The sequence below is a fragment of the Ornithinimicrobium sp. F0845 genome (assembly GCF_023015765.1).
Taxonomy (GTDB): domain Bacteria; phylum Actinomycetota; class Actinomycetes; order Actinomycetales; family Dermatophilaceae; genus Ornithinicoccus.
Genome location: NZ_JALKAL010000019.1, coordinates 1 through 53,315, shown reverse-complemented (window position 1 = coordinate 53,315; position 53,315 = coordinate 1). Strand labels below are relative to the sequence as shown.

42 protein-coding genes and 3 pseudogenes are annotated in these 53,315 nt (G+C 71.0%); 19 read left to right on the top strand and 26 right to left on the bottom strand.

Annotation, left to right across the window (positions count from 1 at the left end; all coding sequences use genetic code 11):
* The 3 genes and pseudogenes from MWU75_RS18785 to MWU75_RS18775 form a co-directional block, all read right to left on the bottom strand.
* Nucleotides 1–723, bottom strand: a pseudogene (locus MWU75_RS18785) (hypothetical protein); the annotation flags it as partial.
* A gap of 220 nt (nt 724–943) precedes the next feature.
* A complete protein-coding gene (locus MWU75_RS18780; protein WP_247093834.1) occupies nt 944–1,714 on the bottom strand; it encodes a TetR/AcrR family transcriptional regulator C-terminal domain-containing protein in 771 nt (256 codons plus the stop codon).
* Between the two features lie 301 nt (nt 1,715–2,015).
* Complete coding sequence (locus tag MWU75_RS18775; RefSeq protein ID WP_247093838.1) at nt 2,016–2,306, bottom strand: NAD-dependent epimerase/dehydratase family protein; 291 nt, start codon at nt 2,304–2,306, stop codon at nt 2,016–2,018.
* 110 nt (nt 2,307–2,416) lie between these two features.
* Here MWU75_RS18775 and MWU75_RS18770 point away from each other — a divergent pair, with 110 nt between their 5' ends.
* Nucleotides 2,417–3,937 (top strand): FAD-dependent oxidoreductase, encoded by a 1,521-nt coding sequence (locus MWU75_RS18770; RefSeq protein ID WP_247093832.1) that lies wholly within the window; start codon nt 2,417–2,419, stop codon nt 3,935–3,937.
* A 68-nt stretch (nt 3,938–4,005) separates the two neighbouring features.
* Here the strand turns inward: MWU75_RS18770 and MWU75_RS18765 are convergent, their stop codons facing one another.
* Complete coding sequence (locus MWU75_RS18765) at nt 4,006–4,554, bottom strand: hypothetical protein (protein ID WP_247093829.1); 549 nt, start codon at nt 4,552–4,554, stop codon at nt 4,006–4,008.
* Nucleotides 4,555–4,711: 157 nt separating this feature from the next.
* Between MWU75_RS18765 and MWU75_RS18760 the strand changes: the two genes are divergently transcribed.
* On the top strand, nt 4,712–5,296 hold the full coding sequence (locus MWU75_RS18760; RefSeq protein ID WP_247093827.1) for a GNAT family protein: 585 nt from the start codon (nt 4,712–4,714) through the stop codon (nt 5,294–5,296).
* On the opposite strand, the gene MWU75_RS18755 is transcribed toward MWU75_RS18760, so the two are convergent.
* Nucleotides 5,256–6,167, bottom strand: a complete 912-nt coding sequence (locus MWU75_RS18755; protein ID WP_247093825.1) for a DUF2268 domain-containing putative Zn-dependent protease — start codon at nt 6,165–6,167, stop codon at nt 5,256–5,258. The genes MWU75_RS18760 and MWU75_RS18755 overlap by 41 nt on opposite strands.
* Before the next feature lie 65 nt (nt 6,168–6,232).
* Here MWU75_RS18755 and MWU75_RS18750 point away from each other — a divergent pair, with 65 nt between their 5' ends.
* A complete protein-coding gene (locus MWU75_RS18750) occupies nt 6,233–6,754 on the top strand; it encodes an O-acetyl-ADP-ribose deacetylase (RefSeq protein ID WP_247093823.1) in 522 nt (173 codons plus the stop codon).
* Nucleotides 6,755–6,852: 98 nt separating this feature from the next.
* Here MWU75_RS18750 and MWU75_RS20440 read toward each other — a convergent pair.
* From MWU75_RS20440 to MWU75_RS18720, 6 genes and pseudogenes are all read right to left on the bottom strand, one after another.
* A pseudogene (locus MWU75_RS20440) lies at nt 6,853–7,518 on the bottom strand (GAF and ANTAR domain-containing protein); the annotation flags it as partial.
* 80 nt (nt 7,519–7,598) lie between these two features.
* Nucleotides 7,599–8,036 (bottom strand): helix-turn-helix transcriptional regulator, encoded by a 438-nt coding sequence (locus tag MWU75_RS20435; RefSeq protein WP_247093821.1) that lies wholly within the window; start codon nt 8,034–8,036, stop codon nt 7,599–7,601.
* Between the two features lie 86 nt (nt 8,037–8,122).
* Nucleotides 8,123–8,575 carry a hypothetical protein gene (locus MWU75_RS18735; RefSeq protein WP_247093819.1) on the bottom strand — a complete coding sequence of 151 codons (453 nt, stop codon included), beginning with the start codon at nt 8,573–8,575 and terminating at the stop codon, nt 8,123–8,125.
* 34 nt (nt 8,576–8,609) lie between these two features.
* Nucleotides 8,610–9,986 (bottom strand): FAD-dependent oxidoreductase, encoded by a 1,377-nt coding sequence (locus MWU75_RS18730; RefSeq protein WP_247093817.1) that lies wholly within the window; start codon nt 9,984–9,986, stop codon nt 8,610–8,612.
* A gap of 49 nt (nt 9,987–10,035) precedes the next feature.
* Nucleotides 10,036–14,418 carry a S8 family serine peptidase gene (locus MWU75_RS18725; protein ID WP_247093815.1) on the bottom strand — a complete coding sequence of 1,461 codons (4,383 nt, stop codon included), beginning with the start codon at nt 14,416–14,418 and terminating at the stop codon, nt 10,036–10,038.
* Nucleotides 14,419–14,537: 119 nt separating this feature from the next.
* The gene (locus MWU75_RS18720) at nt 14,538–15,446 is read right to left on the bottom strand and encodes a cation diffusion facilitator family transporter (RefSeq protein WP_247093813.1); all 909 of its coding nucleotides are present in this window, start codon (nt 15,444–15,446) and stop codon (nt 14,538–14,540) included.
* A 71-nt stretch (nt 15,447–15,517) separates the two neighbouring features.
* Here MWU75_RS18720 and MWU75_RS18715 point away from each other — a divergent pair, with 71 nt between their 5' ends.
* Complete coding sequence (locus MWU75_RS18715) at nt 15,518–16,351, top strand: response regulator transcription factor (protein ID WP_247093811.1); 834 nt, start codon at nt 15,518–15,520, stop codon at nt 16,349–16,351.
* Here the strand turns inward: MWU75_RS18715 and MWU75_RS18710 are convergent.
* The 8 genes from MWU75_RS18710 to MWU75_RS18675 form a co-directional block, all read right to left on the bottom strand.
* Nucleotides 16,324–17,589, bottom strand: a complete 1,266-nt coding sequence (locus MWU75_RS18710; RefSeq protein WP_247093810.1) for a HAMP domain-containing sensor histidine kinase — start codon at nt 17,587–17,589, stop codon at nt 16,324–16,326. The genes MWU75_RS18715 and MWU75_RS18710 overlap by 28 nt on opposite strands.
* Nucleotides 17,590–17,613: 24 nt before the next feature.
* A complete protein-coding gene (locus tag MWU75_RS18705; RefSeq protein ID WP_247093807.1) occupies nt 17,614–18,831 on the bottom strand; it encodes an AMP-binding protein in 1,218 nt (405 codons plus the stop codon).
* A gap of 11 nt (nt 18,832–18,842) precedes the next feature.
* Nucleotides 18,843–19,688, bottom strand: a complete 846-nt coding sequence (locus tag MWU75_RS18700) for an ABC transporter ATP-binding protein (RefSeq protein ID WP_348647810.1) — start codon at nt 19,686–19,688, stop codon at nt 18,843–18,845.
* A complete protein-coding gene (locus tag MWU75_RS18695) occupies nt 19,685–20,890 on the bottom strand; it encodes an ABC transporter substrate-binding protein (protein WP_247093805.1) in 1,206 nt (401 codons plus the stop codon). The genes MWU75_RS18700 and MWU75_RS18695 overlap by 4 nt, the downstream gene beginning before the upstream one ends.
* A gap of 121 nt (nt 20,891–21,011) precedes the next feature.
* Entirely contained in the window at nt 21,012–22,082 is a 1,071-nt protein-coding gene (locus MWU75_RS18690; RefSeq protein WP_247093803.1) for a branched-chain amino acid ABC transporter permease, read from the bottom strand.
* A 7-nt stretch (nt 22,083–22,089) separates the two neighbouring features.
* Nucleotides 22,090–22,962, bottom strand: a complete 873-nt coding sequence (locus MWU75_RS18685; protein ID WP_247093802.1) for a branched-chain amino acid ABC transporter permease — start codon at nt 22,960–22,962, stop codon at nt 22,090–22,092.
* Between the two features lie 69 nt (nt 22,963–23,031).
* A complete protein-coding gene (locus MWU75_RS18680; protein WP_247093800.1) occupies nt 23,032–25,077 on the bottom strand; it encodes an AMP-binding protein in 2,046 nt (681 codons plus the stop codon).
* Entirely contained in the window at nt 25,070–25,978 is a 909-nt protein-coding gene (locus MWU75_RS18675) for an ABC transporter ATP-binding protein (protein ID WP_247093798.1), read from the bottom strand. The genes MWU75_RS18680 and MWU75_RS18675 overlap by 8 nt, the downstream gene beginning before the upstream one ends.
* A 180-nt stretch (nt 25,979–26,158) precedes the next feature.
* On the opposite strand from MWU75_RS18675, the gene MWU75_RS18670 reads away from it, so the two are divergent.
* From MWU75_RS18670 to MWU75_RS18645, 6 genes are all read left to right on the top strand, one after another.
* Entirely contained in the window at nt 26,159–26,947 is a 789-nt protein-coding gene (locus MWU75_RS18670; RefSeq protein ID WP_247093796.1) for a helix-turn-helix domain-containing protein, read from the top strand.
* Complete coding sequence (locus MWU75_RS18665) at nt 26,940–28,802, top strand: AMP-binding protein (RefSeq protein WP_247093794.1); 1,863 nt, start codon at nt 26,940–26,942, stop codon at nt 28,800–28,802. The genes MWU75_RS18670 and MWU75_RS18665 overlap by 8 nt, the downstream gene beginning before the upstream one ends.
* Nucleotides 28,803–29,317: 515 nt before the next feature.
* Nucleotides 29,318–30,118, top strand: coding sequence for an enoyl-CoA hydratase-related protein (locus MWU75_RS18660; RefSeq protein WP_247093793.1), 801 nt, complete (start codon nt 29,318–29,320; stop codon nt 30,116–30,118).
* 15 nt (nt 30,119–30,133) lie between these two features.
* Nucleotides 30,134–31,294, top strand: a complete 1,161-nt coding sequence (locus tag MWU75_RS18655; RefSeq protein ID WP_247093791.1) for an acyl-CoA dehydrogenase family protein — start codon at nt 30,134–30,136, stop codon at nt 31,292–31,294.
* A gap of 11 nt (nt 31,295–31,305) precedes the next feature.
* On the top strand, nt 31,306–32,412 hold the full coding sequence (locus MWU75_RS18650) for an acyl-CoA dehydrogenase family protein (protein WP_247093789.1): 1,107 nt from the start codon (nt 31,306–31,308) through the stop codon (nt 32,410–32,412).
* Nucleotides 32,413–32,504: 92 nt separating this feature from the next.
* Complete coding sequence (locus MWU75_RS18645) at nt 32,505–33,308, top strand: crotonase/enoyl-CoA hydratase family protein (RefSeq protein WP_247093787.1); 804 nt, start codon at nt 32,505–32,507, stop codon at nt 33,306–33,308.
* A 46-nt stretch (nt 33,309–33,354) separates the two neighbouring features.
* Here MWU75_RS18645 and MWU75_RS18640 read toward each other — a convergent pair whose 3' ends face one another.
* Both MWU75_RS18640 and MWU75_RS18635 read right to left on the bottom strand, forming a co-directional pair.
* The gene (locus tag MWU75_RS18640; protein WP_247093785.1) at nt 33,355–33,768 is read right to left on the bottom strand and encodes a hypothetical protein; all 414 of its coding nucleotides are present in this window, start codon (nt 33,766–33,768) and stop codon (nt 33,355–33,357) included.
* A 66-nt stretch (nt 33,769–33,834) separates the two neighbouring features.
* Nucleotides 33,835–35,940 carry a RecQ family ATP-dependent DNA helicase gene (locus MWU75_RS18635; protein WP_247093783.1) on the bottom strand — a complete coding sequence of 702 codons (2,106 nt, stop codon included), beginning with the start codon at nt 35,938–35,940 and terminating at the stop codon, nt 33,835–33,837.
* A 259-nt stretch (nt 35,941–36,199) separates the two neighbouring features.
* Between MWU75_RS18635 and MWU75_RS18630 the strand changes: the two genes are divergently transcribed.
* The 4 genes from MWU75_RS18630 to MWU75_RS18615 all read left to right on the top strand — a co-directional run bounded on the left by MWU75_RS18630 (nt 36,200) and on the right by MWU75_RS18615 (nt 41,809).
* Entirely contained in the window at nt 36,200–37,834 is a 1,635-nt protein-coding gene (locus tag MWU75_RS18630; protein ID WP_247093781.1) for a S1C family serine protease, read from the top strand.
* A gap of 76 nt (nt 37,835–37,910) precedes the next feature.
* Nucleotides 37,911–38,630 (top strand): HAD-IA family hydrolase, encoded by a 720-nt coding sequence (locus MWU75_RS18625; RefSeq protein ID WP_247093779.1) that lies wholly within the window; start codon nt 37,911–37,913, stop codon nt 38,628–38,630.
* Nucleotides 38,630–41,158, top strand: coding sequence for a glycosyl hydrolase family 65 protein (locus MWU75_RS18620; RefSeq protein ID WP_247093777.1), 2,529 nt, complete (start codon nt 38,630–38,632; stop codon nt 41,156–41,158). Before MWU75_RS18625 ends, MWU75_RS18620 begins: the two co-directional genes overlap by 1 nt.
* 129 nt (nt 41,159–41,287) lie before the next feature.
* The gene (locus MWU75_RS18615; protein ID WP_247093775.1) at nt 41,288–41,809 is read left to right on the top strand and encodes a hypothetical protein; all 522 of its coding nucleotides are present in this window, start codon (nt 41,288–41,290) and stop codon (nt 41,807–41,809) included.
* A gap of 40 nt (nt 41,810–41,849) precedes the next feature.
* Here the strand turns inward: MWU75_RS18615 and MWU75_RS18610 are convergent, their stop codons facing one another.
* Nucleotides 41,850–42,269, bottom strand: coding sequence for a LysM peptidoglycan-binding domain-containing protein (locus MWU75_RS18610; RefSeq protein WP_247093773.1), 420 nt, complete (start codon nt 42,267–42,269; stop codon nt 41,850–41,852).
* 229 nt (nt 42,270–42,498) lie between these two features.
* On the opposite strand from MWU75_RS18610, the gene lexA reads away from it, so the two are divergent.
* On the top strand, nt 42,499–43,233 hold the full coding sequence (lexA, locus tag MWU75_RS18605) for a transcriptional repressor LexA (protein ID WP_247093771.1): 735 nt from the start codon (nt 42,499–42,501) through the stop codon (nt 43,231–43,233).
* A gap of 327 nt (nt 43,234–43,560) precedes the next feature.
* On the opposite strand, the gene MWU75_RS18600 is transcribed toward lexA, so the two are convergent.
* The 4 genes from MWU75_RS18600 to MWU75_RS18585 form a co-directional block, all read right to left on the bottom strand.
* The gene (locus tag MWU75_RS18600; RefSeq protein ID WP_247093769.1) at nt 43,561–45,078 is read right to left on the bottom strand and encodes a PRC-barrel domain-containing protein; all 1,518 of its coding nucleotides are present in this window, start codon (nt 45,076–45,078) and stop codon (nt 43,561–43,563) included.
* A 195-nt stretch (nt 45,079–45,273) separates the two neighbouring features.
* Nucleotides 45,274–46,062, bottom strand: coding sequence for a LuxR C-terminal-related transcriptional regulator (locus MWU75_RS18595; RefSeq protein ID WP_247093767.1), 789 nt, complete (start codon nt 46,060–46,062; stop codon nt 45,274–45,276).
* Nucleotides 46,063–46,176: 114 nt separating this feature from the next.
* Nucleotides 46,177–47,238: an aminotransferase class V-fold PLP-dependent enzyme gene (locus tag MWU75_RS18590; RefSeq protein ID WP_247093765.1), complete on the bottom strand. Its 1,062-nt coding sequence runs from the start codon at nt 47,236–47,238 to the stop codon at nt 46,177–46,179.
* A gap of 77 nt (nt 47,239–47,315) precedes the next feature.
* Complete coding sequence (locus MWU75_RS18585; protein ID WP_247093763.1) at nt 47,316–48,038, bottom strand: AIM24 family protein; 723 nt, start codon at nt 48,036–48,038, stop codon at nt 47,316–47,318.
* A gap of 107 nt (nt 48,039–48,145) precedes the next feature.
* On the opposite strand from MWU75_RS18585, the gene MWU75_RS18580 reads away from it, so the two are divergent.
* The 4 genes and pseudogenes from MWU75_RS18580 to MWU75_RS18565 all read left to right on the top strand — a co-directional run.
* Entirely contained in the window at nt 48,146–48,646 is a 501-nt protein-coding gene (locus MWU75_RS18580; protein WP_247093761.1) for a hypothetical protein, read from the top strand.
* A 129-nt stretch (nt 48,647–48,775) separates the two neighbouring features.
* The gene (locus tag MWU75_RS18575; RefSeq protein ID WP_247093759.1) at nt 48,776–49,720 is read left to right on the top strand and encodes a LysR family transcriptional regulator; all 945 of its coding nucleotides are present in this window, start codon (nt 48,776–48,778) and stop codon (nt 49,718–49,720) included.
* A 10-nt stretch (nt 49,721–49,730) separates the two neighbouring features.
* Nucleotides 49,731–50,612, top strand: a complete 882-nt coding sequence (locus MWU75_RS18570) for an NAD-dependent protein deacetylase (RefSeq protein ID WP_247093757.1) — start codon at nt 49,731–49,733, stop codon at nt 50,610–50,612.
* A 256-nt stretch (nt 50,613–50,868) separates the two neighbouring features.
* Nucleotides 50,869–53,315, top strand: a pseudogene (locus MWU75_RS18565) (hypothetical protein); the annotation flags it as partial.

Sequence of the window (53,315 nt, the reverse complement as noted above, 5' to 3'; positions counted from 1 at the left end):
CTCAAACTCCAGATCCGTGCGGGCCCGCTTCTTCGCATCCGCCCGCCACGCGTCGGTCTGGGCCGGGGTCAGCTCATCCATCGAGACCACGCCCTTGTCGGCCAGCAACAACTTGCCCTGCGCCGCGGTCAGCTCCCGCGCCCCGCAGATCAACACCCGCTCCAACCGGCCCGCCGCCCGCGACAACGTGCTCACCGCACCCACCAACGACGACGCCCGACCCTTCACCACCGCCGCCTCCTCACCCGATACAGGCGCAGCATCAGCCGGCACTGAGTCAGGCGGGTCAGCCGGGTCGGAGCCACTAGCGTCGCTGCGGCCAGGGCCGGAGGGACCGGTGGGGTGGTGGGGCCCATCGTCGGCGGCACCCGGGCCGAAGGAGTCAGGTGCCTCAGCGGCTGAAGAGCCGGTGGTGGCGATGCGGGTGAAGAACTCCTGGCCCGGTGCGGCGGCCCCGCGACGGGTCACCGACGCGCACGCCTGGGCCAGGTCGGTCAGCACCGCGCACTCGGCCGGGGCCACCCCCAACCCGGCCAGTGCGACAATCACCGCGTCCTCGGCCAGGGACACGAACTCCACCACCACGGAGCAGTCCGGCACCGGGGCGATCTCCTCCAGCTCCACCTCCCGGACCGGCGGGTCGGCCAGCACCGCCGCCAGGCGCGCCTCCAACACGGACACACCCCCACCCGACGCCTCGAACACCTCCGTGTGACGAGCCACCAACCCCACCTCCCCAACACCCTCGACGAACATCCACCGTTCACGACCACGACCAGTGGTCGGTTCCTTCCCTACACCACACAACTTAGCACATGTGTGCGACACTCGCTCGGCGACACCCCACCACCTGTGGACAGACCCTGCCAGCCGGCACCGACAGCCCCCGGCGACCACACGACATACCTGTGGATGCCCGTCCAGCGCGGGGTCTGTCAGCGCCTCAGCCGGCCGGCGGGTCGAACCAGGCGAGCAGTGCCTCCAGCGTGGTGTCGAACGGCGACGCGGCACCGGACTCCGGGGCGTCCTCGACCGCACGCGCCAACAGCGGGAAGTCGCTCAGGTCCTGCGCTGCCAGGATGTCCCGGCGCGCCGCGGAACTGTCCCCGGCCCCGCCGCCCGTCGCTACATGACCGACCACGAAGCCGATCAGGGCGTAGATCAGGTCCAGCGACCTGCCCGGCGGGAAGCCGGCCTCGCGCAGCGGGATCAGCGCCCGCTCGAGCAGGGCGTGCACCGGTGGCGTCGCGGCCGGTCGCGAGAGCACGACCGGCACCAGATGGGGATGGTCCAGGAGCGTCTGCAGTATGTCGTGCGCGAACCGCCGCATGACCGCTCGCCAGGGCTGTGGGTCGCCGGGGTCGGCGGCATGGGCGGCCGGTGGCTCGGCGCCCTCGGGCGCCGGCACCGCCTGGCTGAACAGATGCTCCACGAGCCCGTCGAGCAGCTCGTCCTTGCTCCCGACGTGGTGATAGAGCGCCATCGCCTCGACCCCCAGCTCTGCGCCGAGGCGACGCATCGACAGCGCCGCCAGCCCCTGCTCGTCGACCAGCCGCACGGCGGCCTCGAGCACGGCCTCCCGGGTGAGTCCGGCGTGCTGCCCGCGAGACCGGACCGGCTCGCGAGACCGGTCCTGCGCACGAGACCGGTCCTGCGCACGAGACCGGTCCTGCGCAGGAGACCGGACCTGGCCGCGGGACCGGGCAGCCGACATGAGTCCTCCTGGAAAGTGGTTTGACTGTTCTACAGCGTATATCTACCGTGGTGGACATGGATGTTATACGGCGTACAACAGACCGACCACCCGAAGGAAGAGACATGCGCAAGACCACTGACACCATGACGACCGACCCCAGGACGACCGAGCCCATGACCCTTGACACCATGACCACTGACACCATGACCACCCGCAGTGTCACCGTGCCGATGCTCATCGGCCTGGCACTCACGATCGTCGTCTCACTCATCGCCCTGCTGGACCCGACCGACAGCGTGGGCCAGCACGTGCGCGAGGCCTACCCGCAGTGGGACGCGGGCACCGTCGCCACCGAGCGGACCGCGATCATCGGCTGGCTGGTCGGCACCGGAGTCCTCGGCATCGTCGGCTGGCTCACCTCGCTCTGGGCAGTCCGTCGGCGCAAGAGCTGGGCCCTGTGGCTCGCCGCCACCTGGTTCGCCCTGGGTGTGCTGGCCGCGGCCCGTCCGGGTGAGCGGACCAGGGCGACGACGTCGTGACCCTCGGCCCGGAGCTGGTGGGCGAGCTCTCCCCCGACGAACCCCGTGGCCCCGGTGAGTGCGTAGCGCATCACCCCATCATCCTCCCGGCGCCACCGGATCGCCCGCGAGAGCCCCACCGTCCCGGCTCGCCGCGCCCCACCGGCCCCCACATGATGGAGGAGACCCGGAGGAGGTAGTCATGCTCGACCTGCCCACACCGCTCTCGCTGTGGCACAGCGACACCCAGACCCCTGACCGGCGCGGCCCGGTCCCGACCGACAGCGACGTCGTGGTCGTCGGCGCCGGCATCGCCGGCCTGACGACCGCGTGCCTGGTGGCCCGCTCTGGCCGCAGCGTCACCGTCCTGGAGGCACGCCAGGTGGGAGCCGGGGTCACCGGCAACACGACGGCCAAGTTCACCGCCCAGCACGGCCTGGTCTATGACTCACTGGGAGGGGACCGAGCCGGGCAGTATGCCGCGGCGCAGGTCCGCGCGCTGGACTGGGTCGCCGAGGTGGTCGCCGCGGAGGAGGTGGACTGCGACTTCGAGCGCCGCGACTCCTACGTCTACACCACCCGCGCGGACCGGGTCCGGGACCTGGCCCGGGAGGCCGAGGCCATGCAGCTCGCCGGGCTCCCGGCCGAGCTGCTCGACGACGCCGGCCTCCCGTTCGAGGTCGCCGCGGCCGTGCGGCTGCCCGACCAGGCGCAGTTCCACCCCCAGCGCTGGCTGCTGCACCTGGCCGCCCAGATCGAGGCGGCCGGTGGCCTGGTGATCGAGGGAGAGGCGGTCCTCAACGTCGACGAGCGTGACGACATACTGCTGGTCGAGACGACCCGCGGGGAGGGAGACTCCCGCGAGACCCGGACCGTCTCCGCGGGGCACGTGGTGATCGCCACGCACTACCCGATCCTGGACCGCGGGCTGCACTTCACCCGGCTCGGGCAGACCCGCGACCTCGTGGTCAGCGGGCCGGTCGCCGGCACGCCGCCGGCGGGGATGTTCATCGATGTCGACGACGGCTGGTCCCTGCGCACCCCGCCCGGGGAGCCGGGCCGGCTGATCGTCGGCGGGGGGCAGCACCCGCCGGGCACCCGGCCCGACCAGGACCAGGTCTTCACCGAGCTGGCGGAGTGGGCGCGGGAGACGGTGGGCCTGCAGGAGGTCACCCACCGGTGGTCCGCGCACGACCTGACGACGCCGGACAGCGTGCCGTATGTCGGGCGGTACCTTCCCGGCAGCACGAACCTCTGGGTGGCGACCGGATTCAACCTGTGGGGCATGAGCAACGGCACGGCCGCCGGGCACCTGCTGCACGACCTGATCACCGGCGACGCCGACCCCGCCCAGGCCGAGCTGATGAACCCCACGCGGGTGAGGGCCGACATGGTGCCGGGCGTGGTCGCCGACCAGGCCGCCGTGGGCAAGCACCTCGTCGGGGGCCTGGCCCGGGCCGTGGCCTCCGGCGACGACGCCGCCGACCTGGCCGACGGCGAGGGGCGGATCCGTCGCGTCGGGGCCCGGGCGGTCGCGAGCTATCGGGACGATGACGGGCTGCTCCACGAGGTGTCCGCGCACTGCACCCACCTGGGGTGTGTCGTGCGGTTCAACGACGCCGAGCGCTCCTGGGACTGCCCCTGCCACGGCTCACGCTTCGACATCAACGGCACGGTGCTCAACGGGCCGGCCACCGAGCCCCTGGCGCCGTTCGAGGGGTGAGGGTGCGTCGAGGCGCGTGAGGGAGGGTCGAGGGTGACGTTGAGCGAAAGGCGTGACGACGCGCAGACTCAGCCCTGCTGCTCGCCCTCGGCCACGGCCCGCTCCAGCTGGGCGTCGGACAGGATCGGCTCGTCGGGGTCCTTGGTGTCGGTCTTTGGGGTGAAGCGCAGGCCGTCCATGTAGGGGGTCGGACCCTTGCGCCGGGCGTTGAGGAACTCCTCGGCGTAGTAGTCACGCGCCTCGCGGGGCGTCCGCGATCCGGTGACGATGTCGTGCGCCAGGTTGAGAGCCAGGAAGTTGGCCTGCTCGTCGTGGCAGCGCGCCGAGATCTCCCCGGCCGTCCGGTCGATCATCACGCTGCCGTCGAAGACCGCCAGCTCGGTGGCCTTCTCGGGTGGCACGTGGTAGTCCAGCACCGACTCCACGCAGTCGATGTGCGGGGCGGGGAACCGGTGCTCGTGGAAGGCCTTGGTCGCGATGATGCGCTTCCAGTCACCGGCGTCGTGCCAGATCAGCCGGGTGTCGGTCGCCTCGTCCGGGTCGCCGTGGGCGTCCAGCACCAGCTGCGCGGCCTCGCGCGACTCCTCTGGCCAGTCCTGTGGGATCGTGAATGTCACGGGATGCCTGCTCACCTGGGTGTTCCTCTCCTCACGGTAGGAGGGCCCGTGTGCGGCGGCGAGCCCAACCAGCACCCCCGCCCGCAACACCCCTGCCAGCAAACCCTCGCCCGGGAAACGGGTGGCACCGAGGGCGAGCGCCTGTGAGGCTGGCCGGATGAGCACCACCCGCACCTTCGCTGACAAGCCGACCCTGACCGGCGACCTGGTCACCCTGCGCCCGGTGGCGCCCGAGGACATCGCTGTGCTGGCCGACATACTGCACGATCCGGAGCTGCGCCGGCTGACCGGGAGCTTTCACAGCACCGCCGAGGCGGAGTCCGCGCAGGAGGACCCGGCGAGGCTGCTGGCGTGGTACTCCACCCGCAACGACCAGACCGACCGGCTGGACCTGATGGTGGTGGACAACGCGACCGGGGAGACCGTCGGGGAGGTCGTGCTCAACGAGTGGGACGAGGGCAGTCGCACCTGCAACTTCCGCACCCTGCTCGGCCCGGCCGGCCGTGGCCGCGGGCTGGGGACCGAGGCGATCCGGCTGCTCATCGACTACGCCTTCACCCATTTGCCGCTGCACCGGATCGACCTGGAGGTCTATGCCTTCAACCCGCGGGCGCAGCGGGTCTACGAGAAGGTCGGGTTCGTGGTCGAGGGCCGTCGCCGCGAGGCGCTGGAGTATGACGGCGAGCGGGTCGACGCGATCATCATGGGTGTGCTGCGGGCCGAGTGGGAGGCTGCGCGTTGAGCGCGATGTCGATGACCTCGCGAGCGGGCACGTGGAGCACCTGGTCGGCGGTCTGGCCCGTGGCCTCCAGGTAGGCGTCGACCAACCGGTTGCCCGCAGAGTAGCCGGCCCCGGCAGGCACGCCGACCGGCGTCGCGCCGAACCGCTCCGCTGCCTCGTCCCCGTGCACCCAGGCCGCAAAGTTGTGCATCCCGGTGATCTCCAGCCCGGTCAGCACCTTCTCGAACGCCGCGTCGTCGTGCCGGGTCGCACGGCCCATCAGGCTGCGCCCGACCTCGTCGCCGTAGAGCTGCCGGGCGAAGGCGTCGGCCAGCCCCTCGGACACGAATTGGTCGCCCACGGTCACCGTGGCAGGGTCCCAGATCACACCTCCGGGCGCGAAGCGCAGGTTGTGGTGCAGCTCGTGGACGGCGATGGCCTCCAGCTGCTCCAGGACCTCCGGTGTCGGCCACACGGTGATGGCGAGATAACCCGTCACGCTGCCGTTGCCGATCACCCCCCGGCCCGCGCCCATGAAGTAGCCGTCCGCGGGGTCACCGAGGAGGAAGAGCACCGTGAGGTCCGGCACCGTGATGCCTGGTGTCGCCGCGAGCTGGGCACCGACGCCGTCGTGCAGAGCCGTCTCGATCCGGGTCCAGGCGTCGGCGCCACGCAACGTCTCCAGCGCCCGCCGGCAGGCCTCCTGGTCGCGGTCGAGCGGGAAGCCGGAGCCCATCGCGTGCATCGCGACCAGGTCCACCTCACCCGGGAAGTAGCGGTACATCCCGGCCGCCGGCTCGATCGCTCGGCGCAGCAGCTCGGGACGGTCCGCGGGCTCGGCCCCCAGGATCTCCTGCATGGCGGCGTCTGTGTCCAGCACGGTGATCGTCATAGTCCCCCACGATAGGAAGGCGCTCCGCCTGGCCCAACCGGTTTAGCCGTTGGCATGATGAGGTGATGACCGTCGTCGAGGCCGTGCAGGGAGATATCACCGCTCAGCAGGTGGACGCGATCGTCAACGCGGCCAACTCCTCGCTGCTCGGCGGCGGCGGGGTCGACGGGGCGATCCACGCCGCGGCCGGGCGGGAGCTGCTCGAGGAGTGCCGGAGGCTGCGGGCGGGCGCGTGGCCCGACGGGCTGCCGGTCGGTGAGGCGGTGGCCACCGGAGCCGGCCGGCTCCCGGCCCGGTGGGTGATCCACACCGTCGGACCCAACCGGCACCGCGGGCAGACCGACCAGGCGCTGCTGGCCAGCTGCTTCACCCGCAGCCTGGACGTGGCGGCGCAGGTGGGGGCGCGGTCGGTGGCCTTCCCGGCCGTGTCCGCAGGCGTCTACGGCTGGGACGCCGCGGAGGTCGCCAGGGTGGCGGTCTCCGCGGTGGGCGACTGGCTGGGCTCCAGCTCCGGGACGCTGGAACTGGTCAGGTTCGTGCTCTTCGGGGAGGACGTCTGCTCCGCCTTCGCGGCCGAGCTGCCCTGAGTCGAGGCGTTCGTGCCGTTCTTGGTCAGGCTGTTCGAGCTGCTCTGGAGCGCCGGACCCTCCAGGGCGCGCGGGTCGGTCTGGTGCACGATGTCCAGCGCCACGTCCCGCAGCTTGGTGTTGGTCTCGTTGGACCGTCGGCGCAGCACCTCGAAGGCCCGGTCGAGGGAGATGCCGTAGCGCTGCATGAGGATGCCCTGGGCCACGCCGATGGCCAGCCGGCTCTGCATCGCGGTGCGCAGCCCGTCCTGGTGGTAGGCCTGCTGCACCGCCACGCCCGAGAGGCGCGCGTAGACCGCGGCCAGGTCGATCGAGGTCTGGTCGAAGGCTCCCGGCCGGCGGGAGTACATGCTCAGCGTGGCCGACGGGCCGTCCACGGGCAGCAGGAGCGTCAGGGACGAGCCGATGCCCCGACTCCTCGCCTCGCGGACCCACCGGGGCCAGCGGGTCTCTCTCCCCAGGTCCTCGATCAGCAGGATCTCGTGGTCCCAGGAGGCCTCGAGGGAGGGACCCTCCTCGAGCTCCACCTGCAGCGCGCCCAGCTCCTGGGCGAGCGGGTCGGTCGCGGTCGCGTGCTCGATCTCCCCGCGGCGCACCAGGGACACCGCGCACAGCTCACAGCCGGGGACGTTGGCACTGGCCACCTCGACCACCTGGTCCAGGGTGTAGTCGAGCTCGGGCTCGGCGCTCAGCCTCTCCACGAGGCCGGCCAGCTCTTGTCCTTGCACGTGGAGACCTCCTGACGAGAGTTGGGTGACGCCCATAGTCTGCGCTGCAGGGGCCTGTGTCACAAGTCCCCTGAGCGCAGGCCCGCACCGACCTGAGCGAATGTCGTCCTTCCCGGTCAGGCGCCGTGCAGGGTCTGGCTCGGCAGCATGCCGAAAGCCTGGCGGTACTGCGCGGCGAACCGGCTGTTGTTCGGGAAGCCCCAGCGCGTGGCGATGGCCGTGACGGTGGCGCCCGCCTGCGAATCGCCCCGCACGAGCTCCGCGTGCACACGGTCGAGGCGCACCCTCCGCAGGTGGGCCATCGGCGTCGTGTCCAGCTCCCGACGGAAGGCCAGCTGCAGGCTGCGCACCGAGACCATGACCGCCCCCGCGATGTCCGCCACCCCGATCTGGAGGTCGGGGTTGGTCTCCATGTAGGCGATGGCCCGTCGGGTGATCACGGCCGAGGAGCTGCGCCCCTCCGGCTCGGGAGTCGCGGCGGTCCGGTCGAAGGTGCTGAGCAGGGTGGCGGCCAGCAGTCGACCGGCCTCCTCGAGCACCAGCGGATGGGACACCGCGTCCTCCTCGTCGGTCAGATGCGTGACGTAGTCGACGACCCGCTGCCAGGTGCGCGCCGCCCGGGGGTCGAGCGGTTCGGTGGTCAGGCGCCGTAGCCGCGCCGGCGCCGGGTCCGGGTCGTCGGGCTGATCAGACGGTGGATGAGGGAGGTCTCCACGCCGATGAGCTCGAAGTGCGCCCCGTGCACCCGGGTGCGATAGGGGCTGTCGGGGGGCGCGACGAGCACCACCTTACCGGTGCCCACCCGGCGGTGCTCGCGACCGACCTCGATGTCCATCGTGCCGCCGAGCACCCGGCAGACGACCAGGCGCTTCAGCGGATCCATCGTGTACTGCGTGGTCAGCGTGTTGTGGAAGGTGTCCAGATGCACCTCGCCGAGGTCGCGCCGGGCCTGCCGGAACCGGAAGCCCTCCTGGCTGCCGGAGATCCGCAACCTGCTGTCGGAGTAGGCCTCCGCCACCAGGGCACGCGCCAGCTCCGGGTCACGGGTGCGGAAGTCGGTGAGCACCGGGCTGTGCATGCGGGCGACGGTCACCTCCCCAGTGTCCCAGCGGAGACCGCAACGAACGTCACCCGCGACCCGCGCGACCGCCCGCCAGGACCTCGTTGAGCGCCTCGGTGGTCGACGGGTGGGTCCAGATCCCGTCCAGGAGCTGTTGTCTCGTGGTGCCGGTGCGCATCGCGAGCGCCACCAGGTTGACCAGCTCCTGGGCGTCGACGGTGTGCAGCGCCGCACCGAGGACCGCGTCGGTGTCGGCGTCGACGACGACCTTGATCAGGCCGTGGGTCTCCCCCAGTGTCTTGGGGCGCGGCATGACCGCGATCGTGGCGACCTCCTTGGCATAGACGGTGACGCGGCGGCCCTGCCCCACGGCCTCGGTCTCGGAGAGCCCGACCCGGCCCAGCGGCGGGGTCATGAAGAGGGTCGTCGGCACGGCCACCCGGTCCGCACGACTGCGACCGCCCGAGCCCGCGAGCTGGGACAGCACGATCCGGTAGTCGTCATACGACACGTAGGTCTGCTGCGGCCCGCCGTTGACGTCACCGACGGCCCAGACCCCCTCGGCGCTCGCCCGGAGCAGGTCGTCGACCACCACCTCGCCGCGCTCGCCCACGTCGATCCCGGCCGTCTCCAGGCCCAGGCCAGCGGTCGCGGGCACCCGGCCCACGGCGACCAGCGCCGCGTCGGCGGTGACGTCGCCGGCGCGGGTGCGCACCGTCATACTGCCGCCGTCGTCCTCGATCGCGGTCGGCTCGGCACCGGTGAGGATGCGCACGCCCTCGTCCTCCAGCGCCTGCTGCACCGACGCGGCGACGTCCGGGTCCTCGCGCCGCAGGATCCGCTCGCCGCGCTCGAGCAGCGTGACCTCGCTGCCGAACCGGGCGAACATGCTCGCGAACTCCAGCGCAACCGGCCCCGCCCCCACGATCGCCAGCCGCGCCGGGAACGGGTCGACGTGCTGGATCGAGGTGGAGTCGTGCACCCGCGGGCCGTCCGCGCCGGGCACGTCGAGCCGGCGCGGCACCGCGCCGGTGTTGACGATGACCTGCTCGGCCACGATCTCCAGCTCGTCCGGGCCGCCGGTGACTCGCACGCGACGCGGACCGGTGAACTCCGCGACGCCGCCGACGACGAGCCGCACCTGGTCGACCGGCTCGAGCATCGCCCGGTTGGCCGCGTTGAGCTTCTCGATCAGGGTGTCCCGGCGGTCGACCGCGGCGCGGAAGTATGCCGAGGCGTCATCCTCCTCCCGCCGCCCCTGAGCGCTGTGGACCAGCGCCTTGGTCGGCACGCAGCCGATGTTGATGCAGGTGCCGCCGACCATGTCCGCGGCCTGCTCCACCAGGGTGACGCTGCGCCCGGCGCGGCCGAGGGCACCGGCGAGCGTCTTGCCCGCCTTGCCCCAGCCGAGGACGAGGATCTCGGTCTGGAGTGACTGGGTCATGCCCGTGACGCTACGCGCTGCCAGCCTTCCGTGCCGTGGATCGACTCGCTCAAAGGTCGGAGCACTGGCCCGAGCGTGGACCCTCCACCGTGTTGGGACGACCGTCGTCGGTCGGCGGCGGCGTGTTCCGGTTGCAGGTGAGCGGACCGCCGATGGTGTTGTCCGCGATCAGGATCGGCACCTCGCCGGTGGAGTTGCGGTCCAGCGTGACCGGACCGTTGACGGTGTTACCGTCGACGGTGACCACGCCCGTGCCGGACCGCAGCGTCAGCGGGCCGTTGATGACCGAGTCGGTGACCTCCACGCCCTGCGCCCGGTTGCCGGAGACCGGTCCGCTCACGGTGACGTCGTCGGCGAACAGGCTGCCGCCGCGGACCGTGACCGGGCCCTGCACCGTGGCACCGGCCGCGAGGCAGGTGAGGCCGCCGGTGGCGGTGACCGGTCCGGAGTGCGTGCCGGTGATCGTGGTCGCGCAGGTCTGGCCGGTCACCGTCATGGTCACCAGGACCGGGACGTAGGGCGTGGCCGGGTCGTCGCTGCTGACGCAGAGGTTGGCGGTGTAGTCACCAGCCGCGAGACCGGTGCTGTCCATGAGCACCCGCACGCCGGACTCCTGGCCGCGGGCCGTCTGGCCCGAGGCAGGGTCGACGTCCAGCCACGGGACCTCCTCCGGCGTCTGGCAGCCCATCAGGTCGGGCATGACGACCTCGGAGATGAACCGCCCACGGCCGTCCTCCTGCTCCAGCTCCTCCACGGCACCGGTGCGGTCGATCTCGAAGACGCCGTCCTCGGTCGTGGTCAGGATGTTGCCGTTGCCGAGCGGGTGGACGCCGGCGATCGAGGTGGCGCCCTCGACCGTGTAGTGGCCGAGGTGCTCGCCGCTCGCGGAGTACTCGTGGATGCCGCGCGGCAGCGTGCCGGTGCGGGTGCTCCAGTTGGCCACCAGGACGGTGTCCTCGGGGGTCTCGGCGATCTGCTCCGGCCAGTTGAGGTCCGTCGCGAAGGCCTCGTTGGCGCTCGAGCCATCCGGGCTGAAGGAGTGGATCGACCTGCTGCCGTTCGCAGAGACGAGGACGTCGTCGTCGCGGAAGGTGACGAACCACGGCCCGTCAAGCCCGTCCAGGCCCGGCTCGACGAAGCGGCCGAGATAGGTGCCGTCGGCGTCGAACTCGACGAGCGAGTCGCCGTTGTCGCCGTTGGCGACCGTGACGATCAGGGTGCCCTCCGGCGACCACGCCATCCCGCGGATGTTCTGCATGATCGAGCGGTCCTCGCCCTCCTTCGTCGGGGCGAAGAAGCCCGTGAAGTTGCCGTCCAGGTCGTACTCGGTGATCACGTGCTGGATCTGGTCGGCCACCAGGAAGCCGGTGTGGTCGGCGTTCGGCAGCACGTGGTTCGGGGTGTAGAGCGTGCTGTCGCTGAAGGCGTAGTGGGGGATGAACGTCTCGTCGATCAGCGACCCGTCCGCCCGGTCGAACGCCATGATCCCGCGGTGGCTGGAGCTGGAGTTGGGCACCAGCAGCACGCCCTCGCGCAGCTGCTGGATGCGCTCGTCCGACGGCCCTGCCTCGGGGTCCTCGAAGGTCCAGTCGAGCACGCCGTAGCCGGCGTTGCCGATGGTCAGGGACTCGGAGGTCACGGTGCCGGCGGGCTGGGTGACCGCGAGCTCCCCGGTGCTGACGTCGACCACCGGGATCTCGACGACCTCCAGGGCCAGCGCCACCGTGACGACCGGGTTGTGCGGGTCGTTGGAGGCCAGGCAGAGGCTCGCGGCATACTGCCCGCCGCTCATGTCGGCGGAGTCGAAGGTGACGGTCACCTCCTGCTCCTCCCCGGTCGCCAGGGAGCCGGAGGCCGGGTCGACGCCGACCCAGGCCGGGAGGGCGCACCCGCCGTCCTGGCCGACCGTCCACTCCATCGGCGCCCCGCCCTCGTTGGTGATGGTGACGGTGTGCGTCGCCTGCTCGTCCACGCCGAGCAGGGAGGAGATCTCGGTCGGCTCCACGACCATCTCGGCCTCGCCCTTCACCAGCACGACCGGGTAGTGCACGTCGGCCACCTGGGCCCCACCGCCGTGGGTGCCGTCAGTGGTCAGCCGGACGTCGCCGAACAGCGCCTCCCCACCGGTGAGACCGGCCATGTCGGCGGTGACCGTGATCGTCTGCGTCGCGCCGGCCTCGATGGTGAAGCTGGCCGGCTCGACCGTCATGGTCACCCCCTCCGGCGCGCTGACCGAGGTGGAGTATGTCGTCGCGACGTCGGCCACGCTCGTCACCTCGCGGGTCCACGAGCAGGTGCCGAGGCAGTTCTGGTCGACGAACGCGGGCAGGTTGAGGGTCTTGGGGTCGCCGCCCTCGTCGGGGTCGGCGGCCTGGAAGTCCTCCACGGACTCGTCCAGCACCAGCCCGACCCGCCCCGCGGCGTCGAGGTCCAGCAGACCCGACCCCACGTCATACGGGTCGGCGGGGGTGGTGCCGTCGTCCTTGAGCATGCCCTCGGCCACGGCGGTGGAGGCCAGCGCCGAGCGGATCTCCGCGGGCGACCAGTCGGGGTGCAGGGCGCGCAGCAGTGCGCCGGCCCCGGCTCCGTGGGGCGAGGACATGGAGGTGCCCTGCATGAACTCGTAGCGCGCCGTCTGCCCGTCGCTGGCCATGGTGGCCGCCAGGATGTTGCGGCCAGGCGCGGCGAAGGTCGGGGCCAGCAGGTCGAAGTCGCTGGGGCCGCGCGAGCTGAAGTCGGCGACCATCGTGGACCACTCGTCGGTCATGGTCAGCACCGTGGAGCTGTCCAGGGTGACCGTGGCGCCCGGGTGGGCGACGACGAACTCGCGCAGCGCGGTGCCCTCGCCGTTGGCGACCATCACCGAGGGGATGTCGGTGCTCTCCAGCGCGCCCATCACGACCGGCGGCCCGGGGAACTGGTTGACCATGATCACGGCGATGGCGCCGGCGTCCTCGGCGTTGTCCACCTTGACCGAGAAGTTGCAGTCGCTGCGCTCGATGAGGGCCAGGGTGCCCTCGAACACGCCGGCCGGGAAGTCCTCGCACCCGCGGCCGTTGTCGGGGTCGACGACCGAGGCCTCGCGCAGCTCGCCCGAGACCGGCGTGGTCACGCCGGGCCCCGTGCCCGGGACGCCGGCCAGGCCGGTGACCTCCTCCGGCACCGGGGTCGGCCCGGTCACCGAGACGTCGTGGGCGATGAGGCGGGGGCTGTTGGTCGCGGCGACCGCGGCGTTCCACGGGGCGGTCTTGGCGACCGTGGATGCGCCGGGGCCGTCGTTGCCCGCCGAGGCGGCCACGAAGATGCCCGACTCGTAGGCCGCCAGGAAGGCGAGGTCGACCGAGTTGCCCCACGGGTTGTCGGGCCCGGAGATGGAGTAGTTGAGCACGTCGGTGCCGTCGATGATCGCCTGCTCCACGGCGGCCACGCTGGCGAGCGAGCTGCACAGGATGCTGCAGACCTTGTAGGAGATGACGTTGGCGCGGGGGGCGACGCCCGAGACCGGTAGCTCGTAGGTGTCGGCGCCGACCTGGAAGACGGCGGTGTGGGCGTTGCCGGCCATGGTGGAGCCGGTGTGGCTGCCGTGGCCGTTGTCGTCCAGGGCGCTGCCCGCGCCGAGCATGGTGTAGGCGCCGATCAGCTTGTCGTTGCAGATGTCCTCGTGGGGCGTCGCGTCCGGAGCGCAGACCCCGACGTAGGTGCCGGCCCCGTTGGGGTTGGTGTGCGTGTAGCCCTCACCGTCGGTCGCGGCGAAGGAGGGGTGCTCGGCGTTCACGCCGGTGTCGAGCATCCCGACGATGACGCCCTCCCCCTTGGTCCCGACGCCGTCGCCGGTCTCCCCCGCCCAGATCGCCGGGCTGTTGATGATGTCGTTGCTGACGTCGGTGTCCAGCTCCCACTCCTGGTCGGGCTCGACGGCCGCGATGCCCGGCTGCCCGACCAGGGCGGTGGCCTCCTCGGCGCTCAGCTCGAGGGCTATCCCGTTGAGCGCGTGGGTGTAGGAGTCGGTCACCACGACGTCGCGTCCGAGCAGGTCCTCGATCGCCAGGCCGGCCTCCTCCTGCACCTCGGCGAGGTGGTCCAGGTAGGCGCGGCTGTCGCTGCTGTCGACGTCGAGCCGGGCCTCCCCGGTGGCCTCCGGGCTCGTCGCCGCCAGCGCGTCGGTGCCACCCTGGTAGGTGGCCAGCGGCGACTCCTCGAGGCGCACCAGGTAGACGCCGCTCGGCGACTCCGGGAGCAGCTCGTCCGCGGTCCCGGGCGAGAGCTCGGGCGAGGCAGCGGCGGACCGGGCTGACGACATACTGGCGCCGGCTGGGTCGTCGGTGACGTCGTCGACGACGCGGGACTGCGCGATCTGCGGGGCGGCGAGGGTCAGTCCGAGGGCTAGGGCGAGGGACGCAGCGACACGGCTGCGCGAGCGGGGGGTCGGCATAGTTCCGGACGCTAGGCGCCCGGATCAGGGCGGACAACCCGCAAATGGTCAGGTTTCATCAACATTTCCCGGGCACCTCATGGACACCCGCTGGACAGACCTGTCGACCCGGGGCCCGGTCAGTCGTGCGTCTGCGCCTCGTGGTCGGCGTGGCTGGGCGGCTCCAGCTGGAACGTGGCGTGGTCGATGGCGACCGGGAAGTGCTCGGCGACACAGGCCTGCAGCGCATCCAGCACCTGGGGCGCGTGGCCGTCCAGGAAGCACTCGTCGTCCACGACGACGTGCGCGGTCAGCACCGGCACGCCTGTGGCGATCTGCGAGGCGTGCAGGTCGTGCACGCCCTGCACGTGCGGCACCCCGAGCAGGTGCTCGCGCACCTGCTCCAGGTCGAGGCCCGCCGGCGTGGACTCCAGCAGGATCCGCGTGGTCTGGCGCAGCAGCACGAGGGTGCGCGGGATGATCAGCACCGCGATGAGCATGCCGGCCAGCGCGTCGGCCCGGGTCCAGCCGGTGGTGGCGATGACGACGGCGCTGACGATGACCGCGACGGAGCCCAGCGCGTCGTTGACCACCTCCAGGAAGGCGGCCCGCAGGTTGAGGTTGGCCGAGCGCCCGCCGGCGAGCACCAGCAGCGCGGCGATGTTGCCGGCCAGGCCGATGATGCCGAAGACCAGCAGCCCGGCATGCGCGACCTCGGGCGGGTCGGTGAGGCGGCGGACCCCCTCGATCAGCGCGTAGACCCCGACGGCGAGCAGCACCGCGGCCTGCGCGGCCGCCGCCAGCACCTCGGTCCGCTGGTAGCCCCAGGTGCGGGTCGACGTCGCGGGCCGGAGCATCAGGGAGGCCGCGACCAGAGCCATCAGCAGGCCGCCGGCGTCGGTGAGCATGTGCCCGGCGTCCACCAGCAGCGCCAGGCTGCCGGTGACCACCGCACCGACCACCTGCGTCACCAGGATGACGGCGGTGATCGCGAAGGCGATGGCGAGCCGGCGGCGGTTGGTGGCGTGCTCGCCGTGGTCGTGGCTCACACCCTCGATCGTAGTGATCACCGCGGGGTGCGAGGGCAATCCCTGTCGGGCGGTGCGGCAGTATGACGTCCATGACGACCTCCGATGCGACCGGTGTCGACGTGGCCGGGTTCGACGCGGCCAGCTCGGGCGCGACCGGCTCGGGCACGACCGGCTCGGGCGCGGCCGGCTCGGGCGCGGCCGCGTCCCGCGCGGCGCGCGTCCTCGTGGTGGATGACGAGAAGGCGCTGGCCGACGTGGTCAGTCGCTATCTTCACCGGGGTGGCTACGACGTCACGCAGGCCCACGACGGTCTGAGCGCCCTGCAGCTGGCCCGCGCCCTGAGCCCGGACGTGGTGGTCCTCGACCTGAACCTGCCGGGCCGTGACGGCCTGGACGTCTGCCGCGAGCTGCGGGAGTTCTCCGACTGCTACGTGGTGATGCTGACCGCGCGGGTGGAGGAGGTCGACACGCTGCGGGGTCTGTCCGTGGGCGCCGACGACTACGTCACCAAGCCGTTCAGCCCGCGCGAGCTGGTGGCGCGCGTCGACGCGATGCTGCGCCGGCCCCGCCAGCGCACCGCCGCAGCGGGCGAGCCCGTCGAACAGGCTCCCGGGAGCCAGCGGGAGTGGGGCGGCCTCGTGCTCGACCTGGAGAGCTGGCAGGTCACGGTCGACGGGAAGCCGGTGGAGCTGACCCGCACCGAGTTCGACCTGCTGGACGCGCTGTCCTCCACCCCCGGGCGGGTGCTGAGCCGGCCCGACCTCATCGTCGAGGTGTGGGGCGACTCCTGGGTCGACGACGAGCGGCTCGTCGACGTGCACATCGCCCACCTGCGCCGCAAGCTCGGGGACCCGGCGGGCGACCCGCGGTTCATCCGCACGGTGCGCGGCCGGGGCTATCGGTTCGGGTCGGTCGACTCCTGAGCCGACGGCGACCGGCTGTCGGTGCGCCCGTCCGCCGAGATGTCGGTGCCCCTTCCGGCTGAGGTGTCGGTGCGCCTTCCCGCTGGGGCGCCTGGGCGTCGGGTGGTGGGCAGCCAGAACATCACGGTCGTGCCCAGGCCCGGTCCGGAGCTGTGCACCCGCAGGTCGCCGTGGTGGGCACGCACGATGGCCGTGGCGATCGTCAGGCCTACACCCGACCCGTGGGGCCGCTCGTCCGCGCCCTCGTCGCCACGGTAGAAACGCATCGTGATGTGGGGCAGGTCCTTGGGCGCGATGCCCCGGCCGGTGTCCCGCACCTCCACCCGCACCATGTCGGTGCCCCTGGTGACGTGGACGGTGACCGACCCACCGCCGGGGGTGTGCCGCAGGGCGTTATCGAGCAGGTTGGTGAGCACCTGCTCCAGGCGCTGGGCGTCCCCCTGCACGACCGGCAGGTCCCTGCCGATCTCCCGGTGCAGGTCCACCCCGCGCTCCTGCGCGAGCGGGGTGGCGGCGACCACCGTCGTGTTCACGACGTCCTCGATCGCGACGGGCGCGAACTTGAGGTCCACCCGTTCCTCCGCCCGGGAGACGGCGCCGATGTCGTCCGCCAGCCGCGCCAGCCGCTGGGTCTGAGCGCGCAGGACGGTCAGCGTCTGCTCGTCGAACTCGGCGACGCCGTCCTCCGCGGCCTCCAGATAGGCGTCCAGGGTCGCGATCGGGGTGCGCAGCTCATGGGCGAGGTCCCCGAGCAGCTGCTTGCGCGTGAGCTCGACGGTCTGCAGCTGATCCGCCATCACGTTGAAGGCGTTGACCAGTGCGTCGACGTCACGGCCGAGCCGGGGCGACGGCACCCGTAGGGCGAAGTCACCGGAGGCGATCCTGGCCGCGGCCGCCACGACGCCGTGGACGAGCCGATCCAGCCGCTGGGCGATCAGCAGGCTCAGGATGAGTGCCACGACCAGGGAGACCAGGATCGCGACGAGGCCCGAGAAGGTGTTCGCCGAGCGGAACGCGTCCGGGGTGCGCGAGGCCCGCGTCGAGCCCTCGGCGAAGAGCCGGGTCTCCAGGATGGTGTCCACGACCCACAGGGTCCCCACCGCCACCACGATCACCAGGACCAGGGCGCCCAGCACCCGCAGCGACAACCCGCTCAGCACCAGCCGCCGCAGCCTGCCGGCCGGCCGCTCCTCACGGTCCGGGGCCAGGTGGTCGAGGTCATCCACGCGCGCAGCCATGCCGCCATCTTCCCGCGCGGTGGCTCAGTCCCAGTCGCGGGTGTCCAGGATCGGCCCGTCGCCCGGGCTGAGCTGCTCGACCGCGACGACCTCGGCGCGGAAGCGCAGGCCCTCCCGCACCCGGGGGCCGAGGGAGGCCACGAGCTCCGCGGCGTCCACGCCCGGGGCAGGGACGACCTCGCACCGAAGGGTGTCGACGTGGTCGACGCGGCCCACCACGAAGCGGTAGTCGGCGACCCCGGGCACCCCGGCCATCACCGGCGCGATCTGCGCCGGGTGCAGAAACATGCCCTTGACCTTGACTGCGGCACCGGTCCGACCGAGCACGCCGCGCAGCCTCAGCGACCCGTCGGGGCCGAGCATCCACCCGGACAGGTCACCGGTGCCGAAGCGCACGAGCGGGTAGTCCGGGCGCAGCACGGTCACCACCACCTCACCCTCGGTCTCGTCGGTGATCGGCGCTCCGGTCGCGATGTCACAGACCTGCACCAGCACCCCGTCGGCCAGCACCAGGCCCGCGCCGTCGCCGTTTTCATAGGCAAGCAGCCCGGTCTCCCCCGTGCCGTAGGCCATCCGCACCGTCCCGACCCGCTCGGTCAGCACCGCGCGCAGCGAGTCCGGGAGCGGCTCGGCGGTCACCATCGCCCGGTCCAGCCGCCACCGCTCACGCGGGAGGCCGGCCTCGTCATACCGCTCCACCAGGGCCTTGAGATAGCTGGGCAGGCCGGAGTATGCCGTCACGCCGAGATCCGCGATCGCCTGCACCTGCAGGTCCTGGTTGCCGATGCCGCCGGGCAGCACCCGGGCGCCGACGGCGAGCGCCCCGGCCTCCATCATCGCCCCGGCCGGTGACAGGTGGTAACCGAAGGCGTTGAGCACCGTGTCGCCGGGGCCGATGTCCAGGTCGGAGAAGACCTGGCCCCAGCGCCAGCTGTCGGCACCGGCCAGCTGCGGCTCGTAGAGCGGCCCGGGCGACTGGAAGACCCGCACCACCTCGGCCCCGTCCGCGAGCAGCCCACCGAACGGCGGCTCCTCCCGCTGGAGGTCGATCACCGCGTCCTTGGGCAGGACGGGCAGCTCGGAGAGCGCGGCGACCGAGGTCACCGCGGCCGGGTCGACCCCGGCGGCGGCGAACCTGCGGGCCAGCCCCGGCACCGCCTCCGCCCGACCCATCAGGTCGGCCACCGCCCGATCCAGCCCCCGAGCCTGCAGGTGGTCCTGCAGGGCAGCATCGATTGACATGGCTTCTCTCCTCAGAGCCAGCGCTTGCGCCGCTTGTAGTGCTTGACGTCGCGATAGCTCTTGCGACTGCCCTCCTCGCCGAGGCCGAGGTAGAACTCCTTGACGTCCGGGTTCTCCGCCAGGTCCCGGGCCGGGCCCTCGAGCACGATCCGCCCTTGCTCCATGATGTAGCCGTGGTCGGCGACCTCCAGGGCGCGGCGGGCGTTCTGCTCGATCACGAGCACAGTCAGCCCGCGCTCCTCGTTGAGCCGCTTGATGTAGCCGAAGATCTCCTGCACCAGGAGCGGAGCCAGGCCGAGCGACGGCTCGTCGAGCATCAGCAGCTTGGGGCGGGCCATGAGGGCGCGACCGATCGCCAGCATCTGCTGCTCGCCACCGGAGAGGTAGCCGGCGACCCGGCTGCGCATGTCCGCCAGCTTGGGGAAGTAGGAGTAGACCAGGTCCAGGTCCTCGTCCGAGCCCTTCTGCGTGTAGGCGCCGGCCGTCAGGTTCTCGGCGATGGTGAGGTGCTCGAAGACGTGTCTTCCCTCCATGCACAGGCTCATCCCGAGCTTGACGCGCTCCGCGGCGTCCACCCTCGTGATGTCCCGGCCCTGGAAGGTGACGCTGCCGTCGGTCACCTCGCCGTGCTCGCTGGGCAGCAGTCCGGAGACCGCCTTGAGCGTCGTGGACTTGCCGGCCCCGTTGGAGCCGAGCAGCGCCACGATCTTGCCCTCGGGCACCGACAGCGACAGCCCGCGCAGCACCAGGATCACGTCGTCGTAGATGACCTCGACGTTGTTCAGGGCCAGCATGGACCCCGCCCCGGGGGCGGCTGCTGCCGCCCCCGGGGTGGTGGTGTCGGTGTGGGAGGTCACGGCGTCGCGCTCGCCTCGAGCTCGACCATCTCGCCGCCCTGCGCCTGGTAGATACCGGTCGAGGTGGTCCCGCGGTGGCTGTCCGCGGAGAACTCCAGGGCGCCACCACCGATGACCTCACCGGTGTCGATCGGGCCCATGGTCTCCAGCGCCTCGCGGATGTTGGCACCGGTCAGCTCGTTGCCGTCGGCCAGCGTGGCCTCCATGCCCTCGGCCATGGCGTGCATGGCGTACCAGCCCTGCACCCACGAGGTGCCGATGGTCGCCGGGTCGGTGCCCTCCTCCTCGAGGTACTCGGTGATCGGCTCGTGGCCGGGCTTCCCGGCGCTCAGCGGGGCGAACGGCTGGATCAGGATGTGACCCTCGGCGACATCGGCACCGGCGGAGTCGATGAACAGCTCGTTCGCGCACCAGTTGAGGCAGACGATCTTGATGTCCAGGCCCTGGGCCGCGATGTCCTTGGCCACCAGCGCCGCCGGGGAGGCAACGTTCTGGATCACGATGTACTTCGCGCCCTGGGACTGGGCCTGCGACAACAGACCGACGTAGTTCTGCGAACCCGCGGGCATCGCGTAGGCGGTGTAGCCCAGGTCATAGCCCTTCTCGTCGATCCAGTCCTGGCCGTCCTGCACCGGTGCCTGGCCGAACGGGCTGTCGTTGTGGAAGACCGCGACCTCGCCGCTGCCGCCGGAGTCCTCGTTGATCCAGTTGAGGGCGACGCGCATCTGGTCGGAGTAGGTCGGGGCCACGACGAAGTTGTAGGCCGCCTCCTCCGGGTCGGTCAGCGGCTCGGCGAAGGAGCCGGACATGAAGGGCAGCTCGTCGTTGGCCACGCTGGCCGACAGGGCCTCGGTGTCACCGGTGCCCCAGCCCTGGATGGCCACGACACCGTCGTTGACGTACTGCTTGTAGAGCGACTCGGCCTGAGGGACCTCGTAGGCGTAGTCGTTCGACTCGGCCTCGATCTGGCGGCCCTCGATGCCGCCGTCAGCGTTGCGCCAGTCGATGTAGGCGAGCATCCCCTGGTTGTAGGGCGTGCCGACGTCGCCGGTCGCGCCACTGAGGTCGGCGATGATGCCGATCTTGATGGGCTCGCCGGAGCCGGCGTCGCCGCCACCCCCGTCGTCGCCGCCGCACGCGGACAGGATGAGCGCGGAGGCGGCGGCCAGAGCCACCGCCACGTTGCGGGACTTTCCGAACATTTCGTTCTCCTTCTGTGGGGTGTCGCTTCGCGTTGTATGTCGTCGGGACCGGTTCGGTGGACTGGTCGGGGTGGGCGGGGGACACGCGGCCGTGGTCACGTGGGTGGGGCCGGTAGCCCGTCTAGTAGCGGAAGGGCCAGAACCTGAAGTAGTCCTTCATCCGTTGCCAGATGCGGTCGAGGCCGCGTGGTTCGAAGATCAGGAAGGCGATGATGATCGCGCCGAAGGTGGCGTTGCGCACGGCCGGGAGCTGGTCACCCAGGAAGGGCAGGGTCGACTCCAGGGCGTTGGCCAGTCGGCGGATCAGCTCCGGCAGCAGGGTCATGAAGATCGCGCCGTAGACGGCGCCGGCGACACTGCCCAGACCACCGACGATGATCATCGCCAGGTAGAGGATCGAGACGTCAAGGGTGAACTTCTCCCACGAGACGACCTCGCTGTAGTGCGCGGTCAACGAGCCGGCCAGGCCGACGAAGGCGGAGCTGACCGCAAAGGCTGTCAGCTTGGCCCGGGTCAGGTTGACGCCGATGGCCTCGGCCGCGATGTCCTGGTCGCGCACCGCCATGAACGAGCGGCCCAGACCCGTGCGGAAGATGTTCCGCGCTGAGACGACTGCCAGCACGGCCAGGATCATCAGGATCCAGTACCACTGCTGCTCGAAGACGTCACGGCCCCCGATCTTGAACCCGAGGAACTCGAACCGGTCGACGTTGAGGTAGCCCAGTCCCTCGGTGAGGAAGTCGCCGTAGTCACGGCGCACCAGGAACTCGATGATCACCTGGCTGGCCAGGGTCGCGATCGCCAGGTAGAGCCCCTTCAGGCGCAGACCGGGCAGGCCGAAGAAGACCCCGACCGCGGCGGTGAGCAGCACGGCCAGCAGGATCGCCAGCGGGGTCGGCAGGCCGATCCGGTCGGACAGGATCGCCGAGGAGTAGGCGCCGACGGCCATGAAGCCGCCCTGACCCAGCGAGATCTGCCCGGTGTAGCCGACCAGGATGTTGAGGCCGACCGCGCCGATCACCGCGATCATGATGGTGTTGGCGATGGAGAGCCAGTAGTTGTCCAGCACGAACGGCAGGACCAGCAGCAGGACCGTCATCAGTCCCAGCCGGAAGTACTCAGCCTTGGTGGCCCGCAGGCGCAGCTCGGAGGTGTAGCTCCGGTGGTGGATTCCGGTTGATGTCGCAGCCATCGTCAGCTCACACCCTCTCGATCCGGGTCTCGCCGAAGATGCCGTACGGACGCACGAGCAGGATCAGGACGAGAGCGATGTAGGGGACGACGCCGGCCAGTCCGGCGTCCCAGTAGGCCGCTGTGAACTGGTGCAGCAGTCCGATGGTCAGGCCACCGACGATGGTGCCGGGGACCGAGTCCAGCCCGCCCAGGATCACCACCGGGAAGACCATCAGGCCGAAGGCGGCGATGTTCTGGTCGACTGCCGAGATGTCACCGAGCAGGACACCGGCGATCAGGGCGCTGACCGCGGCCAGCGCCCAGGCCATCGCGAAGATGCGGCGCACCGAGATCCCCATCGTCATCGCGGCCTGCTGGTCGTCGGCCACCGCACGCATCGCGACGCCGTGACGGGACCTGCGGAAGAAGATGGTGAACGCGGTGAGCACAACTGCGGCGATGACGATCGCCAGCAGCCGGTTCAGCGGGATCGTCGCGCCGAGGAACTCCACGGAGCTGCGCGGCAGGATGGCCGGCTGACTCTTCGGGGTCGTGCCGTAGAAGGCCTGGACCACCGCCTTCATGAACATCGACAGACCGATCGTGACCATGATGATGCTGATCGGGTTCTCCCCGACCATCGGGCGCAGGATCAACCGCTCGACCAGCACACCGATGATCGTGGCGACCACGACTCCGAAGACCACGGCCAGGACCAGCGGCAGCTGCAGCACCACGAACGCGGTGTAGAACATGTAGGCGCCGACCAGGAGGAACTCGCCCTGAGCAAAGTTGATCACGCCGGTCGCCTTGTAGATCAGGACGAACCCGAGCGCCGCCAGCGCCAGGATCGACCCGTCCGCGAGCCCGTAGGCCAGCTGGTTGATGAAGTTACTCACAAATCCCTCCTGAGAGCTCCGTGGACCGCTCCGGTCCTCGCACGCTCGTGTCCTCGCCGGTGCTGTCGCTCATCGCCTGCCACTCCAGACGGGTCGACGGCCCCGGCCCTGCGGGATCGTGTAGGTGGTCAGGTCAAAGATGTCCAGGGTCAGCTCGCGCTCGATGCTCGAGCCGTCCTGGTAGGTCACCCGGCTGTGGATGCTCACGGCGTCCGCTCCACGCTGCAGCGCCGCGATGATCTGCCCGTAGCGTTCGGCAATCACGTTGCGCCGCACCTTGCGGGTGCGGGTGATCTCGTCGTCGTCGGGGTCCAGCTGCTTGTGCAGCAGGACGAAACGCGTCACCCGGATCGTCTCGGGCAGATCCTCGTTGGCCCGGGTCGCCTCCTCGGCGATGAGGTCATAGACCTCCGGCTTGGCCGCCAGGTCTGTGTAGGTCGTGTAGCTGAGCCGCTCGTGCTCGGCCCACGACCCGACGGTCGCCGGGTCCAGGGTGATCAGCGCCGTCATCCCACCGGCGTCCTCCGGGGAGTCGCTCGGGGCGAAGACCACGGCCTCCTCGACGTACGGGCTGAACTTCAGCTTGTTCTCGATGAACGCGCTCGAGTAACGGGTGCCGTCGGACGCGGTGAGCACGTCCTTGGCCCGGTCGATCACGACCAGGTGTCCGTTGTCGTCGACGTAGCCGGCGTCCCCGGTGTGCAACCAGCCCTGCTCGTCGACGGTCCGGGCCGTCTCCTCCGGCTGACGGTGGTAGCCACGGAACACCGAGGCAGAGCGCAGCAGGATCTCGCCGTCGTCGGTGATGCGCATCTCGGTCCCCGGGATCGGGGTGCCCACGGTGTTGAACGGCACGTCGTCGTCGCGGTGCACGACGGCGATGCCACAGATCTCGGTCTGCCCGTAGATCTGCTTCAGGTTGACGCCGATCGCGTGGAAGAAGCGGAAGACGTCGGGCCCGAGCGGAGCGCCGCCGGTGTAGCAGCGCCGGATCCGGGCCAGGCCCAGCTGGTCGCGGACCGGGCGGGTGGCGACCGCGTCGGCCACCGTGTGGCTCAGGCTCAACAGTGGACCGGGCTTCTTGCCGGTGACCCGCATCGCAGCGACCTTGTCACCGACGTCGTAGCCCCAGCCGAAGACCTTCCGCTTGAACCAGCCGGCCTCGTCGATGCGCACCTGCACCTCCGAGAGCATCGACTCCCAGATGCGCGGGGGTGAGAACATCACGTCAGGACCGATCTCGCGCAGGTCGCTGCGCTGGGTGGAGCTGTCCTCCGGGAAGGAGATCGTCACGCCCTGGGACAGCCCACAGGCGACCGCCAGCATCTGCTCGCCGATCCAGGCGAATGGCAGGAACGAGACGTAGCGGTCCTTGGCCCGGATCGGATCGATCTGGGTCAGGTGCTCGCCCATGGTCAGCAGGTTGCTGTGGGACAGCTCGCCGAGCTTCGGCTTGGAGGTGGTCCCGGAGGTCGTGCAGATGACCGCGATGTCGTCCGGGCGCCCCGCGGCGACCTGCTCCTCGAACCAGGTGGGATGGGACTCCGCACGCCCGCGACCCATCGCCTCCAGGTCGGTGAAGTCGAGCAGCACTTCGTCGTCATACTGCTCCAGGCCGTGCGGGTCGTAGTAGGCGATCCGCTCGACCAGCAGCGGCTCGCCGTCAGCCGGCTCCTCGGAGAGCAGGCGCAGCAGCTTGTCCACCTGCTCCTGGTCCTCCGCGACCACGACCCGGGCACGGGACATGGTCAGGATGTGCCGCAGCTCCTCGCCGATCGAGGTCGGGTAGATGCCGACCACCGCGCAGCCCATGCTCTGCGCGGCGAGCTCGGCGATCAGCCACTCCGGCCGGTTGTCGCCCAGGACGGCGACGATCTCGCCGCGCTCGACACCGAGCGCCGCCAGCCCGTGCGCGGTGTCCTTGACCCGCTGGGCGTACTGCGCCCACGTGATGGGCTGCCAGATGCCGTACTGCTTCTCCTGCATCGCCACGTCGTCGGGACGCTCGGCGGCCAACCCCGCCAGCAGGCGCGGGAACGTGGTCTCCCCAATTTTTGTAGTGGTTTTGCTGGTCCCACCCGCAATTTCCGAGTGGTTTTGCAGGTCCTCAGCCACGGTCGCTCTCCTCCTCCGCCCCGAGGTAGGCCTCGATCACGGCAGGATCGGCCTTCACCTCATCCGGCGTCCCGTCGGCGATGAGCCGCCCGAAGTCCAGCACGCTGACCCGGTCGGAGATGTCCATGACGACGTTCATGTCGTGCTCGATGAGGACGACGGAGACGTGCGCCAGCTCGTGCACGTCGAGGATGTAGCGCGCCATGTCCTCCTTCTCCTCGGCGTTCATGCCGGCCATCGGCTCGTCCAGCAGCAGGAGCGCCGGCTGCAGGCACAGCGCCCGGCCCAGCTCGACCCGCTTCTGAATGCCGTAGGCCAGGGCCCCGACCGGCTTGTTGCGCACCGCCTGGAGCTGCAGCAGGTCGATGACCTCCTCGACGAGGTGCCGGTGCTCGATCTCCTGGTTGCGCGCCGGGCCGAACCACAGCATCGAGGCGAGCACGCTCTTCTTCATGTGGATGTGGCGACCCAGCATGAGGTTCTCCAGGACCGTCATGTGGGCGAACAGCTCGATGTTCTGGAAGGAGCGGGCCACGCCCAACCGCGCGATCTTGTATGGCGGCAGTTTGGTCAGCGTGTGGGTGCGCACCTCTCCGGTGGGTCGGCCCGAATCCTCCGCCTCGCCGACCGCCGCCTCGGGACCGGCTGCCACGGCCGTGCGCAGACGGATCTCACCCTCCTGCGGGTGGTAGAGCCCGCTGATGCAGTTCAGGAGCGAGGACTTGCCGGCACCGTTGGGACCGATGATCGCGTGGACGTCGCCCTCGGTCACCGTGATCGAGATGTCGCTCAGCGCCTTGACGCCACCGAAGCGCAGGGAGACGTTGTCGACCTCGAGCAGCGGTTGACCGGCGGGGAGGTGGCTGCCGCGCAGCGAATGCTGATAGGCCCTGGTGAGCACTAGCCACTCCTGATGTTCGTCGTTGAATCCTTGGGAGCTGGATCTTCCGGAGAAGTCAGTCTTCTGGTCGAGAACTGACTCTAGGTTTTCACTATCTGAAACGCAAGCACCGTCACCGGAAAGTTATCTCAGAATGTGATTGACTGATCCAGAACGAGGAACCTGGAGGCACGGGGAGACATGAACGCAGGACAGGTCGAGCCGACCGGCAGGGCCACCGAGGTCGGAGCCGGGGGTCGCGGCGGGCTCGGTACGGTGCGCAACGCGGCCCGGTTGCTGGAGCTGCTCGGCGAGGGTCCGGCATACCAGCAGCTCACCGACCTGGCCGAACGCTCCCAGATGTCGATCCCGACGGTGCACCGCTTGCTGCGCTCGCTGGTGCTGGCCGACCTGGTCGTCCAGGACCCACGCTCCTCCCGGTACGGCTTGGGCCCGGAGCTGACCCGGCTGTCCAACCACTACCTGTCCCGCCTCCCCCTGCTGGGAGCGTTGGGCCCCTACCTGGGCCAGCTGCGCGACCAGATCGGCACGACCATCCACGTCGAGACCCTGGTGCACGGCGAGATCGTCTACATCGACCGCGTCGACGGCGACGGCCGCGGACCGTACCGCGACACGCACCGGGTCGGCCCGGCCCTCGGGTGCGCGGGCGGCCGACTCCTGGCGGCCCGCAGCAGCGACGAGGAGTGGGCCCGCGCGCTGGACGGGGCCGATGAGCTCGACCGGATCGCCGCCCTGCAGGACGGCGCGCGCGAGCTGTGGGCAGCCGCCGACCACCTGGCGCACGACCCCGCCGATCCGACACTGCAGGCGGAGGTTGCGGTGCCGCTGCTGGACGGACAGGGTGGCACCGTGGCGGCGCTCGCTGCCGCGCTCGACCGACCTGACGACCCGGCCATCATCAACCGGACCGTCGGTCACCTCGCCCGCGCCGCCCATGCGGCAGGAAGGACCCTGGGGCATGTCTGAGACCCGGCTGACCTCTCCCCCACCGGAGGAGTGGGCAGCGGTCGCCGACCTGATCACCTGGGACACGGCATACTCCCGTCTCTGGCAGTCCGGCCCACGCTCTGGCCACTGGTTCGCCGACGGCCGCCTCAATCTCTCTGTCAACTGCCTGGACCGGCACCTCCCGGACCGTGGCGATCAGGTGGCCGTGCTGTGGGAGGGCGAGCCGGGCGATCGTCGGTCCCTGACGTATGCCGAGCTGCACGAGCAGGTCTGCACCCTGGCCCGAGCGCTGCGGGGCATGGGCGTGGGAGCGGGGGACCGGGTCGGCCTGCACCTGGGATGGCTGCCCGAGACGGTGGTCGCGATGCTCGCCTGCGCGCGCGTGGGCGCCGTGCACACCGTGCTTCCCGCACCCCTGCCGGTGGAGCCGCTGGCGGACCGCCTGGAGATGCTGGACCTCAAGGTGCTGTTCACCCAGGACGGCGCCTGGCGACACGGCACGGTGCTGCCTCTGAAGGCCCGGGCCGATGAGGCTCTGCTGGCCGGGGGCTCGGTCCAGCACACCATCGTCGTGCGACGCACCGGGATGGACGTCGCCTGGTTCGAGGGCGATCGGTGGTACCACGACCTGGTGGCCGCCACCCGGCCCCGTCAGCCGGTGCCGGACCCCGATGGTGATGCCTCCGCCCCCGTGGCACTACCCAGCGACCACCCGATCGCATCAGTGCCGCTGGCCACCAAGGGCGGTCAGCCGGTGTCGGTCATCCATGGGACGGCCACCATGCTGGCGGGCGCCCTGGCGGTGCACCGCGAGCTTCGCACCGGCGGCGTCTTCTGGTGTGCTGGGGACGTCGCCTGGGCCGTCACCCAGTTCCACGGGATCTACGGTCCGCTCGCCTATGGTGACACCGCTGTCATGTTCGAGGGCACGTTGGACGTGCCCAGCCAGACTCGGGCCTGGGACATCATCAAGCGTTACGACGTCGAACACGTGGTGACCAGCCCGTCGGTCGTGCGCACCGTGCGGGGGTGGGCACGAGAACTCCCCGAGGCGTCAGCCCTCCCCTCGCTGCGACGCGTCACCACAGCCGGCGAACCGGTCGAGGAGGAGCTGGCGCAGTGGCTCAGCGAGGCCTTCGCCGATCAGCACCTGCGCGTCTCGGACGCCTGGGGGCAACTCGAGCTCGGCGGGATTGTCCGCGTCACCGACGTGCGGCACCCGAGCAATGACACCCGAGCCGACCGCGGAGCCCTGCCGGACTGCGGGCTGGACATCGTGGCGCCGGACGGCCTGCCGCTGTCGGACGGCCTGGTTGGCGAGGTCGTGCTGCGCCTTCCGTGGGCAGGCACCATGGTCGGTGTCGAGGGTGCCCAGGCCGCGGTGACGGACACGCACTGGACGCGCCACCCGGGCTCCTACTCCACCGGGGACCTGGCGGTCCGCGACCGTGCGGGCACCGTCTCCTTCCTGGGACGCACCGACGACGTGGTCTCGGTCTCCGGCCAGCTGGTGTCCCTGCGCGAGGTCCGGGAGGTCCTCGCCGAGCACCCGTTCGTCGCGACCGCGGAGGTCACATGGCGCAAGGACCCCGAGCTGGGCCGCGCGATCGTGGCCGCGGTCGAGCTCAGCGGCGAGGTGGGGCACGATCCGGACCTGGACGCTGTTGCCGTGGAACTGATGGACACGGTGCGCGAGGTGATGGGCGGACTCGCCCGTCCGCGTGCCCTGCTCGTGGTCGACCGCTTCGGTGACGAGCTGGGGCGCACCGAGCGAGCCCGGGCCATCGCCGCGCTGGCCACCCCGGACCGAGCCGGCGCCCCCCGCCAGGTGACCTGGGAACAGGTGCTCGTCGCGGCCGGCCACGGTCCCTGAGCCCACCGTCTGGGCACACAGTCTGGGCCCCCCGTCACTGAGCACACCATCACTAGCACACCGTCTGGGCCCACCGCCTGGCCCACCGTCTGAGCCCACCGTCTGAGCCCACCGTCACTGGGCCCACGGTCGCCGAGCCCCCTCCCCGCTCCCCCGCGCACTCGAGCGCCGCGCACGAATGCCGTGTGTGGACTCTGTGCCAGCGTGTGGCTTCTGACCCCATATCCGGGGTCAAAACCCACACGGGGGAACGAAGTCCACACGGGAACGGCGTCCACACGGGAACGGCGTCCACACGGCACCTGGCGGCACAGCCGTCCGCTACACCTGGTGCGTCGCGGTACCGGTCCGGTGGCACAGGTGCGCGGCGTCGAGGATCTGCAAGCGCCGACGATGCACGCGCTCGGCCCGCCGCATTTGTCGCGGGTCCACCGGGTGACGGTTCATCGCGAGACGACGCTAGCGTGGTCGATCGACGATCCACCGAGCACAAACTACGAGCAAAGGGGCCCACGATGGCGGACTACCAGGACATCACCTACACGGTCGAGGACAACAAGGCCGCGGTCATCACGATCAACCGGCCCCACCGCTACAACGCCTTCACGGCGCGGACCGTCGAGGAGCTCATCCGGGCCTTCCGCGCCGCGTGGGCCGACCACGGCGTGCGCAGCGTGATCCTCACCGGCGCCGGCGACAAGGCGTTCTGCACCGGCGGTGACGTCAAGCAGCGCGCCGAGACCGGCGACTACGGCCCATCGGAGTCCGGCATGTTCGAGATCATGGGCCTCCAGCAGGTCATCCGGAACATTCCCAAGCCGGTCATCGCAGCCGTCAACGGGGTCGCGATCGGCGGGGGCCACGTCCTGCACGTGCTGTGCGACGTCTCCATCGCCAGCGATACCGCGCGCTTCGGTCAGGCCGGCCCCCGCGTCGGGTCCTTCGACGCCGGCTTCGGCACCGCCTACCTGGCCCGGGTCGTCGGCGAGAAGAAGGCCCGTGAGATCTGGTTCTTCTGCCGGCAGTACTCCGCGGCCGAGGCGCTGGAGATGAACCTCGTCAACAAGGTGGTGGCCCCCGAGGAACTGATGACCGAGGCGCGGGCCTGGGCGGCGGAGATCGCTGCACTGTCCCCCACCGCCATCAAGTTCTGCAAGCAGTCCTTCAACGCCGACACTGACCACCAGAACGGCTTCTCCACCATGGCGATGACCGCGCTCGACTCGTTCGCCAGCTCCGAGGAGGGCATGGAGGGCGCCCGCGCCTTCGCCGAGAAGCGGGCCCCCGAGTTCGACCGCTACGTGCAGCGGCACTGAGCGCGGCCCGCCCCGATGACCACGACCCTCGTCCCGCCGCTCGTGACCGAGTCCGAGCAGACCCGTGAGCTGCGCCTGCAGGTGCGTGCCTTCCTGCGCGCCGAGGTCGACGCCGGCTCGTTCACGCCGTGGGTCGACACGTGGCTGACCCGCTGGGACGCCGCGTTCACCCGCAAGCTGGCCGAGCGCGGCTGGGTCGGCATGACCGTCCCGGTCGAGTACGGCGGGCACGGCCGCACCTTCCTCGACCGGTTCGCCGTCACGGAGGAGCTGCTCGCGGTCGGTGCGCCGGTTGCGGCCCAGTGGGTGGCCGACCGGCAGATCGCCCCGTCCCTGCTCCGGTTCGGCACCGAGCACCAGAAGCGCACCTTCCTCCCGCGGATCGTCGCCGGGGAGATGTGCTGGGGCATCGGTATGTCGGAGCCCGAGTCCGGCTCCGACCTCGCCAGCGTGCAGACCCGGGCCCGTCAGGTGGACGGGGGCTGGGTGCTCCAGGGCCGCAAGACCTGGACCTCCGGCGCGCACGAGGCGGACGCGTTCTTCGCGCTGGCCCGCACAGCCCCGGTGGACCCGGGCAACCGGCACGCCGGCCTGTCGCAGTTCGCCGTCGACCTGCACGCGGACGGCGTGACGATCGAGCCGATCGTGGCAATGAACGGCAGCCGGCACTTCAACGAGGTGCTGCTCGACGACGTCTTCGTCCCCGACGACATGGTCCTCGGCGAGATCGGTCAGGGCTGGCACCAGGTCACCTCCGAGCTGGCCTTCGAGCGCAGCGGCCCGGAGCGGTTCCTCTCGACCTACCCGCTGCTCGACGCCGCCCTCACCGCGCACCGGGAGACCCGGCCCGGCACGTCGAGTGGCCTGGGTCGGCACATCGCCCGTCTCACCGCCCTGCACCAGCTGTCGATCTCGGTGGCCGGGTGCCTGCAGGCTGGCGACCAGGCGGACACCGCTGCGGCGCTGGTCAAGGTGCTCGGCACCACCGAGGAGGGCGACATCGCCGACACCGTCGAGCGGATGCTGGCCGACGGCGAGCTGGACGGCGTCGCCGACCTCGGTGCGCTGACCGCGCTGACCGACGCAGCCGTGCTGCAGCGCCCAGGTTTCACGCTGCGCGGTGGCACCAACGAGATCCTGCGCGGTGTCATCGCCCGCGGGCTGGGCCTGCGGTGAGCGGAGGAGACATGAGCGAGAACATGACCGAGGAACTGAGGGCCCTCGCCCGCGAGGTGCTCGGCGACCACGCCACCTCTCAGCAGCAGGCTCCGGGGGTCGAGCGCGACCTGGACCCGGGGCTGTGGCACACCCTGGCCGAGCTGGGTCTGACGCGGTTGACCGGCCGAGAGGAGCACGGTGGCTCGGGTGCTGGCTGGCCCGAGGCCGCCGTCCTGCTGTGGGAGGCCGCGGCCCACGGCGTGCCCGTGCCCCTGCTGGAGCACGACCTCCTCGCCGGCTGGCTGCGGGACACCGCCGGGCTGGCCCACGGCGAGGGCGCCCCAACGACCGGAGAGCCGGCGACGGAAGTGCCTGCGACCGAAGTGCCGGCGACCGGAGAGCCGGCGACCGGAGTGCTGGCGACCGGAGTGCTGGTGAGCGGCGGTGGCCCGGTCACCGTCCCCTGGCTCGGCCCGGCGAGCACCGTCGTGGTGCTGGATGCTCGCGGAGCCGGCCCCACGGCATACGAGATGCCTGTCGGCGACCTGGCGATCACCCCCGCCCGCACAATCGCCGGGGAGCCGGCCGGGCGGGCGGTCCTGCCTGCCGCCGCGGAGGTCGCCGGCGCGGTCACCGTCGACGCAGCGGTGGTGCGCGAGTGGGAGCACCGGGGCGCTCTCGCGCGGGCGGTGCAGCTGGCCGGTGCCATGGACAAGGTCTCGTGGCTGTGCGTGGGGCACGCCGCCGGGCGCACCCAGTTCGGCCGACCGCTGGGGCGGTTCCAGGCGGTGCAGCAGCTGGTGACCGAGGTCGCCTGTGAGGCGGCGTTGTGCCGGGCCGTGGTCGAGCGGGCGGTCCAGGCCGTGGCCACGGACGGCTTCCACGACCCGCACGCCCGGTTCCTGGTGGCCGCGGCCAAGGCCGCGACCGGTCACTCGGTGACCCGGGTGGTGCGGCACGCCCACCAGGTGCACGGCGCGATCGGCACCGCGCTGGAGCACCCGCTGCAGCAGTACACGCGCTCCCTGCTCGCCTGGCGCCGGGACCACGGCTCCACCAGACACTGGGAGGATCGGCTGGAGACCACGGCTCTGGCCGAGACCGGCGGCGACCTCTGGGACACCCTGACCCGCTGACCGCGCCACCCTGACCCGCTGACCGCGCCACCCTGACCCGCTGACCGCCATCCAGACCCACACACGAACTCCCCACCACCCCGAGGACGGACATGAGCAACGAGGCCCTGCTGGTCGAGCGCGACGAGCACATCGAGACCTGGACCATCAACCTGCCCGAGAAGCGCAACCCGATCTCCGACGAGGAGGTCGTGCGCGCTCTGGTCGAGGCCGTGGACCGCGTGAACCGCGACCGCGACGTGCGCGCCGTGGTGCTCACCGGTGCGGGGTCGGCCTTCTCCGCCGGCGGCGACGTCAAGAAGATGGCCGACCGGCAGGGGATCTTCGGCGGTCACCCGCACCAGGTCCGGGACGGCTACCGCTACGGCATCCAGCAGATCCCGCTGGCCTTCCACGGCTGCGAGGTGCCGGTGGTCGCGGCCGTCAACGGCCCGGCCGTGGGCGCCGGCTGCGACCTGGCCCTGATGTGTGACCTGCGCGTCGCCGCGGACAACGCGTGGTTCGCCGAGTCGTTCGTCAAGCTCGGCATCATCCCCGGGGACGGCGGGGCGTGGCTGCTCCCCCGCGTGGTCGGGCCGGCGCGGGCGGCCGAGATGGCACTGACCGGAGACCGGGTCGACGCCCAGACCGCGCTGGAGTGGGGACTGGTGAACCAGGTCGTCCCCGCGGAGGAACTGCTCGACGCCGCCACGGCCCTGGCCCGCCGCATCGCCGTGAACCCGCCGCACTCCGTGCGGATGGGCAAGAAGCTGCTGCGCGAGTCGGGCCACCAGACCCTGGCCTCACACCTGGAGATGTCGGCCGCCATGCAGGCTCTGGCCCACCACGCCCCTGACCACACCGAGGCGATGGCGGCCTTCCTCGGCAAGCGCGTGGCCACCTACTCCGGGGAGTAAGCACCGCACGCTCGGTGCCGGTGGGAGCGCAGCCTCACGCGCTCGGTCAGACGTTGCCGGCGGTGTTGAAGAGGCCCAGGACGAGGGTGATCGCCACGAAGGTCACCGCGTAGCGGGTCCACCCCCACCGACGGGAGGAGAAGAACGCCCAGAGCGCCGTCGCCAGGTAGGCCACCAGGCTCCGTCCGACGTAGAAGCCGATCACCTCTGCGAGGTTGTCGGCCCCCGCGACGACCGGGATGATCGACAACAGTGCCGTGACGATCAGCGCCACGACCGCTGCACGCCCCCAGGCGTTCCGGTTCGGTCGGCCGCCGGCCTCCTCGGCCGCGCGGACCCAGAACTCCCAGCCCTCCGGCTCCGGTCCCCAGGCCGGATCGGGCTGCCAGCCCTTCGGCGGCGTCCAACCCTCTGGAGGGGCGGGCCAGTTGGGCGGCGAGTTGTATCGGTAGTCAGCCACGTGCTGATCCTCCCACGCGGTCAGCACGGGTCACCCACAGAACCAGCGTCACCCACAGAAGTGGGGTCAGCCCGCCTGGGCCAGCGCCAGGGGAAGCACCGCGTCGGCACCGGCGCGACGCAGCTCCCGGGCCGCGACGGTCATCGTCCACCGGGAGTCGACCAGATCGTCGATCAGCAGCACCGGCCCGTGGGTCCCGGCGAGCTGCTGGGCGAGGTCGGGCCCCACGGCGAACTGCTCCCACACCCCGGCGAGGCGGAAGGCGCTGTTGCCGCCCGACTCCCCCGGTGGTCCGCCGTTGACGGCGCTCAGCTCCCCGAGGTAGGGCAGCCGGCCGAGCTCGCTGATGCGGCGGGCCAGGGAGCCGACGAGCTGGGGGTGGCTGCGCGAGGGCACCGAGACGATCGCGACCGGGCGCTGGGCCCAGTCCCAGTCCGCCAGGACCTTGGTCACGGCGTTGACGATCTGGTCAGGCACGTCGGTGTCCGGCCCCTGGACCAGCTCGCGGACCCGCTGCCCCCACCCGAGGTCGGAGACCCGGGCCAGGGCGCGGCCGCCGGTCATCGCCTCCTCCACCGGGATCCTGCCCCGGACCGGCACACCCAGCCGGTCCATGCCGGAGGGCCACTGGGCGCGCGGGTCGAGCGGAACCCCGACCCGGGCCAGCTGACCGAGCGCGAGGTCGACGGCGTCGGCCGGGATCTCGGTGGGGAACCACGGGCCGGCGCACACGTCGCAGCGGCCGCAGGGGGCCGCGGTGGCGTCGTCCAGACACTCCTGCAGGAAGGCCATCCGGCAGGTCTGCGTGCGGAGATAGTCCAGCATCAGCTGCTGCTCGCGGTCGCGGGCCTGCGCCACCCGCTCGTAGCGCTCCGCGTCATAGGTCCAGGGCCGACCCGTCGCCGTCCAGCCGCCCTGCACCTTCTCCACCGCGCCCTCGACGTCGAGCACCTTGAGCAGCAGCTCCAGCCGGGTGCGACGGACGTCGACCTGGGTCTCCAGGGCAGCCGTCGACATCGGCCGTGCCGCACCCGCCAGTGCGGTGATCACGGCGTCCGCCTGCTCCTGCCGAGGCATCGCGGCCGAGGCGAAGTAGGCCCAGATGTTGCGGTCCTCGACACCGGGCAGCAGCAGCACGTCGGCCCGCTCGGTGGCGCGACCGGCTCGGCCCACCTGCTGGTAGTAGGCCACCGGCGAGCTCGGGGCGCCGAGGTGCACGACGAAACCGAGGTCCGGCTTGTCGAAGCCCATCCCCAGGGCGCTGGTGGCGACGAGAGCCTTCACCTCGTTGTCCCGCAGCCGTCGTTCCAGCTCGAGCCGGTCGGCGGGATCGGTCCGCCCCGTGTAGGCCGCGACCGTGTGCCCGGCGCGGGTGAGGGTGGCGGCGAGGTCCTCGGCGGCCGACACGGTCAGGGCGTAGACGATGCCGCTGCCGGGCAGGTCGCCCAGGTGGGCCAGCAGCCAGGCGATGCGCCGCTCGGGGGTCTCCAGCTCCAGGACGCCGAGTCGCAGCGAGGCCCGGGCCAGCGGTCCACGGATGGTGCTCACCTGCCGTGCGGTCCCGTCTGCGCCCACGGAGAGCTGCTCGACCACGTCGTGCACGACCCGCTCGTTGGCGGTCGCCGTCGTCGCCAGCACGGGAGTGTCGGCCGGCAGGCCGGCCAGCAGGGTGCGGATGCGGCGGTAGTCCGGGCGGAAGTCGTGCCCCCAGTCGCTGATGCAGTGCGCCTCGTCGACGACCAGCAGGCCGCACCGGGCGGCGAGGTCGGGCAGCTGCTCCTCCCGGAACCGGGGGTTGTTGAGGCGCTCGGGGCTGACCAGCAGCACGTCGACGGAGTCGTCCGCCAGCTGCTGACGCACGGCACCCCACTCCTCGGCGTTGGCGGAGTTCATCGACACCGCGGTGATCCCGGCGCGCCGGGCCGCCTCGATCTGGTCGCGCATCAGGGCCAGCAGCGGCGAGACGATGACGGTCGGCCCGGCACCCTGCTGCCGGCGCAGGGCGGTGGCCACGAAGTAGACGGCCGACTTGCCCCACCCGGTGCGCTGGACCACCAGGACTCTCTCGCGACGCTCGACCAGCGCCTCGACCGCCTCCAGCTGGCCGTCCCGGAAGTCGGCATCGTCGCGCCCGACGAGCCGCCTCAGTGCCTGCAGCGCCTGATCCCTCATGGCCCCCACGGTACGGTCCCCCACCGACGGAGGATCTCCCCTGTCCACAGGGCCCACCCCCCGGCACCGCGGCAGGAGGAGCATCATCCTCCAGACCGATACGGAAACCTCCTCCCCGCCATTGACATCATCCTCGGGCCCGACGCGGGGTCACCTGGGCTCTCCGTAGGTTCAAGTCTTGGCCCCACCGTGTGGCGGGGCCGGGTCGGACCCACACGTTGGGGGGCCGGTCCACCAGCCACCTCTCAGGAGTCCACCCGTGTCCCGCAAAACCCTCCCCCTGCTAGCCGGAGTCCCGCTGCTCGCCCTGGTCGTCACGGCCTGCGGCGGCGACGCCACCCCCGCCGTCGAGACCGTCACCGTGCAGGCGCCGCCCGGGGACTCAGCGCCCGCCACCGTCCCCCCACCCGCCGACGACCAGGCGCCCATCACCGCCGCTCCCGCCGACGCGGGCGGCAGCACCATCACCAGCCACCTGGACGCCCAGCCCGCCGTCGTCCAGATCCAGGCCATGGGCGGCATGCGCGACCCGGAGTTCGGCAACTACGTCAGCGGCGGCTCCGGCAGCGGCTTCCTGATCAGCTCCGACGGCCTGGCCATCACCAACAACCACGTGGTGACCGGCGCCGCGACCCTCGAGGTCTACATCGGCGGCGACACCACCCGCAGCTACAACGCCCGCGTCATCGGGGCCTCCGAGTGCAACGACCTGGCCCTCATCGACATCAGCGAGGCCGAGCCGCTGCCCTACCTCGACTTCGCCCAGGAGCCCGTCTCCGTCGGGCAGGAGATCTACGTCGCCGGCTTCCCGCTCGGCGACCCCGAGTACACCCTCACCCGAGGCATCGTCTCCAAGGCCAACGCCGACAGCGAGGACCTCACCTGGGCCTCCGTGGACCACTCCCTGGAGCACGACGCCGCGGCCCACCCGGGCAACTCCGGCGGCCCGCTGCTGACCACCGACGGCAGGGTGACCGGCGTCCACTTCTCCGGCTTCCTGCCGGCGGACATGGTGCGCCAGCAGTTCGCCATCGACCACCTGCTCACCCAGAACGTCCTGAGCCACCTGCGCGACGGCGACTACGAGTCGCTCGGCATCAACGCCCACCCGGTCGTCGACGAGGCCCTGGGGGTCACCGGGCTGTGGGTCAGCGGGGTCAAGCCCGGCTCGCCCGCCGCGCGCGCCAAGGTGGTACCCGGCGACATCATCACCACGCTCAACGGTCTGCCGATGGCGCCGACCGGCACGATGACCGAGTACTGCGACGTGCTGCGGACCTCCGGAGAGGGCACGCCCGTGGCCATCGAGGTGCTGCGCTGGGACACCGGTGAGGTGCTGCGCGGCGAGCTGAACAACCCCGTCGACGCGGACGCCGCCATGACGCCGGTCATGTCCTTCTACGACGAGATCGGGGACGAGGTGGCCGACGGTGGCAACTCCTACACCTACGAACGGATCGTCGACGACTCCGAGACCATCGTCATCGAGGTGCCGACGGACTGGACCGACCGGCAGACCGGCAGCTGGTCGGTGACCGGGATGCCCGCCATCGTGGCGGCACCGGACATCGACGCCTTCAACAACACCTGGTACGAGCCCGGCGTGATCTATGCCCAGACCTCCACGACCGACGACCTGCACGAGCTCATCGACGGCATGGACTTCGGCGCGGACTGCGTGGACGACGGCCGCTCGGACTACACCGACGGTCTGTTCACCGGCTACTACAACCAGTACAGCGACTGTGACGGCTCCGGCAACCAGATCGTCGTCCTGGCGGCCAACCCGACCGACGAGTCCTTCACCGCCCTGCTCGTGGTTCAGATGATCAACGACAGTGACGTGCTGGCCCTGGACCAGGCGTTCGCCACGTTCAACTACTTCACCGACTGACCCACCGGCGCACCGGCGCCGCATCTCCGGTCCCGTGCGCACGCGCCCCACCCCGGGCTGACCTAGGGTGGGGCGCGTGCAGTGGGACAATTACGACGCAGCCCTGTTCGACCTCGACGGGGTCCTGACCCCGACGGCCGAGGTGCACATGAGCGCCTGGGCCCGGATGTTCACCGAGTTCCTGACCGCCCGCGGCGGCCAGGAGCCCTACACCGAGGACGACTACTTCGCGCACATCGACGGACGCCCGCGTTATGAGGGGGTCGCCACGATGCTCGCCTCCCGCGGGATCGAGCTGCCCCAGGGCACTCCGGACGACCCGGGCTCGGCGGAGACCGTCTCCGGACTGGGCAACCGCAAGAACGAGCTGTTCACGCAGGTGCTGCGCAGCGAGGGGATCACGGCGTATGCCGGGTCGCTGGCTCTGCTCGACCACCTCGAGCAGGTGGGGGTCGCCATGGCGGTGGTCTCCTCCTCCAAGAACGCGCCGGAGGTGCTGCGGGCGGCCGGCATCGCCGACCGGTTCCCGGTGGTGGTGGACGGTGCGGTCGCCCACGACCACGGTCTTCCGGGCAAACCCCATCCGGACACCTACGAGTATGCCGCGGAGCAGCTGGGCGTCCCCTCCGCCCGGTCTGTGGTCCTGGAGGATGCGATCAGCGGGGTGCAGGCCGGCGCGGCCGGGGACTTCGGTCTGGTCGTGGGTGTCGACCGGGGCGCCGGTGCCGCGGCTCTGCGCGAGCACGGCGCCGACCTGGTGGTGGAGGACCTCGCCGAGCTGATCGGGGACCGGTGATGACGCAGACGCCGCACCTGAGCGCGGACCACGAGGAGCACCCGGGCCAGCACGAGCGGCCGCTGCTGGACCCACCGGTCGACCCGCTGGACCGCACCCGCTTCCCCGCCGAGCCGTGGCGGCTGGTCGAGAAGGAGTACAGCGGTGACGACCTCGGCGTCACCGAGACCAACTTCGCGGTCGGCAACGGCTACCTCGGTCTGCGGGGCAACGTCGAGGAGGGGCGCGACACCCACACGCACGGCACGTTCGTCAACGGCTTCCACGAGACCTGGCGGATCAAGCACGCCGAGGACGCGTTCGGCCTGGCCCGGGTCGGGCAGACGATCGTCAACGTGCCCGACCCGAAGGTGATCAAGCTCTATGTCGAGGACGAGCCGCTCCTGTTGGCGCAGGCCGACCTGGAGGACTACGAGCGCTCCCTGGACTTCCGCGACGGGATGCTGCGCCGCTCCCTGATCTGGAGGACCTCCTCGGGCAAACGGGTCCGCGTGACCACGACCCGGATGGTCTCCTTCCCCGAGCGGCACGTGGCGCTGATGACCATGGACCTGGAGATGCTCGACGGCGATGCGCCGATCGTGATCTCCAGCCAGCTGCTCAACCGGCAGGACGGCTTCGACGAGTATCACGTGCGGGCCGCCGCGATGGGCGAGGGCCTCGACCCGCGCAAGGCCGAGGGCTTCGACCGTCGGGTGCTGGACCCTCAGGCGCACTGGGCGAAGGGCCGCCGGGCCCTGCTCGGCTACGTCTGTCACGAGTCGCGGATGACTCTCGCGGTGGCGACCGAGCACGTCCTGGAGACGGAGAACGCCTACACCGAGGAGAGTGCCTGCGAGAACGACAGCGCCAAGCACGTCTTCCGCATCGAGGCCAAGGCGGGCCACCCGATCCACCTGGAGAAGTGGGTCGTCTACCACACCTCTCGCGGGGTGCCCGTGCGCGAGCTGACCGACCGCTGCCTGCGCACCCTGGACCGGGTGCGCAACGACGGGATGGACCACCTGCACGCCGAGCAGCGGGCCTGGGTCGACGACTTCTGGTCGCGTGCCGACGTGACCACCCCCGGCCAGCCCGAGGTGCAGCAGGCCATCCGGTGGAACCTGTTCCAGCTGGCCCAGGCCTCGGCCAGGGCGGACACGAGCGGGGTGCCGGCCAAGGGCGTCACGGGGTCGGGCTACGGCGGCCACTACTTCTGGGACACCGAGGTCTACGTGATGCCGTTCCTGACCTACACCGCTCCCCAGGCGGCCCGCAACGCCCTCCGGTTCCGGCACAACATGCTGGACGCCGCGCGGGCACGTGCCCGGGACATGTCGCAGGAGGGGGCCCTCTTCCCCTGGCGCACGATCAACGGCGAGGAGGCCTCGGCATACTTCGCCGCGGGCACCGCGCAGTATCACATCAACGCCGACGTCGCCCACGCCCTGATGCAGTACGTCCACGCCACCGGGGACCGGAAGTTCCTCCTCCGGGAGGGCCTCGACATCCTCATCGAGACAGCCCGCATGTGGGCCGACCTCGGCTTCTGGGCCACCAACGGGGACAGCCGCTTCCACATCCACGGCGTGACCGGACCGGATGAGTACACCACGGTCGTCGACGACAACCTGTTCACCAACGTCATGGCCCGTCAGAACCTCACCAACGCCGCAGCCGCGGTGACCGAGTTGCGGGCCTCCGACCCGCGGGACTACGCCCGGGTCGTGACCCGGCTGGGTCTGCGGGACGAGGAGGTCGTGGAGTGGCAGCGCGCTGCCGAGGGCATGTTCATCCCGTTCGACGACCACCTGCGGGTGCACCCGCAGGACCTGCACTTCCTGGAGCGCGAGGTGTGGGACCTGCCGCAGACGCCCGCCGAGAAGCGCCCCCTGCTGCTGCACTATCACCCGCTGGTGATCTACCGCTTCCAGGTGCTCAAGCAGGCAGACGTCGTGCTGGCCATGTATCTCGCGGGCCAGTCGTTCACCCCGGAGGAGAAGCGGGCCAACTTCGAGTACTACGACCCGATCACCACCGGTGACTCGACCCTGTCTGCGGTCGTGCAGTCGATCGTGGCCGCGGAGGTCGGCTATCACGAGATGGCGCTGCGCTACTTCTACGACGGCCTCTTCGTGGACCTCGACGACCGCCACGGCAACACCTCCGATGGGGTGCACGTAGCCTCGACAGGCGGCGTGTGGGCCGGACTGGTGGCTGGCTTCGGTGGGATGCGCGACCACGGTGGGGTGCTCCGTTTCGACCCCCGCATGCCCTCGTCGTGGCCCGAGCTCGGCTTCCGCCTCGGATGGAACGGCTCCCGGCTGCACGTGGTGGTGCGCACCAGCGAGCTGCGACTGCGCGTCCTCGAGGGCGAGCCTGTCGAGGTCGAGGTGCGCGGTCAGCTGGTGACGGTCGGCGCCGAGGAGGTCGTGGTGCCGCTGGACGGGATGGGACCGCGTATCGACGGGATCCTCCCGCCCATTCCGGTCGTCGGCGCGCACACCCAGCAGGGCCAGCGCCTCATCCCCGCCGTGCCGCGGCCCTGAACGCGTCCTCACGTGTGCCCCCGGCCGCACTCGTTGAGCACCGCCACAGGAGCCTTTGGTGCGTGCCGGTCGAGGGTGTCCCGGACAGGTGATCATCCCGTCCGGCGTGGAATGTGGTCGACTGGAGTCATGACCGACGTGAATGACAACGCTTCCGAGGCTGCGGACCCGGATCCTGCGGACAGCACAGAACCTGCGGACAGCACAGATCCTGCGGACAGCGCAGACGGCCCGCCCCCGAGTGAGACCGACCGTCTCGCGGCACAGGTCAGCGGCCCCGAGGACCAGGTCGGCATGACGGCACTCTGGCGGCTCACCATGGGTCTGGACCACTGGTGGTTCATTGCGGTCGGCGAGCCCGGGATGGAGTCGCCAGCGGCCGCCGAGATCAGCGGGCAGCTCATGCTGCTCACCTTCACCACCTCCGAGCGGGCCCGTGACTTTGCCGTCAAGCAGGAGATGATCGGCGCTGACGATGACCTCAACGCCATCGCGCTGCCTCCGGCGGAGGTGGTCGACTCCAGCGGCAGCTACGTCGACGCCGGCATCCAGGGGCTGATGTTCGACCCGCACATCAGCGGCTTCTACATCCCCAGCGAACAACTCCCCGTCGTCTGGGACGCCGTCACCAGCACCCATACCTCCGACTGAGCGATCGAGGACGACCGGGCGTCCGACACCGACGGAGCCATCAGGGCTGAGGTATCGCGAGCTCCATCCCTGCCTGGATGTGCAGGGTGTTCAGGTCGTTGGCCAGCTGGATCTGGACGATCGCGCGATCCATCGGGAGCTCGGGGAGCTCGCTCACCGCGATCTGAGACAGCGTGTCTCCCGGCTGAACCGTGACCGTGTGGCCGGCGGAGGCCGTGGCAGGGAGCATCCCCAGTGCGGCCACGACCGCGAGGACGAGCACCGTCGCCACGGTCAACGTGACCGCGAGGCGTCCGCGTCGGGTCAGGACCAGCTGCCCGGTCCGGCCGCCATCCACGGGGGCACGCTCCCCCGGTGCGACGACCCGCAGGTGGTCGCGCCGCCCCGGAGTCCGGCCGCCGTCCCGCCCAGCCTGGGTCGTCTCGAAGTCCTGCAGGTCATGCAGTGCGATGGCGCTCATGGGTCCCTCCGTCTCTGCCTGGTCCGAACGCGTGTGCGTCGGACGCATGTTCCATGTCTAGCACATCCGTCCGACGCTGTCGACACGCCGTGTCGAACTGATGTTTGCCACCACGTTCGAATGCTCGTACGATGAGGTGACGTCACAGAGACAACCAGAGACCACTGACAGAGCTGATGACCTGCAGGTTTACGGCTTGGGCAAGGGTCCAGAGCGAGAGGGGTAGGAGATGGCCGACATTCACGAGATGCCGGACCGCGACGGGCGGGCCGATCTCACGGCGCGCCAGGAGAAGGTGCTGCACGTCATCAAGGAGTCGGTCGACCAGCGCGGCTACCCGCCGAGTCTCCGCGAGATCGGCAGCGCGGTGCAGCTGGCCTCGCCGTCCTCGGTGGCCTACCAGCTGCGGATGCTGGAGCGCAAGGGCTATCTCCGACGCGACCCGAACCGCCCGCGCGCCATCGAGGTGGTGCTGCCGGGCACGGGGCAGGGCGAGGCTCCCGGCTACCGCCGCCCCGGCGCTCCGGCCGTGGCCGAGTCCGTGGGCGAGATTGACTTCGACGAGACGGGCATGGGCGACGCGCGGCCCGAGGCCTCCTACGTCCCGGTCGTGGGTCGGATCGCAGCCGGTGGCCCGATCCTTGCCGAGCAGGCCGTGGAGGACATCTTCCCGCTGCCGCGCCAGATCGTGGGCGACGGCGAGCTGTTCCTGCTCAAGGTTGTCGGCGACTCGATGATCGACGCCGCGATCTGCGACGGTGACTGGGTGGTGGTCCGGCGCCAGGAGGACGCGATCAACGGTGACATCGTGGCCGCGATGCTCGACAACGAGGCCACCGTCAAGACGTTCAAGCGGACGGACGGGAAGCTCTGGTTGCTCCCGCACAACGATGCCTACGACCCGATCGACGGCGACGACGCCGTCGTCCTGGGCAAGGTCACCGCTGTCCTGCGTCGCGTCTGACGACGCAACTACCTGACACTCGCGTCTACCGCCGGAACTCCTCGCCTCTGACGCCGTGCCCGCAGGGCATCGGGGTCGAGCAGCCCGGCGGAACTCACTGACATGGGTGCGCGTTAGCGCCTGTGTCCCTGTGCTGGTGCCGCCTGCCGGTCCTCACCCCTCCCGGCAGGTGGCACCGAGAGACAACGACTGCGCCGCCCGACCACCAGGTCGGGCGGCGCAGTTCTGTTTGACGCAGTTCCGTGTAAGCGCACAAGGTGGTCAGGGCGCTACGACTCCCCCGGTGCGAGTTCGCCCTGCCCGCCGCGCGTCAGGGCGCTGCGCGGGTCAGAGCGCTCCTCGGGCGTCGTTGAGGCGAGCCCGCTCCTCGTCCGTCATGTCGGTGCCGTCGCGATCGGGGTGATAACCCTGCGCCCCGTAGGCCTCGGGCTCCCCCGTGTCGTCGACACCAGCGTCGGTGCCGGCGGGCAGTGTCGCGGCATCCGCGGGCAGGCTCGCGTCATCCGCGGGCAGGATCGCATCGTCCACGGGAAGGGTGGCATCGTCCGCGGGCAGGGTGGCCCCGTCGGCCGGGTCCTCGGTGTCCACCGCGAGCTCGGCACCTGGCCCGGTGTCGGCGATGGGCTTGCCCTGCTCGGCGCCCGGCACCTCGTAGGCAGTGGTCTCGGTGTCGCTGGCGGCGATGCCACCGGCTGCGGCGCCGGCAACGGCTGCTCCGGTCACAGCCGCCGCGGCACCGCCGGTCGGACCACCGGTTTCCTCGGCTGCTGCGGGATAGCCCGTACCGGTCTGGTGCGTGGCGCCGGTCACGGCATCATCGACGCCGCGCTCATCCGTGGCGAGGTCGTCTCGCAGAATGCCCTCGGTCTCCAGGTCACCGGTGCCGGCGTCAGCCGCGATGCCAGCCGGGGCAGCCGCCGCCGGGGCGGTGTGGCCTTCGTAGGCGCCGGAGTGCGCGGCGGGACGGTCGGGTGAGTAGCCGGAGCGGCTCACCCGGGTCGGCTCCTCGTCCGCAGGATCGGTCGACGGGACTGACCAGTCGGTGGCCACGGGCTCCTCGGGGGACTCCTCCGCGGCCCAGTCCGCCTGAGCGGCCGGGTTCGTCTGCTGATAGTGCGCCTGCCGCGTCTCCGCCCAGTCGGCATCGCCACCGGCCGCCGCTGCGTCCTCGGCCGTGATCGGCCCCTCCGCGTCCTCCGAACGAGCCACATCGTCCGAGACCTCCGGACGCGCCGCACCGTGGGCGGCCGAGGCGGCGGCACCGATGGCAGCGGCCTCCGGCGCAGCGGCACCACCGGGTGCCGTCGCAGCTACCGGACCACCGGTCTCAGCCGCGGGATCCGCACTGGCCTGCGTGTCGGCATACTCCGGGAGGCCCTGACCGTCGCGATCATCGTCCTCCCGCTCCGCCTCGCGCTCGTCCTCGCCATCGACCCGGGCGTCGTGCAGGTCCTCGGCGACCTGCTCACTGCCGAAGGCCGCGGTCCGGTCCGCACCGTCAGCGGTGTCCCCGGCAGCCGGCGCAGCGCTGCGGTCCACGCCGTAGTACTCGTAGAGGAGCGCCTGCTGGCTGTCGTCGAGGTGGTTCTCGGCGTCGATCCGCGGGGAGTCCTTGATGAAGTCCTTGCTGTAGGGCAGCTGAATGTTCCCGTTGACGACCTCGGCGGCGCCGAGCGGCGCGAACGACTCGCGGAGGCCGAACAGACCACTCTTCACGCTGACCCAGGCGGGCTGACCGTTCGCGTCGTCCAGGTAGATCTGACCCACGCCACCGACCTTGTCGCCGTTCTGGTCGATCACATCGGCATCGGTCAGGCTGGCAAGGTGTTCGCTGTTGATGGGCACGTGCACTCTCCTTGCTCGAGGGTCCCGGCATCGGGGGCCAGGATCACTCCTGAACGTATCCCGCGGCGACACCCGGCGCCAGTGCGAACCGAGGTCCGGCTGGTGGCGAGAACCCGTAGTGCCGGGCGGTGCGGCCCCGGGAAGAGGCACCGCCCGGCACTGCCGTGGGACGCGAGCCCCCGCGCGCGCAGACCGTCACGAGACATCAACGGTGTCGTAGGCGATGACCCCAAGCTGGTGAGCCTGGTTCACGGCACTCAACCGGTCGCTCACACCGAGCTTGTCGTAGATGTGGCCCAGGTGCCGGTGCACCGTGCGCGTCGAGCAGCCAGCCTTGCGAGCGATGACCGCCGCCTTGTAGCCGTGGGACAGCAGCTCCAGCACCTCGACCTCGCGTTCGGTCAGGCTGGGGCCGGTCCCGTCACCTGTCGGCACCGCCCCGGCCGGCTCGGCGGAGGGCTCGCTGAGAGGGAACCGTAGGAGCAGGCCCAGCCCGGCGACCACGGGCTGGACAGCGCGCAGGAGCGCCAGATCGTCGTCGGTGAAGTCGGGGCCCGCCCGCCCCACGACGAAGAGGACCGCGTCCGCCCCCGCGTGCACGGGCAGCGTCGCGATCTGGTCGATCCCGAAGGTGATCATGCAGCTGGCCCGGGCTGCGGAGCGCTGCCATGCGCGCCCGCCGTGCGCGCGGGCGGCGGTCGTCGGGGCGAGGTCCCCTCGCGTGATCGGCCCGAGCAGGGGGTCGTCGAGCCGGTCGCGGATCTGCTCTCGCACCCCCACCGGCTCGCGTCCCTGATGCAGCCGACCCCCGATGACCTGGACGTCGAGATGGGTCGTGTCGGCCCGGATGAGCAGCCCGATCGTGGCACCCAGCTCGGCGATCAGGATGTCGACGATCACGTCCACCCGGTCCTCGAGGCGCTGGGGCGCATGCGAGACGGCGGTGACCATCTCCACCACCACTGCATACGGGTCCCGAGCCATAGGCACAACCGTCATTGTTGCCTAAGTCACACTGGGTGTAAACGTTCTGGAGATGTATATCCAGGCGCGTCCGGGAACCGCCCCGCAGGCCTCACGTGGGGGCGGCTGACCCGGTCAGTCGAGGGCCTCGGCGACCAGGTCCACGTCGGCGACGGTGTTCCACACGTGGAAGGCCAGACGGACCCGGCCCGCCCGGCTGGCGCAGCGGACGCCCGCGGCCTCCAGGCCTGCCGCCAGGTCACCTGCGGGGTCGTCCAGCGTGATCACCGGACGGGCGCACGGCTCCAGGCCCAGCCGCCCGCGCAGCGCGTTGGCCAGGGCGAGATCGTGCTCCCGCACCTGCTCGGGGTCCAGCGTGGCGAACACCTCGCTCGCGGCCGCCGCCCCGACCCAGCACAACCAGGCGAGGGAGACGTCGAAGCGTCGGGCGTCCGCCGCCAGGGTCATCTCCGGCCCGTAGACCGAGTCCCAGACCGACTCCCCCGCGTACCAGCCGGCGTTGTTCGGCGTGATCCGGTCCGCCACCTCGGGTCGCACGGTGAGGTAGGCCGTGCCGCGCGGCTGGCACAACCACTTGTAGGCCGAGCAGACCGTCAGGTCGAACAGGCCGGCGTCCACCGGCATCCAGCCCGTGGCCTGCGTCGTGTCGCAGAGGGTCATCGCCCCGTGCTCGGCCGCCGCCTGCGTCACCGCCGGGACGTCGACCAGGTCCCCGGTGCTGCTCTGGGCCAGGCTGAAGGCGACCAGATGCGTCTTCGCCGTGACCGCGTCTGCCAGGTCCGCCAGCGGGACGTGACGGACCGTGGCGCCACGCCGCTCCTGCACCTGGAAGGGGAAGGTGACCGAGGTGAAGTCCCCGGTGACACAGAGGATCTCGGCCCCGTCCGGCACGGAGGTGGCGACCGTCCCCACCAGGACCGACGCCTGGGAGCCGAGGGCAACTGAGCTGGTCTGCACACCCACCAGCTCGGCATACTGCCGGCGGGCACGCTCGGCCAGCTCACCGTATTCGACGGGACAGGCCTCCCCGGCCTGCCAGCGGAGCAGCGCGTCCTGCATCGCGTCCACGACCGGGCGCGGCGGCAGGCCGAGCGTCGCGGCGTTCAGATACCCGGGGGCGGGCTTCCAGAACTTCTTGGCCAGCTCGGCAGCAGTGCGGTCCGTCACAGTAGTCATAGATCTACGGTGACGGACCGCGATCAATTACACAACCCCATAATAGTTCAAGATTGCATAACTTGTGCTTACTTTTATCAGTTGAACAGGCCCCCGATGCCGCTGGACCCCGAGGACTCCTGCTTGTGGCCGCCGGTCGCGATGCCCTCGGACGGCTGGATCAGCACGTAGCCCTGACCGCCGAACGCCATCTGGACCAGCTCGCCCGTGCCGCCGCGCACCAGCGAACCCAGCCCGCCGGTGTCCACCTTGATGTCCATGGTGACCCCCGCCGTCCACAGCACCACGGCCTGGGCGTCCCCGAAGGTGGGGGCCCCGGACACGTCAAGCGCCACGGGCTCGCCGTGGGTCGTGATCGCCACGTATCCGGTCCCCCGGAGCGTGACGTTGTACATCCCGCCAGCCATCATCCCGCCACGAGCCTGGATGCGGTGGATGTCCCAGTCGATGGAGGCCGAGAAGGCCAGCACGCTGTTGCCGTTGACCGAGATCGAGTCGTTCTCCAGGTAGATGATCTGGATGTCGGCGGCGTCATGGGCCAGGAAGAGCTCGCCCTGCCCGGCACACTCCATGAGGTCGACACCCTCACCGGTCATGGCGGACTTGAGCATCTTGTTGAGCCCGCCGGAGCCCTTGTTCTTGAAGGTGATGTTGCCCTGGTAGGCCACCATCGAGCCGTTCAGCGCGAGGACCGGTCCGTAGGCCATGGACACCTTCAGCAGCTTCTTGTTCTGCTGCACGAAGGGGTCGGTCGCCTGGTTCTCGGCGTGATCGCTGAACAGTTTGCCGTGTATCGCCATGCTCTTTCCTGTCTCCCTCTGGTCGGTCGGCCACCCCACTCGCGGCCACCGCATCTCATCCCTCCGACGGTGCGCCGGCGGGGTCTCGCCGGGCTATGCTCCCAGTCATGGGATTCCTGGACAAGGCCAAGGCGGCCGCGACCGATCTGGCGGCGAAGGCAGACACCGCGCTCAGTCAGGCATCCACCAGCCTGAGTGGTGGCGGCGACGCGGAGCGACTGCTGCGCGACTACGGGCTGCTCATGTGGCGGCAGTCGCACGGCCAGCCGGTGGATGACGCCGAGCTCACCCGGGTCACCGAGGCCCTCCAGCGACAGGACGGGGAGGGGCGCCTGCACGGTCTGGCCCTCCACACCACCCCGGTGGCCGCACCGCCACCTCCCGGCGGCTACCAGGCACCGCCGCCTCCCGGTGAAGCAGCGACCCCGCCTCCCCCGGGGCAGTCCCCACCTCCCCCGGGGCAGTATGGCGGAGCTGCCGGTCAGCCCGGCCCCGCCGCCCCCGAGGGTGGTCAGTCGGCGCCGGGCACCGAGGGTGGTCAGCCCGGGTCGAGCACCGAGGGTGGCAGCCGGGTGCCGCCGCCCCCGCCGCCGCCGTCAGGTTTCTGAGCCACAGCCCTCACGAACCACAGCCCTCCTGAGCCACAGCCCGACCCGGGGGCGACCCGCGGACCCGGCTGACCGTCATACTCGGTCCGCCCTTCTTTCGAGGCATAAGTTCGGCTTATCCTTGTGGCCATGTTTGATGTAGCCGGTTTGCGAGTGATGCGGGCGATCGCCAGCGAGGGCAGCTTCACGGCCGCGGCCCGCTCCCTGGGCTATACCCAGCCCGCCGTGTCCCAGATGGTCCGTCGTCTCGAGCAGCGCACCGGGACCGTGCTGGTGGAGCGCACGGGCCGCAGCGTCCGGCTGACCGAGGCGGGCGAGGTGCTCGCCCGGCACGCGGTCTCCGTGCTGGCGGCCCTGGACAACGCCGAGGCCGAGGTGGCGGCGATCGCCGGCCTGGAGAGCGGCCGCGTGCGGCTCATGGCCTTCCCCTCCTCGTCGGCCACCCTGGTGCCGCGCGCCCTGGCCACGGTGAAGGCCGCGCACCCGGGCGTCACCGTGAACTTCTCCGAGGCCGAGCCCCCGGAGTCACTGGCCGCCCTGCGGGGCGGCCTGTGCGACCTCGCGGTCGCGTTCACCTACGACGGCACCGACGCCGGCCGCGGCGAGGACGACCTGGAGGGTCTGGAGGTGATCGACATCCTCACCGACCCGGTGACCGTCGCGCTCCCCACGGACCACGCGCTGGCCGACCAGGAGGTCGTCAGTCTCACCGACCTTCGGGACGAGCCGTGGATCGCGGGCTGTCCCCGCTGCCGCGGCCACCTGCTGGAGCTGTGCGACCAGGCCGGTTTCCACCCCGACGTCAGTTTCGAGACCGAGGACTACGTGGCCGTGCTGGGGCTCGTCGCCGCCGGGCTGGGGGTCGCGCTGGTCCCGCGCCTCATCCTGGAGTCGGTCTCGCACCCGGGCGTGCGCACGCTGCCGCTGGAGCCCCGCTCCATCCGCACCGTCCAGGTGGTGACCACGCCGGACCTGCGCCGGGTGCCGGCCGTGGAGGCCACGGTCAAGGCGCTGTGCGCCAGTGCCCGCGAACTCACCCTCAGCGAGTCCTCCGACGAGCTTGTCCGCTCCTAGAATCCGAGACGTGTCGATCGAGCCCCTGATCCCACCGTCCCGCCCGGTGGCCGAGGAGGACTACCAGCGGCTCCGCGCGCTCGTGGCGGAGGGCGGTGTCACCGCCCTCACCGGCGCGGGGATGTCGACGGCCTCGGGCATCCCCGACTACCGCGGCCCCGACGGCTCCCGTCGGGTGCAGCCGATGCAGTATGCCGAGTTCCTCGCCTCCGCGGAGAACCGCCGCCGCTACTGGGCGCGCAGCTATGTCGGCTGGTCCCGCTTCCGGGCTGCCGGCCCGAACGAGGCGCACGCCGCGGTCGCCGCCCTCCAGCGGAGCGGCCACGTCGAGGACCTCATCACCCAGAACGTCGACGGCCTGCACCAGGCCGCCGGGTCGACCGGGGTCATCGAGCTGCACGGCAACCTCAACGACATCGTGTGCCTCAACTGTGGCGAACGGTTCGAGCGCGGCGTGGTGCACGGCTGGATCGCCGAGGCCAACCCTGGGTTCACCGCGGAGAGCGACCAGATCCGTCCCGACGGCGACGTCGTGCTCGCGGCGCAGGACTTCGCCGACTTCCGGCTCGTGCGGTGCGTCACCTGCGGGTCCGACCTACTCAAGCCGGACGTGGTGTTCTTCGGCGGGTCCGTCGCCAAGCCGGTGGTCGAGCGGGCCTACGCAGCGGTGGAGTCGGCCGACGCCCTGCTCGTCCTGGGGTCGTCCCTGCAGGTGATGAGCGGCCTCCGGTTCGTCAAGCGCGCCCACGCACTGGGCATCCCGGTCGCGGTCGTCACCCGCTGGGCCACGCGAGGCGACGAGTGGGCGACTCTCCGCATCGACGGGCTGCTGCAGGACGTCCTGCCCAGGCTGGTTGACGACTGCGTGACCGAAGCGACCACCGTGCCCTGACGACTTCGCAACAGCCACCTGCGCCTTCTCCAGGTGACGTTGTGGGGCCGCTGCGACCGTGGTGCATCCACAGGTATGTCGTGTGGTCGCCGGGGGCTGTCGGTGCCGGCTGGCAGGGTCTGTCCACAGATGGGGGGTGTGTCGCCGAGCGAGCGTCGCACACATGTGCTAAGTTGTGTGGTGTAGGGAAGAACCGACCACTGGTCGTGGTCGTGAACGGTGGATGTTCGTCGAGGGTGTTGGGGAGGTGGGGTTGGTGGCTCGTCACACGGAGGTGTTCGAGGCGTCCGGTGGGGGTGTGTCCGCGTTGGAGGCGCGCCTGGCTGCGGTGCTGGCCGACCCGCCCGTCCGGGAGGTGGAGCTGGAGGAGATCGCCCCAGTTCCGGACTGCTCCGTGGTGGTGGAGTTCGTGTCCCTGGCCGAGGACGCGGTGATTGTCGCGCTGGGGGCCCTGGGGGTGGCCCCGGCCGAGTGCGCGGTGCTGACCGACCTGGCCCAGGCGTGCGCGTCGGTGTCCCGCCGCGGGGCCGCCGCACCGGGCCAGGAGTTCTTCACCCGCATCGCCACCACCGGCTCTTCAGCCGCTGAGGCACCTGACTCCTTCGGCCCGGGTGCCGCCGACAATGGCCCCCACCACCCCACCGGTCCCTCCGGCCCTGACCCCGCCGAGGCAGACGCTGCCGCTGGCCCCACCGGTCCCGCCGACCCTGACCCCGCCGAGGCAGACGCTGCCGCTGGCCCCACCGACCCAGGATCGGCTGATGCTGCGCCTGTATCGGGTGAGGAGGCGGCGGTGGTGAAGGGTCGGGCGTCGTCGTTGGTGGGTGCGGTGAGCACGTTGTCGCGGGCGGCGGGCCGGTTGGAGCGGGTGTTGATCTCCGGGGCGCGGGAGCTGACCGCGGCCCAGGGCAAGTTGTTGCTGGCCGACAAGGGCGTGGTCTCGATGGATGAGCTGACCCCGGCCCAGACCGACGCGTGGCGGGCGGATGCGAAGAAGCGGGCCCGCACGGATCTGGAGTTTGAGATGGGCTGGGGTGCTGGGGAGGTGCGGCACCTGGTCGCGTTGGCTAACCAGGCCGCGTCCGTGCGGGTCCCGGTGGCCTCGGCGATGGCCTCGGGGGAAGCCTCCTGGCGGTTGGTGCGGGGCTACCTGAATGCCGCCGGGCACCTGCCCACGCACCTGGCCGCCGGGGTCGCGGGGGCCCTGTTCGGTACCGATGCGTCGGTGGCGGCCACCGAGCGGTTGACTTCTGAGCGGGAGTTCACCGGTCGTCCGTGGGCCCACAAGGAGTTCTACCGGGCCCTGGACCGGGAGGTGACCAAGGCCGAGGCGCATCTGGGCGAGGACGAGCGGCGGGCCAAGTCCCGGGAGAAGTCGCTGCAGGGGGCCGACACCTGGGGGAAGGTCGATGAGGACGGGACCGCGAGCTTCGGGATGTCCTGCACCGGGACCCAGCTGGCCGCGATCAGCGACCGGCTGGAGGGCGCGGCCCGCCGGGCCCGCGCCAACGGTGATGGCCGCACCCTGGGCCAGCTGCGTGCCGCGATCGGCACCGTGTTGCTGCTGCGCGGCACCGTCCACCTGGACGACTGGCCCGAGGAGGACGACCTGATCACCCCCGAACAGAGCGCACAGCTGGCCGCGATCCTGGACGGGCTACCCGCGGCGGTCCTGAATGTCATCGTCCCCCTCAACCACCTGAACCCCGACCCCGACGGCTCCGCCGACCCCGACTGTGACGGCGAGCAGACCGGTGCGGACGCGGCGGACGAGGCAGACGGTGCCGGTGAGCCTGGCGACCGGCACTGCACCTGCGCCGAGGCCACATCCTCGGCCGCTGCCGACCCGACCCACGGGCGCGGCGCCGACGACCACACCCAGGACGGCCCGACGCAGGCAGAGGACCACAGCGGCAGCGACGCGCAGGGGGACTCTGCCCCGGCCACGGGTCAGCCGCAGGACTCTGCCCCCGAGACGGGGCAGCCGCAGGACTCTGCCCCCGAGACGGGTCAGCCGGGCGACTCTGCCCCCGAGACGGGGCAGCCGGGCGACTCTGCCCCGCGGACGGATCCGCTGGGGGACTCTGCCTCTGGGCAGGGCTCTGCCCCGGGGGCGGGTGAGCACGGGCCGGACTGTGCCTGCTCACTGCCCGGCCCGGACCCGCAGGAGAACTCTGCCCCGGGCGCACGGCCGGTGGGGCCGGCTGCGGCCCGGTTCGGGTCCGGGGTGTTCGGCATCGGGGAGGTCCTGGGCCGCCGGTCCACGTTCCTGTCCCCGCAGGAAGTGGCCCGGCTGGCGTTGACCCCAGGGTCGGTGATGCACCGCCTGGTCACCGACCCGCTCACCGGGCGGTGCCTGGAACGCTCCACCAAGTCCTACCCGTTCACCCCCGCGATGAAGACCCAGATCGCCTTCGCCGACGGCATGTGCCGCGCGCCGGGCTGCACCCAGCCCGCCGCGGCCTGCCAGTTCGACCACGTCACCGCCCACGCCACCGGCGGGCACACCTGCGAGGCCAACGGCGCCCTGGCCCACGCGCCCCACCACGACCAGAAGACCAAGCAGTACCTGGACGTGGTCATCAACCACCGGCGGGAGATGACCTGGCAGACCCTGCTGGGCAAGATCTACAAGACCAAGGCCCACGACTACACCCAGTACTCCACCATGCTCACCGAAGCCACCGACCAGGTCCTGGCCGC

What these genes read in the sequence shown, in the direction of transcription:
- MWU75_RS18635 (WP_247093783.1), bottom strand. Translation starts at nt 35,940, where the DNA reads ATGAGGGATCAGGCGCTGCAGGCACTGAGGCGGCTCGTCGGGCGCGAC.
- MWU75_RS18580 (WP_247093761.1), top strand. Translation starts at nt 48,146, where the DNA reads ATGGGATTCCTGGACAAGGCCAAGGCGGCCGCGACCGATCTGGCGGCG.
- MWU75_RS18690 (WP_247093803.1), bottom strand. Translation starts at nt 22,082, where the DNA reads ATGGCTGCGACATCAACCGGAATCCACCACCGGAGCTACACCTCCGAG.
- MWU75_RS18610 (WP_247093773.1), bottom strand. Translation starts at nt 42,269, where the DNA reads ATGAGCGCCATCGCACTGCATGACCTGCAGGACTTCGAGACGACCCAG.
- MWU75_RS18705 (WP_247093807.1), bottom strand. Translation starts at nt 18,831, where the DNA reads ATGTCAATCGATGCTGCCCTGCAGGACCACCTGCAGGCTCGGGGGCTG.
- MWU75_RS18575 (WP_247093759.1), top strand. Translation starts at nt 48,776, where the DNA reads ATGTTTGATGTAGCCGGTTTGCGAGTGATGCGGGCGATCGCCAGCGAG.
- MWU75_RS18715 (WP_247093811.1), top strand. Translation starts at nt 15,518, where the DNA reads ATGACGACCTCCGATGCGACCGGTGTCGACGTGGCCGGGTTCGACGCG.
- MWU75_RS18760 (WP_247093827.1), top strand. Translation starts at nt 4,712, where the DNA reads ATGAGCACCACCCGCACCTTCGCTGACAAGCCGACCCTGACCGGCGAC.
- MWU75_RS18750 (WP_247093823.1), top strand. Translation starts at nt 6,233, where the DNA reads ATGACCGTCGTCGAGGCCGTGCAGGGAGATATCACCGCTCAGCAGGTG.
- MWU75_RS18650 (WP_247093789.1), top strand. Translation starts at nt 31,306, where the DNA reads ATGAGCGAGAACATGACCGAGGAACTGAGGGCCCTCGCCCGCGAGGTG.
- MWU75_RS18770 (WP_247093832.1), top strand. Translation starts at nt 2,417, where the DNA reads ATGCTCGACCTGCCCACACCGCTCTCGCTGTGGCACAGCGACACCCAG.
- MWU75_RS18775 (WP_247093838.1), bottom strand. Translation starts at nt 2,306, where the DNA reads ATGCGCTACGCACTCACCGGGGCCACGGGGTTCGTCGGGGGAGAGCTC.
- MWU75_RS18755 (WP_247093825.1), bottom strand. Translation starts at nt 6,167, where the DNA reads ATGACGATCACCGTGCTGGACACAGACGCCGCCATGCAGGAGATCCTG.
- MWU75_RS18670 (WP_247093796.1), top strand. Translation starts at nt 26,159, where the DNA reads ATGAACGCAGGACAGGTCGAGCCGACCGGCAGGGCCACCGAGGTCGGA.
- MWU75_RS18655 (WP_247093791.1), top strand. Translation starts at nt 30,134, where the DNA reads ATGACCACGACCCTCGTCCCGCCGCTCGTGACCGAGTCCGAGCAGACC.
- MWU75_RS18780 (WP_247093834.1), bottom strand. Translation starts at nt 1,714, where the DNA reads ATGTCGGCTGCCCGGTCCCGCGGCCAGGTCCGGTCTCCTGCGCAGGAC.
- MWU75_RS18615 (WP_247093775.1), top strand. Translation starts at nt 41,288, where the DNA reads ATGACCGACGTGAATGACAACGCTTCCGAGGCTGCGGACCCGGATCCT.
- MWU75_RS18595 (WP_247093767.1), bottom strand. Translation starts at nt 46,062, where the DNA reads ATGGCTCGGGACCCGTATGCAGTGGTGGTGGAGATGGTCACCGCCGTC.
- MWU75_RS18695 (WP_247093805.1), bottom strand. Translation starts at nt 20,890, where the DNA reads ATGTTCGGAAAGTCCCGCAACGTGGCGGTGGCTCTGGCCGCCGCCTCC.
- MWU75_RS18590 (WP_247093765.1), bottom strand. Translation starts at nt 47,238, where the DNA reads ATGACTACTGTGACGGACCGCACTGCTGCCGAGCTGGCCAAGAAGTTC.
- MWU75_RS18725 (WP_247093815.1), bottom strand. Translation starts at nt 14,418, where the DNA reads ATGCCGACCCCCCGCTCGCGCAGCCGTGTCGCTGCGTCCCTCGCCCTA.
- MWU75_RS18620 (WP_247093777.1), top strand. Translation starts at nt 38,630, where the DNA reads ATGACGCAGACGCCGCACCTGAGCGCGGACCACGAGGAGCACCCGGGC.
- MWU75_RS18585 (WP_247093763.1), bottom strand. Translation starts at nt 48,038, where the DNA reads ATGGCGATACACGGCAAACTGTTCAGCGATCACGCCGAGAACCAGGCG.
- lexA (WP_247093771.1), top strand. Translation starts at nt 42,499, where the DNA reads ATGGCCGACATTCACGAGATGCCGGACCGCGACGGGCGGGCCGATCTC.
- MWU75_RS18665 (WP_247093794.1), top strand. Translation starts at nt 26,940, where the DNA reads ATGTCTGAGACCCGGCTGACCTCTCCCCCACCGGAGGAGTGGGCAGCG.
- MWU75_RS18645 (WP_247093787.1), top strand. Translation starts at nt 32,505, where the DNA reads ATGAGCAACGAGGCCCTGCTGGTCGAGCGCGACGAGCACATCGAGACC.
- MWU75_RS18660 (WP_247093793.1), top strand. Translation starts at nt 29,318, where the DNA reads ATGGCGGACTACCAGGACATCACCTACACGGTCGAGGACAACAAGGCC.
- MWU75_RS18730 (WP_247093817.1), bottom strand. Translation starts at nt 9,986, where the DNA reads ATGACCCAGTCACTCCAGACCGAGATCCTCGTCCTCGGCTGGGGCAAG.
- MWU75_RS18710 (WP_247093810.1), bottom strand. Translation starts at nt 17,589, where the DNA reads ATGGCTGCGCGCGTGGATGACCTCGACCACCTGGCCCCGGACCGTGAG.